53 protein-coding genes (1 of these 53 cut by a window edge) are annotated in these 56212 nt (G+C 66.6%); 20 read left to right on the top strand and 33 right to left on the bottom strand.

Annotation, left to right across the window (positions count from 1 at the left end):
* The 10 genes from ACTIAO_RS08315 to ACTIAO_RS08270 all read right to left on the bottom strand — a co-directional run.
* Positions 1–2583, bottom strand: the 5' portion of a protein-coding gene (locus tag ACTIAO_RS08315; protein WP_441905821.1) for an SCO7613 C-terminal domain-containing membrane protein. Its footprint begins 1089 nt before the window's first position; the window shows 2583 of its 3672 coding nt (coding positions 1–2583); its start codon is at positions 2581–2583; its stop codon lies beyond the left edge, outside the window.
* Positions 2583–2807 (bottom strand): helix-turn-helix domain-containing protein, encoded by a 225-nt coding sequence (locus tag ACTIAO_RS08310; RefSeq protein ID WP_441905820.1) that lies wholly within the window; start codon positions 2805–2807, stop codon positions 2583–2585. The genes ACTIAO_RS08315 and ACTIAO_RS08310 overlap by 1 nt, the downstream gene beginning before the upstream one ends.
* Entirely contained in the window at positions 2807–3283 is a 477-nt protein-coding gene (locus tag ACTIAO_RS08305; protein WP_441905819.1) for a DUF2975 domain-containing protein, read from the bottom strand. The genes ACTIAO_RS08310 and ACTIAO_RS08305 overlap by 1 nt, the downstream gene beginning before the upstream one ends.
* A 124-nt stretch (positions 3284–3407) precedes the next feature.
* Complete coding sequence (locus ACTIAO_RS08300) at positions 3408–4055, bottom strand: spermidine/putrescine ABC transporter substrate-binding protein (protein WP_441905818.1); 648 nt, start codon at positions 4053–4055, stop codon at positions 3408–3410.
* A gap of 65 nt (positions 4056–4120) precedes the next feature.
* Positions 4121–4618 (bottom strand): hypothetical protein, encoded by a 498-nt coding sequence (locus ACTIAO_RS08295; protein WP_441905817.1) that lies wholly within the window; start codon positions 4616–4618, stop codon positions 4121–4123.
* 8 nt (positions 4619–4626) lie between these two features.
* On the bottom strand, positions 4627–5700 hold the full coding sequence (locus ACTIAO_RS08290; RefSeq protein WP_441905816.1) for an ABC transporter: 1074 nt from the start codon (positions 5698–5700) through the stop codon (positions 4627–4629).
* Between the two features lie 110 nt (positions 5701–5810).
* The gene (locus tag ACTIAO_RS08285) at positions 5811–5981 is read right to left on the bottom strand and encodes a hypothetical protein (RefSeq protein WP_441905815.1); all 171 of its coding nucleotides are present in this window, start codon (positions 5979–5981) and stop codon (positions 5811–5813) included.
* A gap of 190 nt (positions 5982–6171) precedes the next feature.
* Positions 6172–7062, bottom strand: a complete 891-nt coding sequence (locus tag ACTIAO_RS08280) for a sugar ABC transporter permease (protein WP_441905814.1) — start codon at positions 7060–7062, stop codon at positions 6172–6174.
* Entirely contained in the window at positions 7062–8666 is a 1605-nt protein-coding gene (locus tag ACTIAO_RS08275) for an ABC transporter permease subunit (protein ID WP_441905823.1), read from the bottom strand. The genes ACTIAO_RS08280 and ACTIAO_RS08275 overlap by 1 nt, the downstream gene beginning before the upstream one ends.
* Before the next feature lie 75 nt (positions 8667–8741).
* Positions 8742–9968, bottom strand: a complete 1227-nt coding sequence (locus ACTIAO_RS08270) for a sugar ABC transporter substrate-binding protein (RefSeq protein ID WP_441905813.1) — start codon at positions 9966–9968, stop codon at positions 8742–8744.
* Positions 9969–10160: 192 nt separating this feature from the next.
* On the opposite strand from ACTIAO_RS08270, the gene ACTIAO_RS08265 reads away from it, so the two are divergent.
* A complete protein-coding gene (locus ACTIAO_RS08265; RefSeq protein ID WP_441905812.1) occupies positions 10161–10649 on the top strand; it encodes a YajQ family cyclic di-GMP-binding protein in 489 nt (162 codons plus the stop codon).
* On the opposite strand, the gene ACTIAO_RS08260 is transcribed toward ACTIAO_RS08265, so the two are convergent.
* From ACTIAO_RS08260 to ACTIAO_RS08250, 3 genes are read right to left on the bottom strand one after another with little or no spacing between them, the layout of a single operon-like run.
* On the bottom strand, positions 10636–11685 hold the full coding sequence (locus tag ACTIAO_RS08260) for an alpha/beta hydrolase (protein WP_441905811.1): 1050 nt from the start codon (positions 11683–11685) through the stop codon (positions 10636–10638). The genes ACTIAO_RS08265 and ACTIAO_RS08260 overlap by 14 nt on opposite strands.
* 44 nt (positions 11686–11729) lie before the next feature.
* A complete protein-coding gene (locus tag ACTIAO_RS08255) occupies positions 11730–12383 on the bottom strand; it encodes a response regulator transcription factor (RefSeq protein WP_441905810.1) in 654 nt (217 codons plus the stop codon).
* Positions 12371–14122, bottom strand: a complete 1752-nt coding sequence (locus tag ACTIAO_RS08250) for a sensor histidine kinase (protein WP_441905809.1) — start codon at positions 14120–14122, stop codon at positions 12371–12373. Before ACTIAO_RS08250 ends, ACTIAO_RS08255 begins: the two co-directional genes overlap by 13 nt.
* Before the next feature lie 102 nt (positions 14123–14224).
* Between ACTIAO_RS08250 and ACTIAO_RS08245 the strand changes: the two genes are divergently transcribed.
* Genes ACTIAO_RS08245 through ACTIAO_RS08235 form a run of 3 tightly spaced genes read left to right on the top strand, consistent with a single transcriptional unit; the run spans position 14225 to position 17251 of the window.
* Positions 14225–15514: a serine hydrolase domain-containing protein gene (locus tag ACTIAO_RS08245; protein WP_441905808.1), complete on the top strand. Its 1290-nt coding sequence runs from the start codon at positions 14225–14227 to the stop codon at positions 15512–15514.
* Between the two features lie 19 nt (positions 15515–15533).
* A complete protein-coding gene (locus tag ACTIAO_RS08240; RefSeq protein WP_441905807.1) occupies positions 15534–16802 on the top strand; it encodes a serine hydrolase domain-containing protein in 1269 nt (422 codons plus the stop codon).
* A gap of 44 nt (positions 16803–16846) precedes the next feature.
* On the top strand, positions 16847–17251 hold the full coding sequence (locus ACTIAO_RS08235) for a hypothetical protein (protein WP_441905806.1): 405 nt from the start codon (positions 16847–16849) through the stop codon (positions 17249–17251).
* A gap of 98 nt (positions 17252–17349) precedes the next feature.
* On the opposite strand, the gene ACTIAO_RS08230 is transcribed toward ACTIAO_RS08235, so the two are convergent.
* The 4 genes from ACTIAO_RS08230 to ACTIAO_RS08215 are packed head-to-tail and all read right to left on the bottom strand — an operon-like array spanning position 17350 to position 21228.
* On the bottom strand, positions 17350–18723 hold the full coding sequence (locus ACTIAO_RS08230; protein WP_441905805.1) for an FAD-dependent oxidoreductase: 1374 nt from the start codon (positions 18721–18723) through the stop codon (positions 17350–17352).
* A gap of 51 nt (positions 18724–18774) precedes the next feature.
* Complete coding sequence (locus ACTIAO_RS08225) at positions 18775–19836, bottom strand: polyprenyl synthetase family protein (RefSeq protein ID WP_441905803.1); 1062 nt, start codon at positions 19834–19836, stop codon at positions 18775–18777.
* Positions 19837–19857: 21 nt separating this feature from the next.
* A complete protein-coding gene (locus ACTIAO_RS08220) occupies positions 19858–20595 on the bottom strand; it encodes a class I SAM-dependent methyltransferase (protein ID WP_441905802.1) in 738 nt (245 codons plus the stop codon).
* 18 nt (positions 20596–20613) lie between these two features.
* On the bottom strand, positions 20614–21228 hold the full coding sequence (locus ACTIAO_RS08215; protein ID WP_441905801.1) for a DUF402 domain-containing protein: 615 nt from the start codon (positions 21226–21228) through the stop codon (positions 20614–20616).
* A 55-nt stretch (positions 21229–21283) separates the two neighbouring features.
* Between ACTIAO_RS08215 and ACTIAO_RS08210 the strand changes: the two genes are divergently transcribed.
* Positions 21284–22552 (top strand): isochorismate synthase, encoded by a 1269-nt coding sequence (locus ACTIAO_RS08210; protein WP_441905800.1) that lies wholly within the window; start codon positions 21284–21286, stop codon positions 22550–22552.
* Positions 22553–22696: 144 nt separating this feature from the next.
* Here the strand turns inward: ACTIAO_RS08210 and ACTIAO_RS08205 are convergent, their stop codons facing one another.
* The 3 genes from ACTIAO_RS08205 to ACTIAO_RS08195 are packed head-to-tail and all read right to left on the bottom strand — an operon-like array spanning position 22697 to position 25591.
* On the bottom strand, positions 22697–23551 hold the full coding sequence (locus ACTIAO_RS08205; RefSeq protein ID WP_441905799.1) for a polyphosphate kinase 2 family protein: 855 nt from the start codon (positions 23549–23551) through the stop codon (positions 22697–22699).
* Positions 23552–23576: 25 nt separating this feature from the next.
* Positions 23577–25247, bottom strand: a complete 1671-nt coding sequence (menD, locus tag ACTIAO_RS08200; RefSeq protein WP_441905798.1) for a 2-succinyl-5-enolpyruvyl-6-hydroxy-3-cyclohexene-1-carboxylic-acid synthase — start codon at positions 25245–25247, stop codon at positions 23577–23579.
* Positions 25244–25591, bottom strand: coding sequence for a PLD nuclease N-terminal domain-containing protein (locus ACTIAO_RS08195; RefSeq protein ID WP_441905797.1), 348 nt, complete (start codon positions 25589–25591; stop codon positions 25244–25246). Before ACTIAO_RS08195 ends, menD begins: the two co-directional genes overlap by 4 nt.
* A gap of 80 nt (positions 25592–25671) precedes the next feature.
* On the opposite strand from ACTIAO_RS08195, the gene fdhD reads away from it, so the two are divergent.
* From fdhD to ACTIAO_RS08180, 3 genes are read left to right on the top strand one after another with little or no spacing between them, the layout of a single operon-like run.
* Positions 25672–26553 carry a formate dehydrogenase accessory sulfurtransferase FdhD gene (gene fdhD / locus ACTIAO_RS08190; protein ID WP_441905796.1) on the top strand — a complete coding sequence of 294 codons (882 nt, stop codon included), beginning with the start codon at positions 25672–25674 and terminating at the stop codon, positions 26551–26553.
* 24 nt (positions 26554–26577) lie between these two features.
* Positions 26578–28905, top strand: a complete 2328-nt coding sequence (locus tag ACTIAO_RS08185; protein ID WP_441905795.1) for an FdhF/YdeP family oxidoreductase — start codon at positions 26578–26580, stop codon at positions 28903–28905.
* Positions 28906–28948: 43 nt separating this feature from the next.
* Positions 28949–29284, top strand: coding sequence for a DUF4229 domain-containing protein (locus ACTIAO_RS08180; RefSeq protein WP_441905794.1), 336 nt, complete (start codon positions 28949–28951; stop codon positions 29282–29284).
* Positions 29285–29287: 3 nt separating this feature from the next.
* Here the strand turns inward: ACTIAO_RS08180 and ACTIAO_RS08175 are convergent, their stop codons facing one another.
* The 3 genes from ACTIAO_RS08175 to ACTIAO_RS08165 form a co-directional block, all read right to left on the bottom strand.
* Positions 29288–30256, bottom strand: coding sequence for a 1,4-dihydroxy-2-naphthoate polyprenyltransferase (locus ACTIAO_RS08175; RefSeq protein WP_441905793.1), 969 nt, complete (start codon positions 30254–30256; stop codon positions 29288–29290).
* A gap of 94 nt (positions 30257–30350) precedes the next feature.
* Positions 30351–30641: a DUF4287 domain-containing protein gene (locus tag ACTIAO_RS08170; RefSeq protein ID WP_441905792.1), complete on the bottom strand. Its 291-nt coding sequence runs from the start codon at positions 30639–30641 to the stop codon at positions 30351–30353.
* Between the two features lie 191 nt (positions 30642–30832).
* A complete protein-coding gene (locus ACTIAO_RS08165; protein WP_441905791.1) occupies positions 30833–31288 on the bottom strand; it encodes an Lrp/AsnC family transcriptional regulator in 456 nt (151 codons plus the stop codon).
* Positions 31289–31359: 71 nt separating this feature from the next.
* Here ACTIAO_RS08165 and ACTIAO_RS08160 point away from each other — a divergent pair, with 71 nt between their 5' ends.
* Together ACTIAO_RS08160 and ACTIAO_RS08155 are read left to right on the top strand one after the other, a co-directional pair.
* Positions 31360–32811: a DUF6421 family protein gene (locus tag ACTIAO_RS08160; RefSeq protein WP_441905790.1), complete on the top strand. Its 1452-nt coding sequence runs from the start codon at positions 31360–31362 to the stop codon at positions 32809–32811.
* Positions 32812–33048: 237 nt separating this feature from the next.
* Complete coding sequence (locus ACTIAO_RS08155; protein WP_441905789.1) at positions 33049–33690, top strand: SDR family oxidoreductase; 642 nt, start codon at positions 33049–33051, stop codon at positions 33688–33690.
* A 343-nt stretch (positions 33691–34033) separates the two neighbouring features.
* Here ACTIAO_RS08155 and ACTIAO_RS08150 read toward each other — a convergent pair whose 3' ends face one another.
* Positions 34034–34630, bottom strand: coding sequence for a GNAT family N-acetyltransferase (locus ACTIAO_RS08150; RefSeq protein ID WP_441905788.1), 597 nt, complete (start codon positions 34628–34630; stop codon positions 34034–34036).
* Entirely contained in the window at positions 34627–35970 is a 1344-nt protein-coding gene (locus ACTIAO_RS08145) for an MFS transporter (protein ID WP_441905787.1), read from the bottom strand. The genes ACTIAO_RS08150 and ACTIAO_RS08145 overlap by 4 nt, the downstream gene beginning before the upstream one ends.
* Positions 35971–36018: 48 nt before the next feature.
* Here ACTIAO_RS08145 and ACTIAO_RS08140 point away from each other — a divergent pair, with 48 nt between their 5' ends.
* Together ACTIAO_RS08140 and ACTIAO_RS08135 are read left to right on the top strand one after the other, a co-directional pair.
* The gene (locus ACTIAO_RS08140; RefSeq protein ID WP_441905786.1) at positions 36019–37086 is read left to right on the top strand and encodes a threonine aldolase family protein; all 1068 of its coding nucleotides are present in this window, start codon (positions 36019–36021) and stop codon (positions 37084–37086) included.
* Positions 37087–37338: 252 nt separating this feature from the next.
* On the top strand, positions 37339–38076 hold the full coding sequence (locus tag ACTIAO_RS08135; protein ID WP_441905785.1) for an SDR family NAD(P)-dependent oxidoreductase: 738 nt from the start codon (positions 37339–37341) through the stop codon (positions 38074–38076).
* A gap of 175 nt (positions 38077–38251) precedes the next feature.
* On the opposite strand, the gene ACTIAO_RS08130 is transcribed toward ACTIAO_RS08135, so the two are convergent.
* Positions 38252–38851: a DUF4916 domain-containing protein gene (locus ACTIAO_RS08130; protein ID WP_441905784.1), complete on the bottom strand. Its 600-nt coding sequence runs from the start codon at positions 38849–38851 to the stop codon at positions 38252–38254.
* Positions 38852–38895: 44 nt separating this feature from the next.
* Between ACTIAO_RS08130 and ACTIAO_RS08125 the strand changes: the two genes are divergently transcribed.
* Positions 38896–39549, top strand: coding sequence for an alpha/beta hydrolase (locus ACTIAO_RS08125; RefSeq protein WP_441905783.1), 654 nt, complete (start codon positions 38896–38898; stop codon positions 39547–39549).
* Here ACTIAO_RS08125 and ACTIAO_RS08120 read toward each other — a convergent pair.
* The gene (locus ACTIAO_RS08120) at positions 39538–39792 is read right to left on the bottom strand and encodes a hypothetical protein (RefSeq protein WP_441905782.1); all 255 of its coding nucleotides are present in this window, start codon (positions 39790–39792) and stop codon (positions 39538–39540) included. The two genes, ACTIAO_RS08125 and ACTIAO_RS08120, sit on opposite strands and share 12 nt — an antisense overlap.
* Before the next feature lie 267 nt (positions 39793–40059).
* Here ACTIAO_RS08120 and ACTIAO_RS08115 point away from each other — a divergent pair, with 267 nt between their 5' ends.
* Positions 40060–41745 (top strand): ABC-F family ATP-binding cassette domain-containing protein, encoded by a 1686-nt coding sequence (locus ACTIAO_RS08115; protein ID WP_441905781.1) that lies wholly within the window; start codon positions 40060–40062, stop codon positions 41743–41745.
* Here ACTIAO_RS08115 and ACTIAO_RS08110 read toward each other — a convergent pair.
* Both ACTIAO_RS08110 and ACTIAO_RS08105 read right to left on the bottom strand, forming a co-directional pair.
* Positions 41735–42223 (bottom strand): DUF6157 family protein, encoded by a 489-nt coding sequence (locus ACTIAO_RS08110; protein ID WP_441905780.1) that lies wholly within the window; start codon positions 42221–42223, stop codon positions 41735–41737. The two genes, ACTIAO_RS08115 and ACTIAO_RS08110, sit on opposite strands and share 11 nt — an antisense overlap.
* The gene (locus ACTIAO_RS08105) at positions 42201–42830 is read right to left on the bottom strand and encodes a hypothetical protein (RefSeq protein WP_441905779.1); all 630 of its coding nucleotides are present in this window, start codon (positions 42828–42830) and stop codon (positions 42201–42203) included. Before ACTIAO_RS08105 ends, ACTIAO_RS08110 begins: the two co-directional genes overlap by 23 nt.
* Positions 42831–42883: 53 nt before the next feature.
* Between ACTIAO_RS08105 and ACTIAO_RS08100 the strand changes: the two genes are divergently transcribed.
* Complete coding sequence (locus ACTIAO_RS08100) at positions 42884–47674, top strand: Lhr family ATP-dependent helicase (protein WP_441905778.1); 4791 nt, start codon at positions 42884–42886, stop codon at positions 47672–47674.
* 139 nt (positions 47675–47813) lie between these two features.
* Here the strand turns inward: ACTIAO_RS08100 and ACTIAO_RS08095 are convergent, their stop codons facing one another.
* Together ACTIAO_RS08095 and ACTIAO_RS08090 are read right to left on the bottom strand one after the other, a co-directional pair.
* Complete coding sequence (locus tag ACTIAO_RS08095) at positions 47814–48266, bottom strand: helix-turn-helix domain-containing protein (protein ID WP_441905777.1); 453 nt, start codon at positions 48264–48266, stop codon at positions 47814–47816.
* 12 nt (positions 48267–48278) lie between these two features.
* The gene (locus ACTIAO_RS08090) at positions 48279–48992 is read right to left on the bottom strand and encodes a hypothetical protein (RefSeq protein WP_441905776.1); all 714 of its coding nucleotides are present in this window, start codon (positions 48990–48992) and stop codon (positions 48279–48281) included.
* A gap of 80 nt (positions 48993–49072) precedes the next feature.
* Between ACTIAO_RS08090 and ACTIAO_RS08085 the strand changes: the two genes are divergently transcribed.
* From ACTIAO_RS08085 to ACTIAO_RS08070, 4 genes are all read left to right on the top strand, one after another.
* The gene (locus ACTIAO_RS08085; RefSeq protein ID WP_441905775.1) at positions 49073–49855 is read left to right on the top strand and encodes an EI24 domain-containing protein; all 783 of its coding nucleotides are present in this window, start codon (positions 49073–49075) and stop codon (positions 49853–49855) included.
* Positions 49848–50621: a DNA-formamidopyrimidine glycosylase family protein gene (locus ACTIAO_RS08080; protein ID WP_441905774.1), complete on the top strand. Its 774-nt coding sequence runs from the start codon at positions 49848–49850 to the stop codon at positions 50619–50621. Before ACTIAO_RS08085 ends, ACTIAO_RS08080 begins: the two co-directional genes overlap by 8 nt.
* Before the next feature lie 100 nt (positions 50622–50721).
* Complete coding sequence (locus ACTIAO_RS08075; RefSeq protein ID WP_441905773.1) at positions 50722–51129, top strand: transferase; 408 nt, start codon at positions 50722–50724, stop codon at positions 51127–51129.
* 40 nt (positions 51130–51169) lie between these two features.
* Entirely contained in the window at positions 51170–51889 is a 720-nt protein-coding gene (locus tag ACTIAO_RS08070; protein WP_441905772.1) for a LysR substrate-binding domain-containing protein, read from the top strand.
* Positions 51890–52006: 117 nt separating this feature from the next.
* On the opposite strand, the gene ACTIAO_RS08065 is transcribed toward ACTIAO_RS08070, so the two are convergent.
* Positions 52007–54580 (bottom strand): ATP-dependent Clp protease ATP-binding subunit, encoded by a 2574-nt coding sequence (locus ACTIAO_RS08065; protein ID WP_441905771.1) that lies wholly within the window; start codon positions 54578–54580, stop codon positions 52007–52009.
* A 116-nt stretch (positions 54581–54696) separates the two neighbouring features.
* Between ACTIAO_RS08065 and ACTIAO_RS08060 the strand changes: the two genes are divergently transcribed.
* Positions 54697–55560, top strand: a complete 864-nt coding sequence (locus ACTIAO_RS08060) for a glutamine amidotransferase-related protein (protein ID WP_441905770.1) — start codon at positions 54697–54699, stop codon at positions 55558–55560.
* Between the two features lie 75 nt (positions 55561–55635).
* Here ACTIAO_RS08060 and ACTIAO_RS08055 read toward each other — a convergent pair whose 3' ends face one another.
* Positions 55636–56094, bottom strand: a complete 459-nt coding sequence (locus ACTIAO_RS08055; RefSeq protein WP_441905769.1) for a glutaminase — start codon at positions 56092–56094, stop codon at positions 55636–55638.
* Positions 56095–56212 lie beyond the last annotated feature (118 nt).

The following is a 56212-nucleotide window of genomic DNA, read 5'->3' as shown; positions in this document are numbered from 1 at the left end:
AAGGCTCGGCACGATAGCGACCCCGAGCCCTGCCGCATAGAGTCCCCGGACATCCAGTCGGTTTCGGTTCGGTGCGCGCGCAGCGAGGATCACGGCCGTGAGTACTGCTGCCAGTGCCGGCGGCAGCAGGTAGGCCTCGAGCAGATCGACGCCGTTCATCGTCCAGACGCACCAGAGCGCACCAGTGAAGGCCGCCCCGGCGACCCACCATCCGTAGCGCCGATGGGTGAAGATCGCGCTGCCCGCGGCGCCGACCCCGAGGATGACGAGCACGAGGAACGTCGTGCCGAGGCCGGCGGCATCCCGTGCGAGTGCGAGCACCACAGCGATCGCACCGGTGAGGAGCGCCGAGGATTCGATCGCCGCGCGGGCGGCGGTCGCGGCATCCGCCGAGAGTCCGTTGCGCCGAAGCGCATCACGTATCAGCGTGGTGCTCGGCAGGACGAGAGCCACGAGCGCTGCGATGATCGGCAGCGTGACCGGCGAGGCGCTGACGGCGAGCACTTGGGCCCCCAGACACACCACGACCACGGCGACGGTCGGCACGAGCATGGCGCTCGCGGCCGTGCGCAGCACGATACCCAGACCGGGGCGACGCGTCAGCAGCAAGGAGAGCGAGAGAGCGAACATCAGCGAGGTCGACAGCGCCGTCCAACCGCTGCGTTCGAAGACCACCTGAACGATACCGGCGACGAACGGGATCGATGCGACCCCCAGCACCGCGTACCAGTCACGAGCGCGCACACGCGGGAGGAAGGTCACGATGATGGCGGTGATAAGCCCCGCAGATGCCACGAGGCACAGCACGGCGACGCTGCCCAGGGCGGTCTGCCCGAGCGCCTGCGCCGCGCAGACGAGGGCGTATGCGAACCCCGCACCGATATGCACGAAGCGGGCGCGAGCCGGCAATACGCTGCCCGCGAGTGCGAGAGCAGCGATCACCCCGACACCGGCGAGTGGTGCGGTCCGCGGGTCAAGCCAGGAGATGAGCAGGCCCACGACGATCGCAGCATGGATGCCGATGAGCAGCACGGCACGGTTGACGGCGGGCGCTTCGCGCAGGGGTTTCATCGTGCGCAGAGCGATCGATGCGACACCTGCAACGCCCAGCAGGAGGGCGAGTCGGGCCGGGAGCACGAGCAGCGAAGCGCACCCGACCATGAGCACGGCAACCCCCGCCGCACCGATCGCGACGGCATCGGTGACAGCCGCGAAGACTCGCAGACGCGCACGCGCCAGGATGCCGAAGAGGGCAAGGCCCGCGGCGATCCCCAGCATCCCCAGGCTGGGAGCCCAGTTCCATGGTTCGGCGTTGACGACAGCGTTGCGGCCGCGCATGACGGATGCCACAGCATCCATTGCCGTGGCCGCCGCCATCGCGAACGGCACGAGCGAGATCATCCCGAGCACGAGGACGCCACCTACAGCCCGAGCCGAGCGGAGCACGGTTCGGGCAGCCGGGGCGGCGGCCACCACCGCGAAGGCGAATGCCGCGGCCGTCGGCACGGCCGCGGGAAGCCATTCGCTCGCATACTGCGCCACGGGCGAGCTCACCGCGAGCACCAGCGCTGTCGTCGACGCAGCCCCGACGACCAGGCTCCACCAGCCCCGCAACAGGTGCCGCGAGGCGAACACCGCGTGAACGGCGATGAGCGCGAAGATCGCACTGACCGCGAGCATCATCACCGCAGTGTTCGCGAAAGAGAATGCGCCCAGCACCGCCAACGGAATCGCACTCAATACCGCGATCAGCTGCAGCGCAGTGAGCGAGCGCTGCCCGACCAGCGGCCACTTCTCCACGAGTGCAGCCGCGAGAAATGCCGAACCCAGGTGTCCGAGCGCGGAGACGAAGGGCGAGCCCGCCGCGTATCCGAGCATGGCCGGCACCAGTGCGATCCCCAGGAGCGCGCCCCATGCCCAGACCGTGATCTGCGAGATCCGTCCGGCCGCCAGCATCAACGCACCCGCGAGCGCGGTCGCAAGGGCAGCGAGCAGCCAGGTCGCCGCCGCGCCGCTGCCCACCTGCGCGAAGGCGTAGATGTCGAGCCCGACGAAGACCAGCCCCAGTGCGCCCACCGCCTCGGCGGAGAACTGCAGACCGCGACGCGCGAGAAACCATGCACCGCCGAGGAAGACGAGGCTCACCAGGCCCACGACGACGCTGCGGATGCCGCGGTCAGAGAGATCGGGGTTGAGGAAGGTGAAGATGAGAGCAGCGATCGCGAAGAGGCCGGCACCCGCGATCGCAAGGACGGACTGGACGGTTGCGCTGCTGCGCGGCGGCAACGTCGGCTGGCTTGGAGACGCCAGAGCCGGCGTCTGCGTCGGCGCCGGCGGGGCTGCGTCGATCGCAGATACGCGCGGCACGCGACTCAGCAGCGCATCTCGGGAGCGCAGCGCGGCGGCAGCCGCGATGGAGGCGTTCCAGACCTCTGTCCCGTGCGTGCCGCGAAGGTCGGCACCGCAGCGGCCACAGCATCCGCCGTCGAGGTGTTCGAAGCCGCAGACCGGGCACGTGGCGCTGTCGAGCAGTTGCCGGGCGATGCTCTCGCTCCAGCTGATCGTCTCCGTCGTCGCGCTCATCACTCCCCCGAGTCCGTCTCTGCAGCGCTCCAGCGCAAGATGTCCCCGGGCTGACACTCCAGCACTCGGCAGATCGCGTCGAGCGTGGTGAAGCGCACCGCCTTGGCCCGCCCGTTCTTGAGCACGGCGACGTTCGCGGGGGTGATGCCGATGGCATCCGCGAATTCCTGCACACTCATCTTCTTGCGAGCGAGCTGCATATCGAGGTCGATGACGATGGGCATCAGACGACCTCGGACAGATCCTGCTCGAGCTCGAGCGCCTTGCGGAGCAGGCCGCGCATCACCACGACGAGCAGAGCCAGCGCGATTCCGACGACGACACCGAGGACACCCAGAAGCAGGATGCCGGGATTCACAGCGCGCGCGGCGTAGATGACGATGATCGACGCGGTCAGGAGCACGGCCGCCGCAATCATCGCCCCGATGATGACGTCGACGTAACGGAACGAGTGCGGGCTGAAGATCTTGTCGCCGCGGACGAGCGACAGCAGTTTCCAGATGCACAGCAGCACGATCTGTACGAGCAGGAGGAACAGCACTCCCCCGATGATGCCCGGCACCCGGAGGAACGCCAGGTCGGGATTCTGGAGCGCTGTCATCTCAGCGACGGCCGGAATCATTGCGATCTGCGCGACCAGGAGCAGCAGGATCATCACGGCGATCAGGGTCTTGAGCACGGCGGTCACACGTGGTTGCATCAGAGGCCTATCGATAAGCGGTTGGTAGCTATCGAAAAACGATAGCCGTTGCTTGTGCGTGCGCCAACCTCTCCCGCCGGTCTCACAGGGAAGTTCCAGCATCCGTCCCGTGCGGACGCCGGGGCTACGGCGACTCGGGGTCGAAGGGGGAATCGAGGGACTGGGTGAGCTCCTCGAGCATCGCCTCGATCTGCGGCTCGACGTACTGAGAGATCGCCGCCTGCACGGCGAGGCGATGACGCAGCAGCAGACTGCAGATCTCTCGCCCGATCATGTTCGCGTACTCGTCGGCGAGCGTGACCTCTTGGCGAAGCGCAGCCTTCGCCTCATCCGAGAGCGGCGGCAACGGAGGCAGCTCTATCGCTTCATCGTCAGCCATACCGGCGATCGTGAAGAGGAACGGCGCCCCCGGCACGGGCTCGGGGTCCAACGGCATCCCCTCGAACTCGGGGGCAAGATCTTCCGCAGGCCGGTAGCTGCGCGCCCGATTGCGCGCCGCCTGCTGATCGAGCTCCGCCTGCAGCATCGGCAGATTGCGGGAGGTGTAGTCGGCGACCGCATAGTCGACGACGGTCTTGATCCGCGTCGACAGTCCGTGCTGCACACCGTGCGGGACGTTCGAGCCGATCCCGACAGCGGAGAGGATCGGCGAGCCGAGGCAGCGGCGGCACGGAGCCACTCGCCCCCGGTGCGTGGCGGGTTCCCAACGCGGCACCCAGCGCAGCCAGGCCTCCACAGCCTGGTCTACTTGCGTCTCTAGCGACCGCTCCACGGATCCAGACTACGGCGATCGGCGCGAACACTCGAGATTTGCGGCATCCGCCTCACCGGGGTTTCTCACTCGGCATCGGGATCGTCCTGCTCCCACGGCCAACGCGGCCGGCTCGAACGGGTCCGCCGCAGAGCGACTCCCGCCCATCCGGCGACCGCTGCCGCCGCGAGCACGATGAGGCTCGCGCCGCCGGTGATCAGCCCGCCCATCACGGCAAGACTGGACACGAACTCGCCCGTGACGAACAGGACTGCAATGCCCACGACGAGAAGGTGCGCGAGCGCGGTCAGGATCGCGATCGTCCACACGGATCGGAACCGTGGGCGCGTGACGCGCACCGCCAGCCACAGGATGCCGGCGAACACTGCAATGGCGATGATCATGCCGACGATGCCCGGCACCTGTCCGAGGCCGGGGAGCGAGATGATGTCGGTATCGGTTGTGACGCTCAGCACGCCGAACCCGAACACCGTCAACGCGAAGAAGCCGATGGTCGTCAGCGCCGTCGCCAGGACAGCCGAAACCCCCACGGGCGCGGGCCCGCGGGGGTCAGAGGTCGACATGTTCGTGACTACCTCGACAGCGTCGGGCCGGCTTCGAGCGTCCGCTCGTACTCGAGCTGGGCCTCGGCATTGAGCTCGGTCTTGCGTGCACCACTGCGGGCGACCCAGGCTCCGAACCAGATCGTGAGCTCGCGGCCGAAGATGAAGGCCGCGATGGCGAGCGGGGCAAGGAGCTCACCCGTGGCGACTTCACTACCCTCGCGTGCGGACAGGAGCCAGAACGGCGCTTCGAACAGCTGCCCGAGGACGTGACCCGCCCACGCGAACAGGCCGACGATGATGCCGAAGATGACCCAGCGCCCCCAGCGTCCACGGTTGATGATGGCGCCGAGCAACCAGAATCCGATGAAGAAGACGACGACGGGAACCCAGAAGCCCCAGGTGGTCAGCGGTGCGAGTAGCGCCTCGCCGATGTTCTCCCCGGTGACCTCTCCGGCAAGAGCCCCCAGCCCGATCGCAGTACCCAGATACAGGATCGCGAAGGCCAGCGTCGCGAGCAGACCGATACCGGCTGCCGTACCGCGATTGCCGCGGTCCCGCGGCGGCTCAGGAGCCTGGACGAAGATCGGCTGATGCTGCGGGGTGGGCGATGCGACGACCACGGTCTCAGCGATGGGCTCGTTCGAGACGCGCTCTGTGGTCACGGGCTCGGACGGGACGACACGGGTCTCGGTGTTCTCCGTCGCCGCCGGGACGTACGCGGTGTCCGCGATGCTGGTGTCGGCAGGCGAAGTCGCGGGGGCCGCCCCGTATCCGCCGTCGTCGCTCGCGGTCGCTGCGGTGCGGTACTCCTCATCGGATGCCGCGTTGCGCTCGGCTGCGCCGAACGTGCCGGGGTGGTCCCGCTCGGCGGCTTCGAAGGCTGCGAGGTCTGGGTCGACGGCGTTGTGGTCAACGGGTTCGCCGGCGTTGTGGTCGACGCGCTCGCCGCCAGTGTGGTCGACGTGCTCACCGGCGGACCGGGTCTCGCCGGGAACATCGTCGCGCGCGGCGTCGGCGTCTGCGAGCCCTGCATTGGCGCTGTCGACGACGTCGTCGACGTCGGACTTGTGCTCGGTCTGGGGGACCTCGGGGTCACTCATGTGGGCGCCTCTCGTCGATGTGTGCATTGTGAGGGTATCGCCGTGCAGGCATGCGAAAGCGCAGGCGTGCCGACGTGTCGTAGACCCATGACTCCAGTCGGGTCAGAGGATCACGGCATCCCCACCGCGCCCGGCGCCATCGTGCGCAGGGTGTCACCGACGAACTGCACCATGACCGGTCCCATCGGCAGCGCGAGCCAGAGCAGGACGGCGACGAGGGCGATGCAGAACAGGCCGACCAGCCAGCTCATCGCCAAATTGCGTCCGCCCACCCGTGCCATGCCTCTACGGTACGACCGCGAGGGCTTCGCGGCCGGCTGGACACGCGCGCCGCGCGCGAGCACGTCGCGGGCTGCAGTACCGGGCCGTCGCGCCGAATCCCAGACGCCACGCCACGACTACGGCGTGTCGCCGAAGGACACGCCGCGCGGCATCCGGATCGTCTGGGATTTGGATGCTGCGCGAGCGGGCTCAGCCCTTGGTTGCGCCGGCAGTCAGACCGCCGACGATGTACTTCTGCAGGAAGAGGAACAGGATCATTACCGGGATCGCCGCCATCACCGCACCCGCCGAGAACGCCGACCAGTCCGCGTAGCGCGGGTTGGAGACGAGCTTGGTGAGTCCGACCACGAGCGTCTGCTTCTCGGGGTCGATCAGCATGACGCTCGCGACGACGTACTCGTTGACCGTCCCGATGAACGAGAGCAGTCCGACCACGGCGAGGATCGGCGCGACCAGGCGCAGGATGATCGTGAAGAAGATACGGGCGTGGCCGGCGCCGTCGATGCGGGCTGCCTCGTCGAGCTCCTTCGGGATCGTATTGAAGAAGCCGTACATGAGGTACGTGTTCACTCCGAGCGCGCCGCCGAGATAGACGAGGATCAGACCGGTGTGCGTATTGAGCCCGATCGCGGGGAACCAGTCCCCCAGCGTCGACATGAGCAGGAAGATCGCGACCACGGCGAGCAGCTGCGGGAACATCTGCACCACGACGATGGTGACCAGGCCCACGCGCCGCCCGGTGAAGCGCATGCGCGAGAAGGCATATGCCGCGCAGGCACCGATGAAGACGGTGACCAGGCCGGTCACGATGGCGATCACGAGCGTGTTCAGGAACCACGCGGCGTAGGGGTTCTTCGGGTCGGTGAGAATGCGGACGTAGCTGTCGATGCCGATCGCCGAGAACAGCTGGTTCGAGCCGGTGAGCGTTCCCTTGGGATTCAACGACGCGGAGAGCACGTACAGCAGCGGGAAGATCGCGAAGAGGGTCACCACGATCGCGACGAGGTGACGCCATCCGGTATCGGCGAACCACTTGCCGAATGAGCGCCGACGGACGCGTGAGGAGGTCGTGGTGGTCATCAGTTCAGCTCCTCGAGTGCCTTGGTCTTTCGGAAGCTGACGATCGAGATCGCAGCCACCACGATGAAGATGATGATCGTGAACGCGGATGCCAGCCCGTAGTCTCGCGTCTGCCCGGTGAATGCCACCTTGTAGACCATCGAGATCAGGATGTCCGTGTGACCGACGGGGATCGACACGTCGGTGAACCGCGGCCCGCCGCCGGTGAGCATGTAGATCAGGTTGAAGTTGTTGAAGTTGAACGCGAACGTGGAGATCAGCAGCGGAGCCACGGTCACCAGCAGCAGCGGCAGTTTGATCTGCCGGAAGATCTGCCACGGGTTCGCACCGTCCATGACACCGGCCTCGTTCACCTCTTCCGGGATGCCCTGCAGGGCCCCCATGCACACGAGGAACATGTACGGGAAGCCGAGCCAGAGATTGACGATCAGGGCCGACACTTTCGCGAGGACGGGGTCGGTGAGCCAGGGAATGGATGCTCCGCCGAAGAGCACCTGGTTAATAAAACCGAAGCTCTCGTTCATCATGCCCGCCCAGACCAGCGCCGACAGGAACGCCGGGAACGCGTAGGGCAGGATCAGCAGGATGCGGTAGCCGTTGCGGAATCGCATCTTGGTGTTGTTGAACACCAGAGCCAGCAGCAGGCCGAGGAAGAAGGTCGTGGCGACCGAGATCAGCGCGAACGCGAAGGTCCAGATCGTCACGGAGACGAGCGGGCCGCGGATCGAGGTGTCGGTGAATGCGCGCACGAAGTTGTCGAAGCCGACGGTGATCTGCCAGCCGGGGAGCAGTTCCGCCCCGTCGGCCGAGGTGAACGCTCCGGTGCCGATGTCTTCGTAGACCGTGCCGGAGTCGGTGTCAGTCATGGTTCCCGCGGCCTCGTCGTAGACGAGAGTCGAGACGTAGAGGTATCCGTTCTGCCCATCGGGGCTGCGGATGGCACCGTCATTGGGATCATCGCTGAACGGGACCGAGAGCTGCTCGATCTCATTCGATCGCGCGAGGACCTCGGCGAAGCTGAGCGAGGTCCAGCCATCTACAGCGGTGGCCTTGCCGCCTTCCATCGTCGCGCCATCGACGTCTGCGAGCGGCTGCTCCTCCGTCCCCACGCTGACGTCGCCGTTGGCGGGGTCGGTGACGAGCAGGCCGAGCGTGCCGAGCTGGTCGACGACCGTGACGGGATACACGGGTGAGTCTTCAACGCGATCCTGTGCCGAGCGCATGAGCGCGGCAACGGCCTGGTCCTTCGAGCCGTTGTGCCCGGTGCCGTAGTTCGTGAAGCCGATATATCCGGTGTACAGCAGAGTGAACACCTGGAAGATGATGAGGAAGATGATGCCCGGCGTGAGGTACTTCGCCGGGATCGCCTTGCGGGAGAAGTAGATGTAGTTCACCAGCACGGCGACGACCACGACGATCGCCAAGACGATCCACTCCTGGTGCGTGAACAGGACGAAGAGGGCGTACACCGCGATGGCATCGACGATCGCGAGCAACAGGATCTTCAACAGCATCCAGCCGATTCGCCCCGATGCGGCCTCCGCGAGCCGCGCGGCCTGACGTTGCCGCTTGGTGGGCGGCGGCGTCTGCTCGGTGTCGGTGATGTCGCTCATTCTCTTCCCATCATCATGCCGTCGGGGCGAGCGCGCATGCGCCCGCCCCGACAGAACGAAACTGTATTACTGGATGGCTGCCGTGACGTCGTCGACAAGCTTCTGCCACGTGGTCGCGGGGTCGGCGCCGTTGATGATGGCGGCCTGCGCGATGCCCCAGTACTGGAAGACCGAGCCCATGGCGGGGACAGCCGGCATCGGGACAGCTTCTTCACCCACGGCCTGGAAGCCGGCGATGATCGGGTCGGATGCTGCGGTGTCTGCTGCAGCGGTGAGAGCCGGGAGGATGTTGCCGGCCTCGAAAAGCGCCAGCTGAACATCTTCGGTGCCGATGTAGTTCACCAGGAAGTCGTTCGCAGCAACCTTGTTGTTCGACTCAGAGCTGACGAAGAAGCCCTTGACACCGGCGAAGGGCGAGGCGACCTGGTCGGTCGGGCTCGGAACGGGATCGATCTCGACGTTGATGCCAGCATCGACTGCTGCGCCGACGTTCCACGGACCGGTCAGCCAGAACGCGGACTTGCCGTCGATGAACTGCTGCTTGGCGATCTCACCGTCGATGTCGGTGTTCAGCACGCCGGCAGCACCCTGGGCGCCGAGCCACGTTGCGAACTCCGTGCCACCAGCACTGCCGAGCTGCAGGTCCCTCGTGTCGTAGCTGCCGGATGCATCGGTGCCGAAGACAGGAGCGCCGAATGCGGCCTGGAACGGGTACAGGTGGTACGGGTTGCCCTCTGCACCCTGCTCGACGACGAACGGCTGGTCAAGGCCCGCGGCCTGTCCCTTGGCGATCATGTCGTCGAAGTTCGTGGCTGCCTCGGGGATGAGGTCTGCGTTGCGCAGCACGGCGATGTTCTCGACGGCGTACGGGAGCATGTAGGTGGTGCCCTCGTAAGCCGAGGCCTGGAGTGCGACCTCAAGATAGTCGGATGCCGAGTCGCCGAGCTCGAGCGGTGCGACCACGCCGTTGGTGGACAGCTCGCCCAGCCAGTCGTGCGCGCCCATCGTGATGTCGGGGCCCTTGCCGGTCGGCACCTGCTGGATGAAGTCATCCTTGACCGTGTCGACGTCCTTGCCGACGAGATCGATCTTGACGCCGGTCTTCTCCTCGTACGCGTCAGCCGCGCCTTGGACGGCGTCGACGCGCTCGGCATCGACCCAGACGACGAGGGAGGAGTCGGTGGACTCGTCGCCCTTGTCGCTTTCGGCGCCGGCTGAGCAGCCGGCGAGCGTCAACGTGGAAACGGTTGCGATCGCGCCGAACGCGAGGATGCCCCTCATGTTCACCTTCATTGGTGTGTTGCCTCTCTCGATGCTGAAATCTGCTCACGAAACTGTAAGCGCTTACAGTATGCATGGACAGACACCCATATCGCAATGCCTGCGGCGGCCGATACCAAGCTGTAATAGAGCGCGCCGCGCTGACGGCTTCGTGGAAGCGCTTCCAAGATCCACCCTCTGAACCGAAATCGATAGGATGGCGCCATGGCAGATTCATCGTTTGACATCGTCAGCAAGGTCGACCACCAGGAGGCGGAGAACGCCCTCAACCAGGCCCGCAAAGAGGTCGAGCAGCGCTATGACTTCAAGGGCACCGGGGCATCGGTCGAGTGGAGCGGTGAGTCCATTCTGATCAAGGCGAACACCGAGGAGCGCGCCAAGGCCGTCCTCGACGTATTCCAGTCGAAGCTCATCAAGCGCGGCATCTCCCTGAAGAGTCTCGAGTCAGGCGATCCGTTCGCCAGCGGCAAGGAGTACCGCATCGTCTCCACGCTCAAGGACGGCATCTCCTCGGAGAACGCGAAGAAGATCAGCAAGCTCATCCGCGATGAGGGGCCCAAGGGCGTGAAGAGCCAGATTCAGGGCGACGAACTGCGCGTGCAGTCCAAGAGCCGCGACGACCTGCAGTCCGTGATCTCACTGCTCAAGGGCTCGGACCTCGACATCGACCTGCAATTCATCAACTACCGGTAGAGCTCGCAGCCCAGCCGATCACCCAGCGCTCGAGCCGGGCATAAGCGTCATCACGAGCGCGCTTGCGCGAGAGGAAGACGTCGTGCAGCGCCCCGTCGACGCGCTCGACGGTGACGGACGACCCGAGCTTCAGCGCAGCGTGTGCGATGTTCTCGACGACCAGAACCGAGTCGGCCGAGGTCAGTTCCTCCGACCAGTGCGTCGGGACCGCCGACCGCGCCGACAGCAGGACGCACACGGGAGCGGCAATCGACAGCCCGTCGCTGACGGTGCGGTGGCCGTGCAGGATCGCGCGCAACCACGCCGCATGCACGGACATGGCCGGCACCGGACGCCACTTCGGATTCGTCTCCATGGGGTCGTCAGGGTCGGCCACCTCGCCCTGGGCACGCGCATAGAATCCGAGGTCGGCCTGGGGTGCGACTTCCAACGGACGCAGTCGCGCCTGCAGCTCCACCATCGGAGTGATCGCGGCGCGCAGCGGCGCGATCTGGAACTCCAGCCACGGCGAGTTGAGGATGACAGCATCCGCCGCCTCGGGATGCCGTGATGCCCAGATGCTCAGGATGAGTCCGCCGGTCGAGTGACCCAGCAGCACCAGGCGTCGAGGACCGTCCGGTGCATCCGCCGCCATCGCTTCGCGCGCCACGGCGATGTCTTCGTCGTACGTCGACAGGTGCTTGATGAATCCGGGGGTCTGACCGTCTCGCAGGCTGCGGCCGTATTTACGGAGGTCGAGGGCGAAGAATCTCGCACCGCGCGACGTCCAGAACCTCGCCAGCCGCTTCTGGAAGAAGTAGTCCGACCAGCCGTGCACGTAGAGCACGTCGACGTCGTCGAGCATCGGGGGCTTCTGCTCGGCCGGCTCGCCCCGCAGCCTCCCGACGAACCGCTCCCATCCCGAAGGCTGTGGTGGTGGCAGCGCGGGCAGCGCCCGTACGAGCGTTGCGACGACCTCGCCCTGCTCGTCGGTGCCGAGTGGGAGCGTCTGCTGCTCGAACTCGTCGCCCAGCACATCCGGAACCCATTCGGCCATGAAGCCCATGCTGTCACAACCGCCGCAGATCGGCCCTGGAGTGTTCAGCTCTCGCGATTCAAGTACTGCAGAACCGCCAGCACACGGCGGTGCGCGTCGGAATCGACGGCCAGCGAGAGCGCGTCGTAGATGCGTGAGGCATGCTGCACGACAGCCTTCTCCGTGAGGAAGAGCCGTCCGGCGATCGATGCGTTGCTGCGTCCCTCCGCCATCAGCGACAACACCTCCTGCTGTCGAGCGGTCAACCCCCCCACGGCCGAATCGGACCTGCTCGCTCGAGAGACCATCACCGCGACGACATCAGGGTCGATCGCTGTCCCACCCTCAGCGACGCGGCGCAGATCGCCAAGGAACTCATCGACGTCGGCGATGCGCTGCTTGAGGAGGTAGCCGATACCGCCGGTTTGTCCGGAGAGCAGCTCGACAGCGTACCTGCGCTGCACGTGCTGCGAGAGCACCACCACAGCCGTCTGCGGCAGCTGGGCGCGGATGCGCAGTGCGACTCGGAGACCGTCATCGGTGAAGCTCGGGGGCATCCTGATATCCGTCACCACGAGATCCGGGCGCTGTTCCTCGACGGCGCGCTCGAGCGCGGGGGCATCTGCCGCCGCGGCGACGACTTCGAACCCGGCATCCCCCAGCATCAGTTCGAGCCCCCGCCTCAGGAGAGCCTCGTCTTCTCCGATCACAACCCGCATGGGATCTCCGCTCGCACTGTCGTGCCCCTGCCATCCGCGCTCTCGATGTGCACCACGCCACCCAGTGCTTCCACCCGCTCGACCATGCCGGTGAGGCCGAAGCCACGACCGACCCGCGCTCCCCCATCGCCGTTGTCTCGCACCTCGACGTGCAGAACATCGCCGTCTCGGCCGAGCTGCACAGCGATCGCACCGGCGTGTGCGTGCTTGACCGCATTCGCCAGAGCTTCGGCCACCACGAAGTACGCGGTGCTCTCAACGACCGGTGAGCATTCGTTGTCGGCAACGTTCAGGTCGAGGGTCGTCGGCACCGGCATCCGATCAACGAGATCCTCGGCCGCGGCAGACAGCCCGCGCTGGGAGAGCGCGGCCGGCATGACCGAGTACACCACCTCGCGCAGGCCCGACGCCGCTGCGTCGATTCCCCGGCGCAGCTCGGTGGCGCGCTCGCGCACCGCCTCTTCGTCCGTGCCGATGTGGGCGATCTGCTGCGCTTCCAATGCCAGGAGTACGAGTTGCGCCTGCAACCCGTCATGCAGGTCCTGGGCGATACGGCGACGCTCACGGTCAGCAACTTCGACCAGCCGCTCACGCGATGATTGCAGCGCACGACTGCTCGCGAGGAGTTCAGCGATCAGTCGCTCACGGTCAAGCGCGATCGCGACGACGCGGCCAGCGGTGCGCACCAGACCCGGTTCGGCCATGAGCGCGATATCGCACGAGATGGCACCGATTCTGCGCCCATCGAGTTCGACAGTCTCGACGATGCGATGCGCGTGCTGGCGTTCGGTGGTCACCTCGAGCCCCTCGGTGTCGACGTAGCCCGCGCGAGCCGGCACCCAGAACCACACCTCCAGTGTGGGGTCGCCGAGCGCACGCGACAGAGCCGCACCGATCGCCGGCTTGACGCTGCCGACCTCGCCGAGCCAGATGCCGAGCTCTTCCAGCTCACCGGTTCGTGCCACGCCTCCGCGCAGCGTGCCGAGCACGAACACGATCGGCACGCCGCAGAACACCACCAGCTGCAGGGCCGCCACCTCCGTCGGTGCCCAGCCGAGCACCGGCCGCAGGATACGGGCGGCGAAGAGCAAAACGGCCAGCGCGACGATTCCGTACCCGTAAAGCGGCACGAAGACACGCCGTTCCACGATCGTGGAACGGCGCAACCGGTCCACGAGCACGATGATGGTGCTCGTCAGGACCAGGAAACCGACCGTCTCCTGCACGATCACGCCCCATCGCTCGAGCACAGGGACATCGGCGATCATGAGGCCGGGAACCCCAGCATCCGATCCGAACAGATAGCGCGGGGCCTGCAAGATCAACGACGTGACATACGCGGCGATCACCGTCGCGCGTGCGACTCCTCCCCTCACACGACCTGCGGGAAATGCCAGCAGCAGGTGCACGAATCCGGCAAGCGGCATACTGCCGGCGATGGTGCCGAGCGCAGCGAGCAGGGTGACATCGGTGTTGCCCAGTCCTCCGAAGAGCATCCAGACGCCGGTGAGCAGGATGAGCGCTCCCATGCGATTGCTCGGGCGGTAGTGCCAGGCGAGAACACCCGCGCCGAGATAGACCAGAACGTTGATCGGGAAGAGTGCGAGCACCGGGCCGAGCGGACCATGAAGGGGTAGCAAAGCGACCAGAACCGTATCGAGCAGCACTCCCGCGCACAGGATCACGAAGAGCGCGCGATTGAAGGATCGCCGGATCGGTGCGCTCGCGCCCGTGCTCATCTGGAGGTCCCCCGCCGTGGAAGTGTGTGCGTTCGCACCCTACGCAATTCTGGCGACCTAGGTCTCTATTCGCTCTCCGCCGCGGTGCATACGCTACCGAACATGGGCTCTCCACGTGCGTCTTCGGTCGGCAGAAAAAGAGGTCGCGCACTACGTGCGGGCGCAGCCCTCGCACTCGCAGCGGCCCTCGCGCTGACCGGATGCACGGGTGCTGGCGTCGCAGAGGACGTGCCGGCATCGACAGCTCAGACAGCCGGGGACACAGCGATCAGCACGCTGCTGACCGACCTCACCGAGCAGGAATTCGAGCAGAAGCAGTTCACCTCGCTCGTTGCCCAAGTGATGGTCGACGGTCGCGTCATCGATACCGTGACATATGGCGAATCGATGACCGGGTTCCCCGTCACCGAGGATGGTCGCTTCCGCAATGGAGCCGTCGCCATCATGTACGTGGCGGCGACCATGCTCGCAATGGCTGACGAAGGCCTGATCGATATCGACGAACCGATCGCGCGCTGGCTGCCCGATCTGCCCGGTGGCGATCAGGCCACGCCTCGGATGCTGGCATCCATGACCTCGGGCTACCCCGATCATGTCGCGAACCCGGATTTCCTCACCGCTCAAGCGGCGGCCCCCTTCCGCGCATGGACCGAGAAAGAGCTCCTCGCCTACAGTGCGGCAAGCCCTCGCCTTTTCGCTCCGGGGGAGAACTGGGACTACTCGCACGCCGGCTACATCATCCTCTCCCACGTGCTCGAGGCGGAGAGTGGCAAGACACTCGCCGAGCTCGTCGAGAAGTACGTCCTCGAGCCGTTGTCGCTCGACGGCACTGTCGCCGACGTCACCGCTCGGATTCCACACCCCGTCGTCCACGGCTTCACCGCGGAGCGCGGCATCTTCGAAGACTCGACCTATTGGAACCCGTCGTGGACGCTTCCGCACGGCGCGATCGAGACGACCACGATCGATGACATCACCTCGAGCTTCGACGCCATCGTCGGGCGCGGAGAGCTGCTCAGTGACGAGTCGCACCAGGCGATGATCTCGACAGACCTCGTCGGCTTCGGCGCCCCGCTCGACGGATGCCGTTCATGTCACACGCTGACGAAGGAATGGACCTACGGGCTCGGGGTGTTCCTCCGCGGCGACTGGGTGATGCAGACCCCGCTCTTCGGCGGCTACCAGGCCGCCGTCGCCACCCTGCCCGAGGCGCAATCACCCCTCGGTTCCGTGACGGTCTCCGTCTCGATCGTGCCGGGACCTGCGAGCTATACCGCCGACGAGTGGAACGGGAGCCTGGAGAACTACGCCGCAACGCTTGCGACCCAACTCGCCGCTGGCATCGTGCCCGAGAATCCCCCACCAGCACCCACGACCGCCCCGGCCCACTGACACATCCAGGACCTCAGAGATGATGAAGAACTCCACGGCTCTGCTGGCGGTCGCCGTCAGCGCCATGCTGATCGTGACCGGATGCAGTGCCACGAGCCCCGCAGCCCCTGGCCCGTCGACGACGGATGCCGCGCCAGAATATGCCGCGACCTTGGAGGAGAAGATCCCCGAGGTCATGGGGCAGAATGCGATCCCCGGGGTCGTCGTGAAGATCCTCTCTCCGGAGAAGGGCGACTGGTCTGCGACCTTCGGCACGGCCGAGCTCGGCAAATCGGTGCCGATGTCGATGGATGACTTCTTCCGCATCGGCAGCAATACGAAGACGATGACGTCGACCGTCATCCTGCAGCTGGTGGGAGAGGGCAGCCTCTCGCTCGACGATCCGATCTCGAAGTTCCGCCCCGACGTGCCGGGCGGCGACAACATCACGATCGCGCAGCTCTCTGAGATGCGCAGCGGACTGGTCAGCTACTCGTTCGACCCCGCGTTCAATGCGACTCTCGACAAGGATCCGCAGAAGGTCTGGACGCCGGACGAGCTGCTCGCGATCGCCTTCGCGTATCCCGCGAACTTCGCCCCGGGTGCGCAGTACGAGTACAGCAATACGAACATCGTGCTGCTCGGTCTCGTCATCGAGCAGCTCACCGGCATGTCGGCATCCGATGCGTTCCAACAGCGAATATTCGAGCCGCTGGGGCTGAAGAACACGTCCCTCCCGGAGCCCTCGGATGCGGCGATCGGCTCGCCGCACGCGCAGGGTTACCAGTTCGGCACCAACCGGGAGACGATCGATTCGTATGCTGTTCCCGCCGACCAGCTTCCGGCAGCGCTCGATGGCACTCTCGCACCGATCGATCAGACGGACGCGAACCCCTCCTGGGCCTGGACCGCGGGAGGCGCGATCTCGACTCCGGACGATCTCGCCGTCTATGTCAAAGCACTCGTAGGTGGCAGCCTGCTCGATGACACGATGCAGCAGATTCGCCTGGACAGCGTGCAGCCCACGGTCGCCGGTCAGACCGGCGGCGTCGGCTACGGACTCGGAATCGCGCAGTTCGCCCCCGGCATCCTCGGCCACGACGGCCAGCTCCCCGGCTATTCCACGTTCATGGTCTACAACAACGACACCGGTGACACGATCATCGTCGGGGCGAACCTCTCGGCTTCCCCCGTCGATGGTGAGACAGCAGCCGTCGTCGTCGCCAAGACGATCATCGCCGCCCTTTACGGAGCATCCGTCGTGCCCACCAGCAATCCCGCCGCACCAGAAACGCCTCCCGCAGGCTGAGCCGCACCTCTATGCTGGGGGCACCACAACTGGAGAAAGCCGTCATGCGCCGTCACCGTCATTCGCTCGTTCGTACCGGGATTGTCGCCCTTGCGATCGGTGCGGCTTCCCTCCTCGCCGGATGCTCGTCGTCTGACGCCCCCGGCGGCGATTCAACGGGCACGATCCCACCGGTCATCGTCGACATCAACGAGATCGAGGGCACGACGGTCCAGGTGGGCGAAGGCAACGTCATCGACCTCACGGGAGACGACGAAACCTATCTGGATTGGACCGCGGACATCACGGATTCATCGATCGTCGCGTTCACCCCGGGAAAGGATGACGGCAGCGCCCAGTTCAACCCCGGCCTGACGGCGCTCAAAGTCGGCGAGACCGAAGTGACGCTCGACAACGCGACGAGCGACCAGTCCGTGACCTTCACGGTCGAGGTGACTGCGGCGGAGTGACGGGCGCAGGTTTCGACTCGCTGCGCTCGCTCAACGACCCGCGGGCTGCTACTCAACCCGTTTCGTCTCGCTGCGCTCGCTCAACGACCCGCGAGCTGCTACTCGCCGCGCGAGATGCGCACCATGTCTTCACGGGGGACGACCTTGACGCGCGCCCGCTCCTGAGGTGCACCGAGTGCGACTTCGTGCTCGTCGAGTCGATGCCAGCCCTCGAGGTCGGTCCACTGGACCCCACGCGACTCGAGGAGAGCGGGAATCGCCGCCTCAGAAGTATCGGCCGGATCCCACCAGGAGCCCTGGTCGTTCACGAGGTGCTGCACGGTCTCCATCGCATCGGACTTGGTGTGGCCGATGAGGCCGACCGGTCCGCGCTTGATCCAGCCGGTGGCGTAGATACCCGGCACACGCTGGTTGGAGTCCTTGGCGATGACCTGGCCCTCACGGTTCGGGATCACGCCGTGCTTCTTGTCGAACGGAACGTCCTTGAGCGGCGAGCCGAAGTAGCCGACCGCCCGGTACATCTGCCCGATCGCGATCTCACGCAGCTCACCGGTGCCGAGGATGCCGCCGGAGCCGTCGGACTGCGTCCGCTCGTAGACGATGGCTGCAACCTTGCCGTCTGCGTCCTTCTTGATCTCGACGGGCTTTGCCCAGAAATGCAGGTGCAGCCGTCGGCTGGCTTCGCCCCCGGCGTTATTCACCGACGGGCGCGTGCGCCACTGCTGCAGGATGCGGTCGATGACCTTGACCTGCTTGTTGCTGGCGATCGCCGCGATCGATGCCTCGTCGTAATCGAAGTCCTCGTCGTACACGACCATGTCGACGTCGCGCAGGTCTCCGAGCTCACGCAGTTCGAGCGGCGTGAACTTCACCTGAGCGGGGCCGCGTCGACCGAAGATGTGCACGTCCGTGACTTTCGAGCCCTCGAGCACGGCGTGGACGTTTTCGGGAATCTCCGTGGGGAGCAGGTCCTCGGCGTGCTTGGCGAGCATGCGCGCAACATCGAGTGCCACGTTGCCGTTGCCGAGCACCGCGACCGATTCCGCATCCAGCGGCCACTCGCGCGGCACATCGGGGTGCCCATCGAACCAGCTCACGAAGTCCGCCGCACCGAATGATCCCTCAGCGTCGATCCCTGGGATGTCCAGGTTCGTGTCGCGAACCGCTCCGGTGGCGAAGATCACGGCGTTGTAGTGCTTCTTGAGGTCCTCGAGCGTGATGTCTTCACCGAAGCGCACGTTGCCGAAGATGCGGATATCACCGCGGTCGAGCACGTCGCGCAGAGCGTTGATGACGCCCTTGATGCGCGGATGATCGGGGGCGACCCCGTAGCGCACGAGACCGTAGGGAGCAGGAAGCTGCTCGAACAGGTCGATGGAGACGTCGAACGAGCGCTCGGTCTTCAGCAGAATGTCTGCCGCGTAGATACCGGCGGGGCCCGCCCCGACGATGGCCAGCCTGAGCTTGGTCATTGTTGTCCTTTCGGATGCTGCAGCGATGAATGCGATCGGCGGTGGAGCGGATCAGCTGCTGCGGTCTGCAAGAGTTTGGGCGAAGCGCGTGAGCGCGTCGCGCACCGGACCCTTGGGGAGCGGTGACAGTGCGTCGATGGCATCGCGTGTCCATGAGCGCGCCAGGTCGAGCGTCTTCTGGGTGACGGCGTGATCCCGCAGCTCCGCGAGGGGCTGATCGAGGATCAGCGCATCTTCTCCCGCGGCGATGCGCTCTACGCCGTCGTCGATGCGTACGGCGAGTTCGATGGCTGCGGCATCCGGCTCTGCCTTCAGCAAAAGGTACGGCATGGTGGGCACACCCGCACGCAGGTCTGTGCCGGGGACCTTGCCGGTCTCTTCGGGATTCGCCGAAAGGTCGATCACGTCATCGAGCAGCTGGAACGCGATGCCGACCTTCTCGCCGTACAACCGGAGCGGCTCGACGTACTCGGTCGGAGCATTCGAGAAGATCGCCCCGCCCTGGGTCGCTGCCGCGATGAGCGAGCCGGTCTTGTCGGCCAGCACCTGGATGTAGAACTCGATCGGGTCATCGCCCGCTTGGGCCCCGAGCGTCTCGTGCAGCTGGCCCATCACGAGCCGCTCGAACGTATCGGCCTGCAGCTTGATCGCCCGATCGCCGTAGCGTGCCATGAGCTGGCTGGCGCGCGAGAAGAGGATGTCCCCGGTGAGGATGGCGACGTTGTTGCCCCACACCGCGTGCGCGGCCGGCACCCCGCGTCGACGGTCGGCACCGTCCATGACGTCGTCGTGGTAGAGCGAGCCGAGGTGGGTGATTTCCAGCGCCCTGGCGATGTCGAGCACCGCGGGAGTGTTCCCGTCGCCGAGCTGCGCGGTCAGCAGCGTGAGAACGGGCCGGATGCGCTTGCCGCCGGCCTCGTACAGGTAGCGTGCGGATGCGTCGGCGATCGAGTCGGCAACGCGCAGCTCCTCGGCCATGCCGCTCTCAACGAGGTCGAGGCCGTCTTCGATCTGCCGAGCGACGCGGCGGGCAGCGGGCCCGACGAACACGCGGTCGCTGAAGCCGAGGCGGTTCGCGAGGCGCGAACCCGAGGCAGCGGGGCTCGAAGTCACGGTGTCCACCCTACCCGTGGCTCACGCACGCTTCGTCACCGGTGAGGACACCGGTTTCACAGCTCGATGAAGTGCGACGATTCCGAAGGAGAGATTGCGGTATTCGACGTTCGACCAGCCCGCCTCTCGGATCCACGACGAGAGCTTCTTCTGATCCGGCCAATCCCGAATCGACTCGTTGAGATAGTCGTAGGCGTCGCCGTTGGTGCCGGCCATCCGTGCGACGCGCGGCAGCACCTGAGCGTTGTAGAAGCGGTACAGGCCCCGGAACACCGTGCCGGGAGGTGTGGAGAATTCGTTGATGACCAGTCGTCCGCCCGGCTTGGTGACACGGAACAGCTCAGCAAGCGCCTTCTTCGGCTGCTGGACGTTGCGCAGCCCGTAAGACATCGTCACGGCGTCGAACTCGTCATCGGCGAACGGCAGGTTCATGGCATCCGCTTCGACGAAGCTCAAGTTCTTCAGATGCCCGTGTCGGCGCTCGCCCTCGGCGAGCATCCCCGGCGAGAAGTCGGCCGCGACGACGTCGGCGCCGCTTGCGGCGAGGGATGCCGAAGAGGATGCTGTCCCCGCTGCGAGATCGAGGATGCGCTCGGCGCGTTTCGGCGCCACCGCACGGGTCGTCGCCGCGCGCCAGAAGGCGTCGTTACCGAACGTCATCACGGTGTTCGTGCGGTCGTAGCCGGCGGCCACCTGATCGAACATGCCGCTCACGCGCGCAGGGTCGCGGCCGAGATCGGCGCGGTTGGGCTGGCTCATCCCTCCAGTCTAGATCTGTCAGCGCCCGGGAGATCTGTCGAGCCCCAGCGCTTCGAGTCGGTCGAGCCACGCATCTGCGGTCGCGTCGTCGAAGGGCGCGACCTGTGCGCGCACCCGCTCTTCGAGATCGAGCGCGAGCGATTCGAGGCGCGCCATGACGTCCGCCGGGTAGCCGTATCGGATGCTGTGCTCAGCCCACTCGTCGCGGTCGTCGACCCAGGTGCCGCGGTCGCCCTCGACACGGACGACATCGAGGTCCATATCGATGCCGGTCACAAGAGTCGGGTTGTCGTCGCTCCAGCGGATGTCCCAGCCGAGATCGATGTAGACACGCATGCCATTCGGATGATCCCGATTGACCCGCAGCGTGTAGTCGGCACCCGGCGGCACCAGGGTGACTTTGTTCCGTCTGCCGACGTGATCGATCGCCGGCACCAGGGTCACGTTGCTCGGTGTGTCCGCGGCGAAGCGGGCGCCCGGACGCTCGCTGCGCCAGCCGATCGGCTGCCCGATCCAGTCGCCCCACTCGTCCGTTCCGAGATACACGCACTCATGACGCCAGTGCGGTGAGTCGTCCCACTTGCGCCACTGGAAGACCATCTCGGAGCCGGGGGCGGGACGTGCAGCGCTCATCCGCTCACTCTATGACCGAGCCGGTCACGTGCGTCAGTCCGCATAAGCTAGAGCGGTGAGCAGCACTCGCCTGATCGTGCAGACCCGAGAATTCGATCCGGTCGAAGACCTCCTCGCGTACGCGGACCCCGATCACCCGCTCGTGTGGCTTCGACGCGAAGACGGGATCGTCGCCGTGGGCAGTGGGACGCCGGCATCCATCCGCGTTCCCGCTGGACAGTCACGGCTGCGCGCCGCGATCATGGCCGACGCGTGGCGTGAACTCGCCAATGCCGCAGAGGTCGATGACTCTGTAGGCCTGCCCGGCACGGGCCTCGTCGGATTCGGTGCGCTCACCTTCGACGAGAATTCGCCTGCCGACAGCATCCTGACCATTCCATCGGTCATCCTCGGCAAACATCAGGGGCGCGGCTGGATCACACGCATCGCGCGGGCGGGCGAGGATCTGCCGCAGGATCGTCCCGACGCCACGCTCGAGCCCTGCGAATACGGGCCGCACTGGGCCGGGACCGTGGGCCCGGGCGCCCAGACACCGGAGGGATATCAGGCATCGGTGCGCGCGGCGCTTGCGCGCATCGGCAACGGTGAGGTCAGCAAGGTCGTACTCGCCCGTGATCTCGCCGGGACGATCCCGGCGGGTTCCGACCTGCGCCGCCTCGTTCGCGACCTGTCGACCGGTTACCCCGACACCTGGACGTTCGCGGTCGACGGGATGATCGGCGCGAGCCCCGAGACCCTCGTCACCGTTCAGGATCGCACCGTGACCGCTCGCGTGCTGGCGGGCACCATCGGGCGCGGCGCGGATCCCGATCAGGATGCTGTTGCCTCGGCGCACCTCGCCACCAGCACCAAGGACATGGACGAGCACCAGTACGCCGTGCAGTCGCTCCTGCTGTCGCTCCAACCGCATGTGCGGGCGATGGCGTCGAGCGAGCAGCCGTTCCTGCTGAAGCTGCCGAACCTGTTCCACCTCGCCACCGACGTCGAAGGGGAGCTGACAGACGGCGGATCCGCACTAGACCTGGTCGGAGCGCTGCATCCGACCGCCGCTGTCGCGGGAACCCCGACCGCCGCAGCCGTCGCTGCGATCGCGGAGATCGAACCGTTCGACCGTGGACGCTACGCCGGCCCTGTCGGCTGGATCGACGGTGACGGCAACGGTGAATGGGCGATCGCGCTGCGGTGCGCACAGTTCACTCCCCGGCCGGATGCCATCGGTGTCACCGCCTACGCGGGTGCGGGGATCGTGGCGGCCAGCGACCCGGAGACGGAGTTACTGGAGACGCGGGTGAAGTTCCGACCGTTGGTGGACGCGCTGGCGTAGGGGGCGGGGAGACTTCGACTCGCTTCGCTCGCTCAGTCCGTTTCGTCTCGCTTCGCTCGCTCAACGGCCCGCGGGGGTCAGGGCCCGCGGGGGTCAGGGACCGGGCGTGTTAGGGACCGGTGTCAGGGACGGGCGGGGCGGGGGTCAGGTCGCGGCGAGGCGGCGCTTCTCGGCCTCGACGTCGAAGTCGGCGGCCGGCCACTGCGGATCGATGTGCTCCAGCGCGGTCAGCAGCAGTTCCTGCACGGCGAGGCGCGCGTACCACTTGCTGTCCGCGGGCACCACGTACCAGGGCGCCTGCTCGGTGGATGTGCGGTCGAAGACCGTCTGATATGCCTGCATGTACTGCGGCCACAGCATCCGCTCGTCGACATCACCGGGGTTGAACTTCCAGTATTTGTCGGGGCGCTCGAGCCGCTCCGTGAGGCGCTCTTTCTGCTCGGCGGGCGAGATGTGCAGCATGACCTTGATGATGCGCGTGCCGGATGCCGCAACCTGCGCCTCGAATTCGTTGATCGCGTCGTACCGTCGTTCGATCTCGTCAGCCGGGGCGAGCTCACGAACGCGACCGATCAGCACGTCCTCGTAGTGCGACCGATCGAAGACGCCGATGAAGCCGGGCTCGGGCAGCTTCTTCTCGATGCGCCAGAGGAAGTCGTGTTCGAGCTCCTCGGCCGTCGGCGCTTTGAATGCGGCGAGCGCAACGCCCTGCGGATCGACGCCGCCGACGACGTGCCGGACGATGCCGCCCTTGCCCGCGGAGTCCATCGCCTGCAGCACGAGCAGCACGGAGTCGGTCGTTACCCCCGCACGGCTCTCTGCGAACAGTCTCTCCTGCAGTTCGCTGAGGGCCTCGATGCCGACCGCGAGGTCCTTCTCGCCCTGTTTCTTGTCGCCGTCGTAACCGGGGTGGCTGCCCGGGTCGACGTCATCGATGCGGAATCCCTCCCGCACGCGCAAAAGTTCGGTCGCCTCGCCGGTCCACCCTCGCTTGCTCATGGGTACATCCTGCCCCAGCATCCGCTCAGCGCTCCAGCGGAACCTCGATGATCTGACGGCCGCCGACGGGCGATGTCAGCGCCTGGTCGAGCGCGGTGCGCGTGGTGATGCGCTGATAGTCCCAGCCGTAGGCGAGCGCGAGCTGCTCGAGCTGCACGCTGTGGGGTGTGTAGAAGGCGCGATCGAGGTCCTCGCGCGGGGCGGAGTCCGCGACCTCGAGGGAGTCGAAGATCGTCCCGCCGCCGTCGTTGCCGACGATGACCTGGATGCGCGGCTCCTGTTCATCCGGCGGCAGAAGGAGAGATCCGACATCGTGGAGGAATGCGAGATCACCGAGCAGGACGCGGGTGATTCCGGCGGCGCCGTCGGCCTGGCTCGCGATCGCGATCCCGAGGGCCGTGGCGATCGTGCCGTCGATGCCGGCGAGCCCGCGGTTCGCGTGCACGGGGACCTTCTTGCCGCCGAGCACGGCGTCAGCGACGCGGACGAGCCGGGATGACCCGAACATCAGCCGGTCGTGCGGCCAGGTCGCCCGCCAGACGGCGTCGACGAGCAGCTCGCGATCGAGCGGACGGCGCACCGCGTCGAGTTCGGCACGTACCGCATCGCGTCGTGCGGCGAAGTCCTTCGAGTTCAGCCCGTCCTGATCGGGAGCGTCTTCGCTGAGGTCGATGACGGATGCTGCGGATGCCCGCATCCACGCACCCAGCCAGTCGCGGTCGGCAGTACCCGGGCCTGCGACAACGGATGCCGCGGCGTGTGTTCTCCCGTTGAGGTTCAGCGCCTCGCCACCCGAGCGCACGGCGATGACCTCGACGTCGTCGCGCCGCAGGAGCGCGGTGACCTCACGGCTGAGGGTCGGATGCCCGAGCACGATGACGCGTTCGATCCGTCCACCGAGCTCACCGTTGCGCAGGTGCTCGCGGTAGCCGTGCACGACGTGCCGGCCGAACCGTGAGCCGCTGACGACCTCGGCGACCAGCGGCCAGGATCCGGCGTGCGCGATCTCTTCCGCTGCAGCCCCCGCATCAGCGCCAGCCACGACGATCGTGCGAGGTCCGCGTTCCAGGACGAGCGAGTCGGCGGCATCCGGTGCGGGTGCGTCACCGGCGATGACACCGAGATCAGCGGGAAGCACCCCGGAGAGCGGCTCACGCGTGGGCAGATTCAGGTGCACGGGGCCTGCGATGCCGGGCAGCGCCGTGGCACCAGCATCCGCCCCCATCGCCACGGCGACCGCCTCGCGACCGAGGCCCGCCCAGGAGCCGTCGCCGGGAACCGGCGCATCGCGCTGCCACCGCACGAAGGCGCCGAACATCCCGGGCTGGATCGTCGCCTGGTTCGCGCCGACGCCGCGCAGTTCCGGCGGCCGATCTGCGGTGAGCAAGAGGAGCGGGATGCCGGCGTGGAAGGCTTCCATCGTTGCGGGCAGCAGGTTCGCGGCGGCCGTGCCGGAGGTGCAGATCACCGCGGCAGGCACCCGGGTCTCGCGGGCAAGGCCGAGGGCTGTGAAGCCTGCGACTCGCTCGTCGATGCGAACGTGCACGCGGATGACGCCCTGCCGGGCGAGGTGCACAGCGGCGAGCGCCAACGCCTGCGAGCGCGACCCCGGAGAGATCACGACATCACGGATACCGTTCTCGACGAGCTCGACGAGCAGGGATGCCGCGGCATCCGCAGCGGGCGATGAGGTCATGAACGCGAGTCCGCGGCGGGGCCGTCGGTCTCGTCGTCGAGGCGCGCGAGTTCTTCTTCGAGACGGCGGATGCGCTCATCCTGCTCGTTCTTCCCGAGGGTCCGCAGGAACTCGGGGTTGTCGTCCGGCGCGAGAGAGCGCACGGCCTCACCGTCGCTGCGACGACGCCGCCCGATGACGAACCACAGGATTCCGCCGAGCACAGGAATAAGGACGACGATGGCGATCCAGGCGCCCTTGGGCACACCGCGGTGCCGCGTCGCCGGCTGCACGGCGCAGTCCACGATGCTGAACACCCAGAAAACGAGGGCCAGGAAGCCCCCGACAATCAGTACTCTCGCCACCTCTTCAGTCTAAGCGGCTTATCCGCGCCATGGTTCGCCACCGATCTCGGGAGCGAAGATCACGCGCTAGCATGACCGACATGGGCCGGATCACCACGAGGCATCCTGTCGTGAAGATCACGGCGGACGGCAGCTCTGTGCGCCGGTCCGACACACTCGCCGTCGAAGAACCGCTCGAGATCCGCGTGGCCGGCACCCCGCTCGCGATCACGATGCGCACGCCGGGGCACGATGTCGAGCTGGCTGCGGGCTTTCTCGTCTCAGAGGCGGTCATCGCCTCCGGGTCGGACTTCCTCAGCGCGATCCACTGCGGCGGCCCTGGCACGGGTGGTGTCGAGAACACCTACAACGTGCTCGATGTCGCACTCGCGCCCGGAGTCGCGCTGCCCGATCCGCAGCTCGCCCGCAACTTCTACACGACCAGCTCGTGCGGCATGTGCGGCAAGGCCTCGATCGAAGCGGTCGAGACGGTTTCGTCCTATGACGTCGCGGCGGACGACGCGGCAGTGGATGCTGTCGCCCTCGCCGGCTTCCCCGATGCCCTGCGTGCCCAGCAAGCGGTCTTCGACAAGACCGGCGGGCTGCACGCAGCGGCGCTCTTCGATGCGGCAACCGGCGAGCTGCTCGTGCTGCGCGAGGATGTCGGGCGCCACAACGCCGTCGACAAGGTCGTCGGGTGGGCCGTGCTGAACGATCGCCTCCCTCTGACGGGGTGCGTCCTGATGGTGTCGGGACGCGCGAGCTTCGAGCTCGTGCAGAAATCGATCATGGCCGGGATTCCGATCCTCGCCGCCGTGTCTGCTCCGTCATCGCTCGCCGTGGAACTGGCGACATCATCCGGCCTGACGCTTGTCGGATTCCTGCGGGGCGCAACGATGAACGTGTACTCGCACGCCGAGCGCGTCGTTCTGTCCGCGTCTGATGCGAGCAGCACCCCATCACTATCCCCAGCCACAATGTGACCGATCCTCGAAAGGGAGCTCGACATGCGGAATTCGTCACTGAAGCAGGACTTCCGCGAGGCCGACATCGAAGTCGGAAAGCCGATGGACTACGCCGTGGGCATCGAAGCCGTCGAGAAGGCGATGCTTCCCGCCGAGGAGCACCTCGGCACCCTGCGCACCGCGAAGGTCTCCCTCACCATCAACCAGAAGAAGGGCTTCGACTGCCCCTCGTGCGCGTGGGCGAATCCAGATCATTCCAAGACGCTGGAGTTCTGCGAGAACGGTCTGAAGAACATCGTCTGGGATGCCACTCCCGTCGTCATCGAAGACGCGTTCTGGCAGGAGAACAGCCTGTCGAGCATGCGTGACAAGAGTGAATACTGGCTCGGGATGCAAGGCCGCATCACGAAGCCCATGTACAAGCGTGCCGGCTCCGACCATTACGAGCCGGTGTCATGGGACGAGGCGCTCGACGTGCTGGCCGCGAAGCTGCGCGGGTTGGACTCCCCCGATGAAGCGGTGTTCTACATATCCGGTCGCATCATGAATGAACCGGCTTATCTGCTGCAGCTCTTCGCCCGCGCTTATGGCACGAATAACCTGCCGGACTGCTCGAATATGTGCCATGAAGCAACCGGGTCAGGAATGGTGCCCTCGATCGGCATCGGCAAATCCACGGTGCACTACGACGACTTCGCCTGGTCAGAACTGGTGATCGTGATGGGCCAGAACCCCGGGACCAACCATCCGCGCATGCTCAATGCACTCGAAGACACCAAGACCCGCGGGGGAAAGATCGTCGCGGTCAACCCGCTGCCGGAGGCATCGCTCAAGCGCTACAAGAACCCGCAGACCGTCTCGGGCGAGGTGGCCAAGGGCACGAAGATGGCAGATCAGTTCGTGCAGATTCGCATCGGCGGAGACATGCACCTGATCCAGGCGGTTGCCAAGCGCGTGCTCGAAGCAGAGGATGCTGCCCCCGGCACAGTTTTGGACCACGACTTCATCTCGGAGCACTGCCACGGCTTCGACGAGTACCGCGCACACATCATGCAGGTCGATGAGGCAGAGGTACTCGAGGAGACCGGCCTCACGAGCGACGAGATCGACGAGCTCGCGCAGCGCTATATCCACAGCAATGCGACGATCATCACCTGGGCCCTGGGCATCACTCAGCACAAGAAGGCCGTCGGCACGATCGCCGAGATCATGAACCTACTGATGCTCAAGGGAAACATCGGCAAGAAGGGCGCTGGCGCCTCGCCGATTCGCGGCCACAGCAATGTGCAGGGCGATCGAACGATGGGCGTCTGGGAGAAGATCTCACCCGCATTCGCCACCGCGCTCGAGGACGAGTTCAGATTCACCGTGCCGACGGAACCGGGACTCGATTCTGTCGACGCGATGAACGCCATGGAGACCGGGAAAATCAAGGTGTTCCTGAGCATGGCGGGAAATCTTGTCGCCGCGATCAGCGATTCCGGACGCGCCGAGGACCAGATCAGCCAGGTGGATCTCACCGTCCAGGTGGCGACGAAGCTCAATCGCTCGCACATCGTGACGGGCAAGGAATCTCTTCTGCTGCCCGTGCTCGTGCGGGCCGAGCGCGACGAGCAGGAGAGCGGCCTGCAGTTCGTGACCTCCGAAGACACCGTGTGCCGCATCAACATGAGCCACGGCGAGATCTCGCCGGTGGCGCCAGATCTGCTCTCCGACGTTTCGGTGCTCGCACGGCTCGGCCATCGCGTGCTGGGCGGCACTCATCCGCACATCGACTGGCTCGGCTTCGAGCGGGACTACGACTCCATCCGCGATGCGATCTCACGGACGATCCCCGGCTTCGAGAACTTCAACGAACGGGTGCGCAAAGAGAAGAGCTTCGTGCTCCCGCATCCGCCGCGTGACTCCCGGACGTTCCCGACCGCGACAGGCCGGGCGCAGTTCACGATTGAGCACACCGAGCAGTTCCCCGTGCCCGAAGGCCGCCTGCTGCTGCAGTCGATGCGCGCGCACGATCAGCACAACACCACGATCTACAGCCTGAACGACCGCTACCGCGGGATCAAGAAGGGCCGCTTCGTCGTGTTCGTGCACCCGGACGATCTCACGGAGCAGGGTCTGGTGGACGGACAGACCGTAGACATCTTCAGTGAGTGGCCCGGCGAGCCGGACCGCGTGCTGCGCGGGTATCGGGCCGCTTCGTACCCCACAGCGAAGGGGTGCGCAGCCATGTACTTCCCGGAGCCGAATGTGCTCGTACCGCGCGGTGCCGTTGCCGATGTCTGCAACACACCAACCTCGAAGCAGATCATCGTGCGGATCGATCCGGGAGCCGAAGCCGCGGCGGGAGGCCGCCCTGTGGCTGTGTGATCCCTGTGGCGGTGTGATCAGGGAGCAGACTTACACTTGACGCATGAAGAAGTTGCCGCCCCTCGTCGTCTACACCGTATTGCGGCTCCTCGCTTTCCTCGTTCCGCTGGCGATCATGTGGCTTTTCTTCCCGATCATGCGCGAGCTCTGGTACTTCACCGTGATCTTCGCCGCGCTGATCGGCGTCAGCGTCTCGATCATCTTCCTGCGCAAGCCGCTGTCCAGCGCATCGGCCGAGATCTACGAGCGCCGTGAAGCGCATGCCGGCGAGCGTCGGCAAAGCGTCGCCCTCCAGGACGCGGATGCCGAGGATACGGCGCTGGACGCTCCGGGTTCCGAAGCGGACTCCAGCGACAGCCCTCAGACGAGCACGAGCTGAGCGTCAGGCGGCGAACGCCCAGTACAGCGCGCCCGCGTACGCAAGAGCGGTGAGAGAAGTCAGCCCGAGGGCGACGACGAGTTCTCGCGCCTGACGGTACGACCAGACGATCACGACCGCCGGGATGCCGGCGAGCAGAGCCAGCAGCGCGAGCCACGCGATCGGGTACAGCAGTGCGATGAGCGCGGCGATCGCGAACGGCACCACGACGAACACCGTGTACAGCACCTTCGTCGCGCGACGACCGATCGTCACGGTGAGCGTGCGCTTGCCGACCTCGCGGTCCTGATCGATGTCGCGCAGGTTGTTCGCGAGCAGCACCGCGCAGCCGAACAGACCCGCCGCGACCGCGCCGAGCCAGGCCTCCAGCGGCAGGTGGAATGCCTGGACCCACGTCGTTCCGAGCACAGGGACGAGCCCGAAGAAGATGAAGACGAAGACCTCGCCGAGCCCCATGTACCCGTACGGGCGCTTGCCGCCGGTGTAGAACCAGGCGGCGATGATGCAGGCGGCCCCTACGGCCAGCATCCACCACTGCCCGGTGCGGATCACGATCGCGAGCCCGACGAGGGCGGCAAGCGCGAAGAACGCAAGCCCGATGATGAGCACGGTGCGCGGGGCGACCTGGCCGGAGGCCGTGAGCCGAGCGGGCCCGACGCGTTTCGCGTCGGTGCCGCGGATGCCGTCGCTGTAGTCGTTCGTGAAGTTCACGCCGATCTGCAGGAGGACGGCGACGGCGAGGCACGCGAGCGCGATGGCCCAGTGCAGTTCGGGGTCGACGAGCTGCGCGGCCCCGGTTCCGATGACCACGGGTGCGACGGCGAGCGGGAGCGTGCGCAGTCGTGCGGCTCCGATCCAATCACCGATGGTGACCGGAGGGGCCTCGACGACGGGGCGCCTGGCGGGGTTTCCGCTGGTGCGCACCGGCTTGCGCTTCGCCGACGATGAGTTGCGTTTTGAGGATGCTGCCACGCTGGGGAAGTTTACTAGCGGAGCCGATGCGCGTCGCTCGGTTGCGCGCGTCTCCGCGTCTCGCTCGATCGCTGAGCTTGTCGAAGCGTCGACGCTATGCGTTCGGGTTGCTGTCCTTGCCGTCCAGCCACAGGGTGTCACCGGCATCCGCATGCGTCCCGCCGGAGTCGACATGTTTCGCGGAGATCTGCGGCCCCTTCGTGATCACGTGCACGATTGCCATGCCGTGTCCGCGTCCGAGGTCGTAGTCGGTCTTCAGCCATTCCAGGATCGGCGTGGCCTTCGTCGTCGCGTCGAATCCCTTCTCTGTTGCGAGATCGATGAGCTGTCGCGGAGTGAGTCCGGTCTTGGTCTCGACGGCGTCGAGGTATGCCTGAAATGACATCGTGTTCTCCTTGGGTGAGCGGTCAGTCGCGGAACGTCTGGATGATGGTGGCAGAGGCGTGGATGCCAGTGCAAGCATGGCCCGCGCCCTGCACAACTCCGGAGCTTTTTTGCAGATCGGCGGAAACTGGTGCGCTTCCAGCCCGGATCAGTGTGTTTCTCCGGAGTTGTGCGAGGCGGCGAGCTGCCAGATCAGTCGTCGGCGTCGACCGCGATCGGCCGGTTCTCGTAATACGTCTGCAGCACCACGGTCGTGTGCGTACTGACGTTCGCCGTCAGGCGGATGCCGTTCACGAGCTGCTCCAGCGCACGCGGTGAGGCAACGCGGACGAAGAGCATGTAGCTGGCGTTGCCGGCGATCGAATGGCACGCCTCGATCTCGGCGAGGTGTTCGAGGAGCTCGGGAGCGTTATCGGGCTGACCGGGATCGAGCGGAGTGATCTCGATGAATGCCGACAGCGGCTTGCCGAGCGCCTCGGCATCGAGGAGCGGACGGTAACCCGCGATCACGCCGCGGGATTCGAGCCTGCGCAGGCGGCTCTGCACCGCCGACGTCGACAGACCGACCGCTTCGGACAGCTGAGCGAGCGTCGCCCGGGCATCGCGGGAGATCTCGATGATGATCTGGCGGTCGACAACATCTTCCATAGGTGGAAGAATATCTGCATAGTTACCGTTTCACCGGATATTTTCCGTGATGTCTGCAATCGGAGGCACCGATGCCCACTACTCCCCCTCAGCTCGCTGCCCGACCCCTGAGCACGTCGCCCGTCGAACCCGAGGTCGTGGAAGACGCTGCCATGGCCGAGTCGAGCGCGGCCTGGCGGATGCTGAAGGATGCCGCGATCGCGATCCGCGAGTTGCAGGTAAAGGACGGGTCGATCCCTTCCGCCGATGTCCACACCGATGCGCGTACGCATGTCGCCGCAATCGTCGCCGGCATCCGCGCCCTGGCTCCTGCTTTCCCGCACGATGCCGAGTACCTCGCAGCATCCGTCCGTGACTTCGAGCGCTGGGAGGCAGAGGGATTCGGCGTTCCCGACTTTCTCGATTCGCTGGTGGCTTTCCAGCCGCAGCAGCATCGTGTCGACGGCATCCGGCATCTCGTTGTCTTTCCGATGTACACGCAGAACGGGTCATCCGATCGCCTGGTGGAGGCGCTCATCGTCGAGGCCATCTGGCCGGAGTTCATCGCCGAGCTCGAGGCCGGTGACTACGGGAACAAGCTGTTCGTCTCGCTGCGGCTGATCGATTTCACCCCCGGTTACGACACGAACTCCGCCGTGCTGTTCCCCGAGACCGTCGCGATGCGGGAGATTCCGTCGTTCACGTGGGGCGCGATCTTCCAGGACCGCGAGGCTGCCCGCTACCGGCGCGTGGTGCGCGCAGCATCCGAGATCACGAAGCTCGATCTGCCGGACGCTGCCGCGCGGATGCTGGATGACCAGGACCTCACCGAGAAGACGTTCGTGATGTGGGACATCATCCACGACCGCACGCACATGCGCGGGGATCTGCCGTTTGACCCGTTCATGATCAAGCAGCGGATGCCGTACTTCCTGTACTCGCTCGAAGAGCTGCGTTGCGACCTGACCGCGTTCCGGGAGTCGGTGGCGATCGAAAAGCGGCTCACTGCACGTTCGGCTGCTGAGCCTGTCGAAGCACTGTCGAATACCGAGCAGGAGATGCTCGAGCACGCCGGGCTCGTCCAGTACGCGGTGATCTTCGACCGGATCTTCCGCTTCGCGATCACCGGCTCGCGCGTCCGCAACTACGACGGACTCGGCGGACAGCTGCTGTTCGCATGGCTGCACCAGCGCGGGGTGCTGCACTGGACCGACACTCAGTTGACATTCGACTGGGACGGCGTGCCGGATGCCGTGATCGCCCTGAGCGATGCCATTGATGAGCTGTACTGGCGATCGATCGACCGTCCGAAGAAGGCGCACTGGCTGGCTGCCTACTCCCTGGTGCGCTCGGCGCTCACGCCGAATCCTGCGTCTGTCTGGGCTCGCGGCCTGTCGGATGAGGTGCTCGCCGGACTCCCCAAGGGCTACACCGATGCGGTGCTGGACGATGAGTTCCCGCTGTCGATGTTCTTCGAGGCGCTGGAGAAGAAGATGAGGCCCGTGATCGAATCGACCGCGGGGATTCGGGGGACGGACGGATGAGCGTGCACGTTCTTCGGAGATGTGCAGCTTCTTCGGATCGTTCCGGGGAGTTCGTCCGAAATAAGCGCACTTCTCCGAAGTTGACGCTCGAGCTCGGCCCGGTGAGCGGGCGATGAGTGCGACAGCCGCGCGCCTCGCTCGCAGATCAGCCACAATTTCGCAGGTTTCCGCCCCACACGTGCGAGGAACGAGAGCTTCTGCGAAATTCGTGCTCGATCAAGACGAGCCGTGCGAGCGATGACCGAGGAGGGACGGACGGTCGTGCTCGCGGGAGGGACGAGTGCCGCGGGCATCGCGGTCACGCGGGCGCTGGTCGCGGCGGGCGCCCACGTCGTGGCGACGGGGCGCTCGGAGTCGAGGCTCGCCGACGCGCGGGATGCTGGAGCCGAGACCGTCGTCGCCGATGCGACCTCGCTCGCCGAAATGACGGCTTTGGCTGAGCGTCTCGGCACTGTCGACGGGGTGATCTCGCTGGTCGGAGGGTGGCGCGGTGGCGGCGGGCTGGCCGGGCAGAGCGATGCGGACTTCGCAGCTCTCCTGCCGGCGCTCGAAGCTGTACGGGCAACATCGCGCGCCTTCGACGCCGCGCTGCAGACATCCGATGCCGGACGCTTCGCGATCGTGTCGTCGGTCGCCGTCGCGCGACCGCTCGCCGGGGGTGCGAACTACGCCACGGTGAAAGCTGCCAGCGAGGCATGGGCTCGCGCGGTTGCGCAGGGGTTCGCGAAGACGGCCCGGGATGCCGGCGAGCCGCTGCGCGCAGCATCCGTCGTCTTCCGGGTGAAAGCACTCGACCCGGAGGTGCTCGCGCCCGCCGTCGTCGGACTCTGGGACGCCCCCGCCGCCGAGCTCAACGACCGCGTGATCGATCTGAGCTGACCCGCGCGCGCGCGTCGCGCTGCTCATTTCTGCCCGCGCTGCAGAAGTTTCAGCCGCGCGGGCAGATAACAGCAGCGCGACGCAGATAACAGCAGCGCGACGCAGGGAACAACAGCGCGAGTACAGAACTGTAGCTGCGCGTCGCACGGAGCTGAGCTCGCGCGCGCGTCGCGCTGCTCATTTCTGCCCGCGCTGCAGAAGTTTCAGCCGCGCGGGCAGATAACAGCAGCGCGACGACAGCGACTACAGGAGCGCGGACGGGGAACAGCAGCGCGGGCAGAGAACAGCAGCGCGACGACAGCGACCACAGCAGTGCGACGCGGGGAACAGCAGCGCGAGGCGATCAGAGGTCGAGGCGCACAACGACGCGGCGGGTCGTCGGCCGGGAGACTTCGCGGAATCCCGCTGCACGGAACGGGGCGACCGGTCCGACGCTCATCTCGTCCCCGGTGGTCTTTGCACCGTGTGTGAGCATCGGGTACCCCTCGACCGCCGCTGCGCCGCCGAGCCGCGCGTGTTCGACCGCTCCCTCAACGAGGGCATAGGTCACACCCCGGCCACGGAATCCGCGCCGCACGACCAGGCACGCGATCGCCCAGACCGAGTCGTCGTCCGGGTTTTCGCTGCGGCCCTTCCACGGCACCGGCGATCCACGCAGGCGCCCATAGACGCCGCGGCGGTCGACCGCGCACCACCCGACGGGCTCGCTCTCGAGGTAGGCGACGACCCCGATCGTCTCCTCCGCACGAGGATCATCGCAGTGCACTTCGCTCTCGAACAGGGCCATCCGCCCCTCGACCGGCATGTCCCACCAGTCGTGATCGCCCAGCCGCTGCCGCTCGCACTGGCATCGTCCCGCAGCTCCGGTGAGGATCGACTGCAGGTCATCCCACGACGCCTCGTTCGCCGGGACGACGCGGAACGGGACGGCTTGTCTCACTGCGCCACCTCGCTGTTCACGTGCTGCTCCGGCGCCCGCTCGTACAGCTTCGTGAGCGTCCGGTAGGAGCGGGTGAAGAACGCCAGCGTCGTGGCGACGACCATGAAGAGGCCGGCGACCAGGCATACCAGCGCGATCCCGCGGGCTTCTCCCTCGCCGAGCAGCCACCCCCACTGGTGCTGCCCCTGGGCACTATCCATGTACGGGATGATGAGGAATTCGGCGAGCGGCGCGATGAGGAAAGCAGTGATCGGAGCAGCGCTCGCTTCGAACGCCGCAGCCGTTCCGAACACGCGTCCCTGTCGCGCGAACGGCACCACCTTCTGGATCACCGTCTGCTCAGCCGCTTCAACGGGCGGCACGAGCATCATGTAGAACCAGATCCCGACGACGTACAACGGCCACCACTCGCGCAGCATGAACACCGCGCCGAGGAGGCCCATCGCAATGACGACGAGCAGCATCGTGCGCACCGGCCTCTTGCCGAGGCCGAACTTGGCCACCAGCGCACCGCCGATGAGGAAGCCTGTCGATCCGAACGCGAGCGCAATGCCCCACATCTGCGCATCGAACAGCGTCAGTCCATAGGGGTCCATCAGCGCCATGTAGACGCCGCCGATGAGGTTGTTGAACGTCGAGAAGATGATGAGCGCGAACAGCCCCGGAGCGAGCCGGATCGCCTGCACGCTGCCGCGGAAATCGAAGGAACCGGATGAATTCGGATCGGGTACCGGCTCGGCCTCCGGAATCCGGATGAACAGCAGGTGGACGAAGCTTACCCCCATGAAGACGATCGCGATGATCAACGTCCATCCCATGCCGAGGAACCCGATGGACAGTCCGGAGAAGACGCTGGTGACGAGGAACGCGATGCCCTGCACCGTGCCGACGAGCCCATTGGCATTGGCCCGCTTCTCCTCATCGATGAGAAGCGTCACCGTCGTCGACAGCGCGATATTGCGCAGCTGCTCGATCACGCCGCCGAACAGGATGACGGCTGCGAACAGCCAGAACCAGGGTGCACCGAGGTCGAGCAGCTGATCTTCGGTGAAGAAGAGATAGAGGACGCCAGCAACGCCGAATGCCACCGCCGAGACGACACTCGACAGCAACATCACCGCGTGCTTTCGATGCCGGTCAACGACGGTGCCGAACATCATCGCAAAGACGGCGACGAGGAGCATATACGCGCCGCCGATGATTCCTGTGGCGAGCACAGACTGGGTCTGGATATACACCCAGAACGTCAGTGCAAACCAGAGAAAGCTCGTCGTCACATTGGCGATGAGCGTGTTGATCAGGACGCCTGCGAACGCCCGCCGTGCCGCGGTTCGCTCCATGCCAAAAAGACTAGCTTCGGGCTCGGACATTGCACATAGGCTATTGAGGTGAGCACCCTTCATGACCCCGCGATCCGGGGATTCGCATCGGACAACTACTCCGGCATCCACCCCGAAGTTCTCGCGGCGATCGCCGCCGCGAACGACGGCCACCAGATCGCCTACGGCGAGGACCTCTACAGCGAGCGCCTGCAAGAGGTCTTCCGCGGTCACCTCGGTGACGGCATCCAGGCCTTCCCCGTCTTCAACGGCACCGGCGCGAATGTCGTTGGTCTGCAGTCGATGCTCCCCCGGTGGGGCGCCGTCATCACGGCATCCACGGCGCACATCAACGTCGACGAAGGCGGTGCGCCCGAGCGCATCGGCGGCATGAAGCTGCTCACCGTTCCCACCGACGACGGCAAGCTCACCCCCGAACTCGTCGACCGCGAGGCCTGGGGATGGGGCGATGAGCACCGAGCCCAGCCGCTCGTCGTCTCGATCACGCAGTCCACCGAACTCGGCACGCTCTACACGCCGTCGGAGATCCGCGCCCTCGCCGATCATGCCCATGGCCACGGCATGCACCTGCATTTGGATGGGGCGCGCATCTCCAATGCCGCAGCCGCTCTCGACGTGCCGCTTCGCGCATTCACCCGGGATGCCGGTGTCGACGTGCTCAGCTTCGGCGGCACGAAGAATGGTGCCATGCTCGGTGAAGCCGTCGTCGTGCTGAATCCCGAAGCATCCACCGGCCTCATCTACGGGCGCAAGTACAACATGCAACTGGCATCCAAGATGCGTTTCGTCTCGGCGCAGCTCATCGCATTGCTCGAGGGCGACCTGTGGCTGCGCAATGCGCGCCACTCGAACGCGATGGCTGCGCGACTGCGCGCCGGAATCGAGGCGGGACTCGCTGACGGCACGATCCGCGGAGTTTCGTTCACCCAGCCGACTCAGGTCAACGGTGTCTTCGCGACGCTCCCCGAGGGTGTCGCTGATGAGTTGCGCAAGGCGTTCCGCTTCTACGACTGGGATGCTGCGCGCCGCGAGGTCCGCTGGATGTGCAGCTTCGACACCCAGGAGTCCGACGTCGACGCGTTCATCGCCGAGATCGCCCGGCTGACCACCGCCTGACGCGGCGCGTTCGCGCGGGCGCCGTGCTCGCCGGGGCCGCGCGCTCGCCCGGGGCCCGCGCGCTCGCCGACGCCCCCTCCCGTCACCGAGGCCCCTCCGTATTTGCGTAAATACGGAGGGGCATCGGTGCGCAGAGGGGGCCTCGGCGAACCGCCCGAGATTCATTCATTTGAATATATCCCTCCTCGCTCTGTTGTAACGAGTGCACGGCCCGGCGCACGCCGGGTCGATCCCACAAGGAAAGAGGAGATCATGACTCGTTTCGACGGACGCGTCGCCCTGGTCACGGGTGGCGCCAGCGGAATCGGCAAGGCGACATCGCAGCGCATCGCATCCGAAGGCGGAGCGGTCGTGATCGCCGACGTGCAGGATGACCTCGGCGCACAGGTCGTCGCAGAGATCGAGAAGGACGGCGGCAAGGCCCTGTTCGTCCACCTCGACGTCACCAGCGAAGATGGGTGGGCGGATGCCGTCGCCAAGACGGTCGACGCATTCGGCGGGCTCGACATCCTCGTGAACAACGCCGGCATCGGCGACACCGAACCTCTCGAGATCACCTCTCTCGCGACCTGGGACAAGGTCGTCGCCGTCACTCAGACCAGCGTCTTCCTCGGCATGAAGGCTGCAGCCGAGGCCCTCAAGAAGAGCGGCAACGGCTCGGTCGTCAACACCAGCTCGATGTACGGCATCGTCGGCTCGGGCGTCAGCCCCGCCTATCACGCAGCCAAGGGCGCCGTGCGCCTGCTCACGAAGACCACGGCACTGGGATGGGCGAAGGAGGGCGTGCGGGTCAACTCCGTGCACCCCGGATTCATCGACACCCCGATCCTCGGCGACACCGACCGTGCCGGGCTCATCGCCGGAACCCCGGTGGGGCGCCTCGGCAAGCCCGAGGAGATCGCAGCGATGATCACCTTCCTCGCCAGCGATGACGCGAGCTTCGCCACCGGCGGCGAGTTCGTGGTCGACGGCGGCTACACCGCAGGCTGACCCGGCGCGCTTGATCTGGCGCCGAGGCCCCCTCGCGTCACCGAGGCCCCTCCGTATTTACGTGAGTACGGAGGGGCCTCGACGCGCAGAGGGGGCCTCGGCGGATGCAACCGGGCGGGCCGGGCGGGCGGGGCGCGCGGGGCGCCGCGCGGGCAGGCGGGGCGGGCGGGCGAACCTAGCGGAGCAGGCCGAGAGTCGCGAGAGCGGTGCGGATCAGGGTGCCGCGGCCGCCTTCCATCTCGGCTGCGACGGCATCGGATGCCGCCTCCTCCGGAGCGAACCAGGTGACCTCGAGCGCGTCCTGACGGGGCTCGCAGGTCCCGGTGACCGGCACGACGAATGCGAGCGAGACAGCGTGCTGGCGCTCATCGTGGTACGCACTGAGCCCGGGCATCGGGAAGTACTCGGCCACCGTGAACGGCAAAGGCTGCGGTGGAAGCAGCGGGAACGCCATCGGCCCCAGGTCGTTCTCGATGTGCCGGAACAGCGCATCGCGGATCGTCTCGCCGAACCGCACGCGCCCCGACACGATCGTGCGGGTCATCTCACCGAGCGGTGTGGAACGAAGCAGGATGCCGACCTCGGTGACCTGCCCGGTGCCATCTGTGCGCACGGGGATCGCTTCGACGTACAGCATCGGCATTCGGCGCCGGGCCTCGGCAAGCTCGACCTCGCTCAGCCAGGCCGGATTGTTCGCGTCGGAGGGAAGCTCGTTGAACTGCGAGAGGTCATCGCCCTCGTCATTGGGATCTGGATCTGGTGTGCGCACCGCCATGCTCTATTTCTACCAGTGTCGGTCGTCGCTGGCAGGATGGGCATGTGAGTAACTCTCTGACGATCGATGCGGATGCCACCCGGTGGGCTCCCGCAGAACGCGACGGCCTGCCCCTCTTGGTGATGCTGCACGGCTACGGCTCCGATGAGAACGATCTCTTCGGGCTGCGGCCGTTCCTGCCCGAGGGCATCGCAGTGGCATCCGTCGCAGCTCCCCTGTCGCCGCCGTGGCCGGCGCCCGGCCGCTCCTGGTATCCGATTGAAGAGGTGAATGGCCGGCATCCCGACGGCGTGACCGATGCCGCGCAGGCGCTCCTGCGCTGGTTGGATGCCGAGGCTGCCGATGCCCCGAAAGTCGCCCTGCTCGGTTTCTCGCAGGGCGCCGCTGTCTCCCTGCAAGCGATGAGATTGGATGCTGCGCGCTTCGGCGCGATCGTCGCACTCAGCGGCTACGCCACACCGGGAGAACTGCAGGATGATGAGGACCTGCGCGTCTCGCGGCCGCGGGTGTTCTGGGGTCGCGGCACGAACGACGACGTCATCCCTCAGCCGCTGGTCGACCACACGGCGCAGTGGCTGCCCGACCATTCCGAGCTCACTGGCCGCGTCTACCCCGGGCTCACGCACAGCGTCTCGGAGGACGAGTTGCAGGACGTGCGGGTATTCCTGGAGAAGTGGCGCGACGACTCAGACGTCTGAATTGGGGTCTGGCGCACCCACCCCGTCCGGCGTCTCATCGTCCGCCCGGGGCCCGCGCCGACGGCCGACCGACCCGATGGCGATCGCGAAGACGACGCCGATCGCCACCCCGATCGCAATTCCGAGTGCCATGTTGTCCAGCGCGGAGCCCGTGGCAACGCCTACGCCCATGCCGATCGCGATCCCCGCACCCCAGCTGAGACGCTGGCGCATCTCGTTGCCACTCATCTGATCATTGGCCATGACTCCACGGTACGGGGCGGTGAGGCGCACAGCATCCGCCTCACGACGGACATCGCGACACGCCCGACTGTTGACGCAAGCGACACGCCCGGGTAGCGTCGACGAGTCCTGTTCGCCGTGTTGGGAAGTTCCTTGATCTGAGTCGGTGCCTCCGCGCCCATCTTTCCGCGCGCTGACACGACCCTTCCTACTACGGCTTTCGCCTCCGCCTTTCTGGCGCTTTTCGGCGACCGGTGTCAGTGCACCCGCACATCTCCGGAGACACCCATGTCAACACCGACCACACCTGCATCGGTCACTCTCGACCGCCTCACCTTCACCTGGCCGGACGGCTCCACCGCTCTCGGCGGAATCTCGGGCGCCTTCAGCGCCGGACGCACCGGCCTCGTCGGCCGCAACGGCTCAGGCAAGTCCACGCTGCTTCGCCTCATCGCCGGGGACCTCGAGCCCACGTCGGGCGTCGTGCACACCACGGGCGATGTCACCTATCTCCCGCAGCAGTTGACTCTCGATGTCGATCGCCGCGTCACCGAGCTCCTCGGCGTTGCGGAAGCGCTCAACGCTGTGCGCGCTATCGAGTCCGGCGATGTCGACCCCACGCACTTCGACGCGGTCGGCAACGACTGGGACATCGAGGCTCGCGCCGAAGCATCCCTCGCCGAGGCGGGTCTTGACCCGTCGTTCCTCGACCGCACCGTCGGCGAGTTGTCCGGCGGCGAAGCTGTGCTGGTCGCGATCGCCGGCATCCGCCTTCGACGTGCGCCGCTCACGCTGCTCGACGAACCGACGAACAATCTCGACCGCGATGCACGCGCGAGACTCGCCGACATGGTGCGGTCGTGGAAGGGCACGCTCATCGTCGTCAGCCACGACGTCGCACTCCTCGAGCTGATGGATGCTACCGCCGAGCTCTACGCCCACGCGCTGAGCGTCTTCGGTGGCCCGTACTCCGCGTGGCGCGCCTGGCTGGATGCCGAACAGGATGCCGCACGGCAGCACGAGCGCGATGCGAAGCAGTCGCTGAAGAAGGAGAAGCGCCAGCGCATCGAGGCCGAGACGAAACTGGCCGGGCGTGCCCAGATGGGACGCAAGGCCTTTCTTGAGAAACGCGTGCCGAAGATCGTCGCGAACGGACGAAAAATGGCCGCGCAGGTATCTGCCGGGCGGCTGCGCACCGAGGTTGCGGAGAAGGAGGCGGAAGCACGCAGCGCCCTCGACGCGGCCGGACGCCGCGTTCGCGGAGATGCGTCGATGAATATCGAGCTGCCCGACCCCGATGTCTCCCGAAGCCGGCGCATCGCGACTCTCGGTGACAGTGAGCGCGAGTGGGTGATCCAGGGGCCGGAGCGGGTCGCGCTGATCGGTCGCAACGGCGTCGGCAAGACGACGCTGTTGCGGCAGTTGGTGGCCTCCGGTGTTCACAAGTCCTCAGAAACGGGACGCACCGGGCGAGAATCTTCCACTCCACCCGATTCGGACGAGTTGATGAGGAGTTGTGAATCGAAGCTCACGGCGCACGCCCACACGGACCGCATCGGATACCTGCCGCAGCGGATCGATGGCCTCGACGAGTCGCGCTCGGTGATCGAGAACGTCACACTGGCAGCGCCCGAGATTCCGGAAAAAGAGCTGCGCAACCGGCTGGCGCGCTTCCTCATCCGCGGCGACGCGACAGATCGGCCGGTCGGCACGCTCTCCGGTGGGGAGCGGTTCCGCACGGCGCTGGCAACGCTGCTTCTGGCCGACCCTGCACCCCACCTCGTGGTGCTCGACGAACCGACGAACAATCTCGACCTCGACACCGTCGATCAGGTCATTGAAGCGCTGCGCGCCTATCGCGGAGCCGTCCTGATCGTCAGCCATGACGATGCGTTCCTCGCCCGGCTCGATCTCGATTTCGCCCTCGAACTCGACGCGGACGGGAGGCTGAGCGAGATCGCCGTCAGACCGTAGCCCGGCTGCTGCGCATCGCCTTCGTGTGATTGAGGGTGGGGTCTGCGGCGAGCGCCGCGTACTCGTCCGAGTCGCGCGGCACGATTGCGACGCGTCCCTCGGCGTCGTGGTGCGTCCCCCAGCCATATCGCTTGCCGAGGGGCGACGAACGCAGACACGGCTGCCCCTTCGAGAAGAACTCCGCCCTGGCATCCGCGTCATTCGAGTCGATCCCCTTGCGCAACGCATGAGTCTCGAAGATCACATCGTCGGAGGTGAGCTCGTACGGGCGCTCGGAGATCAGCCGGTAGTGCAGCGCGGCGATCGACAGGTTCTCAGCGATCGGCGGCTCGGCGCCATGATCGATCGGACAGTCCTCCGATACCTCGATGAAAGTGCTCTGGTAGTTCGTCGTGTGCTCAGCCATGACACCACCATTCACCAGCCCGCCGACATTGTCGAGAGTGCGGATCAGATCAGAGCTTTCGTAGCCAGTCATGTTCGGGCAGCGTGCGCTCGAGCGCGGCACGCAGCCAGCCGCGACGATACTCATCGAGGAACGGGAGCGTCGCGTCGAAGTCGGCATCGTCCTTCGGCCGCTGACCTTTGGATTTGTAGAGCAGCTGGATCTCGGGCTGGAGATAACGGACACCGTCCTTCGACCAAAGGGCGTCGGCCATCGGCATCCGGATCGTCTGATCGCGTTTGTAGATCCACTCCGTGGTCGATCCCGGGCTGAGCAGGATGTCGTACTCCCACGGGTGGGCCGCGTCCGGCCGGGTCCACACCTGTCCACTGCCCTCGAGCAGCACCTCGTCCGCGGACGCATCCGGGCGGTCTTCCGAAAGCAGCGGCTTCAGTGCGCCGGAGGATGCCGTCCAGATATGCAGTCTCCCGGCGAGGTGGCGGCGCAGGAGCGGGAGCTCGTCGCGCAGCACGGACGGATCGATGTCTTCGTGGTGACGCCTCACCCCGGTGAACGCCTCGAGCGCCCACCCGCCGGCGATCCACCAGGTTCCCGGGTAGTCCGCGAACAGCCTCGCCACGTCATCGGGTGTCCGGGGTTCCCAGACTCCGTAGACCTTCTCGAACTCCGCGTCATCCATGGTCATCGACGATATCGCGGCCCGATGTCGGCGGCCTGCCGCATGATGGAGTGGTGCCGGATGTGCTCGATCGCTTCACCCCCGCAACCCAGGACTGGTTCCGCGGGGCGTTCGCCGCGCCCACGAACGCGCAGGCGGGTGCATGGGAGGCGATCTCGGCGGGCAAGCACGCTCTGGTGGTCGCCCCGACCGGGTCCGGCAAAACTCTGTCGGCGTTCCTCTGGGCGATCGACAGCGTTTTCCGCGAGAAGGCCGCGCTTTCGGCCGCTGAGCCTGTCGAGGCGTCCGCGGGCACCCGCATCCTCTACATCTCCCCGTTGAAGGCGCTCGGAGTCGACGTCGAGCGCAACCTGCGCTCTCCGCTGGCGGGCATCGGGCAGTCGGCACGCCGGCTCGGAATCGCGGCCCCGGGCGTGACGGTGGGCGTGCGCTCGGGGGACACGACTTCGAGCGATCGTCGCAAGCTCGTCGCGAATCCGCCCGACATCCTGATCACCACCCCGGAGTCGCTGTATCTGATGCTGACCAGTCGTGCCGGCCAGACGCTGCGCGACGTGCACACCGTGATCATCGATGAGGTGCATGCGGTGGCCGCGACCAAGCGCGGCGCGCATCTCGCGGTGAGCCTGGAACGGTTGGACGCTCTGCGCCGCACGGCGGGGGCGGATGCCGCGGCTCAGCGCATCGGACTGTCAGCGACCGTGCGTCCCATCGATGAGGTCGCCCGGTTCCTCGGCGGATCGGCACCGGTCGAGATCGTCGCCCCGAAAGCATCCAAGACGTTCGAACTGAGTGTCGTCGTCCCGATGGATGACATGACTAATCCGCCGCCACCGCCGGGAGTTCCCGCCCCTTCGACAGATGACGTGGATGCTGACACTTCGACAGGCTCAGTGACCGCCGAGGTCACCGGCTCCGTCTGGCCGCACGTCGAAGAGGCGATCGTCGATCGCATCCTGCAGAACAACTCGACGATCGTCTTCTCGAACTCGCGGCGTCTCGCCGAGCGGCTCACGGGGCGGCTGAACGAGATCTACTCGGAGCGTCTTGGTCTGCCGGTGCCCGATTCTTCGGCTCCACCGGCCGCGATGATGGCGCAGGCCGGTTCCACCGCAGGGGCGGATGCCGTGCTCGCCAAGGCACACCACGGCTCGGTGTCGAAGGAGCAGCGCGCCCTCGTTGAAGAAGAGCTCAAGTCCGGCATCCTGCGCTGCGTGGTCGCCACCAGCAGCCTCGAACTCGGCATCGACATGGGAGCGGTCGATCTCGTCATCCAGGTTGAGGCTCCCCCGTCCGCGGCATCCGGTCTGCAACGCGTCGGACGCGCCGGCCACCAGGTCGGCGAGATCAGTCGCGCGGCATTGTTCCCCAAACACCGCGGCGACGTGCTGCACACCGCGATCGTCACCGAGCGGATGCTGGCAGGCAAGATCGAGGCGATCGCCGTGCCGCGCAATCCGCTCGATATCCTCGCGCAGCAGACCGTTGCGGCGTGCGCGCTGGAGTCGATCGGCGTCGAGGAGTGGTTCGAGACGGTTCGCCGTTCTGCGCCGTTCCAGTCCTTGCCGCGCTCGGCGTTCGAAGCAACACTCGACCTGCTCGCCGGTCGTTTCCCGTCGGACGAGTTCGCCGAGCTACGTCCTCGTCTGATCTGGGATCGGGATGCCGGCACTCTCACCGGTCGCCCCGGCGCACAGCGGATCGCGGTGACCAGCGGCGGGACGATCCCCGACCGGGGACTCTTCGGAGTCTTCGTCGCGGGTGAGGGAGCAGGGCGTCGTGTCGGCGAGCTCGATGAGGAGATGGTTTACGAGTCGCGCGTCGGCGATGTCTTCACCCTCGGCACGACGAGCTGGCGGATCGCCGAGATCACCCACGATCGCGTGAACGTGATCCCCGCGTACGGGCAGCCGGGCAAGGTGCCGTTCTGGCACGGCGACGGGATCGGGCGCCCGTTCGAACTCGGCGAAGCGCTCGGTGCGTTCTCCCGCGAAGTGGATGCCGCACCTCCCGAGAAGGCAGCGCAGAGGCTGATCGAAGCGGGCCTCGACGAGCAGGCGCGAGCGAACCTGATGGCGCATCTGAAAGAGCAGCGCGAAGCCACGGGCACTCTGCCTACCGACCGCAACCTCACGGTCGAGCGCGGACGTGACGAGGTCGGCGACTGGCGAGTCATCTTGCATTCCCCATACGGCATGAAGGTGCACGCCCCGTGGGCGCTGGCGATCAACGCGCGAATTCGGGAGCGCCTCGGCGTCGACGGCTCGGCCGTGGCGAGCGACGACGGCATCATCGTGCGCATTCCGGATGCCGACACCGAACCTCCTGGCGCAGATCTGTTCGTCTTCGACGCCGACGAGATGGATCACATTGTCACGGAAGAAGTCGGTGGGTCTGCCCTGTTCGCGTCCCGGTTCCGCGAGTGCGCCGCCCGGGCGCTGCTCATGCCGCGGATGAACCCGAACAAGCGCACCCCGCTCTGGCAGCAGCGGCAGCGCTCAGCGCAGCTGCTCGAGGTGGCACGGCGGCATCCGACCTTCCCGGTGATTCTCGAGACGCTGCGCGAGGTACTGCAGGACGTTTACGACCTCCCGTCGCTGCGCCGGCTCACCACGGCGATCGCCGAGCGCCGCGTGCGGCTGGTGGAGACCGAACCTGCCCAGCCGTCGCCGTACGCGCGCGATCTGCTGTTCGGATACGTCGGTGCGTTCATGTACGAGGGCGATTCGCCGCTGGCCGAGCGGCGCGCCGCCGCGCTATCGGTAGATCCGGCACTGTTGGGCGAACTGCTCGGCACGGTCGAGATGCGCGAACTGCTCGATCCGGATGTCATCGCGCAGTTCGAGCGCGAGGCGCAGCGGCTCGACCCCGAACGTCATGCCCGCGGGCTCGAGGGGGTCGCCGATCTCCTGCGCACCCTCGGGCCTCTCGATGCCGCCGAGGTCGCCGCCCGCCTGGAGCCGGAGGACGGTGAGGCAGAAGCGAGGCTTCGACTCGCTGACGCTCGCTCACCCCGTTTCGACTCCGGCCTCCGGCCTCCGCTCAACGACCCGCCTGAGGCCGACCCCCGCGGGCCGTTGAGCGAGCGAAGCGAGACGAAACGGGCTGAGCGAGCGGAGCGAGTCGAAGCCTCCTCCACCCACCTCGCCGCCCTCATCGCCGCACGTCGCGCGATCCCCGTCACTATCGCCGGCACCTCTCGCGTCGCGGCGATCGAAGATGCCGGGCGCCTCCGCGACGCGCTCGGCGCAGCTCTCCCAACCGGCATCCCGGTCGCGTTCCTCGAACCGGTCGCCGATCCGCTCGGCGATCTCGTCTCGCGTCATGCGCGCACGCACGGGCCGTTCACGACGGATGCCGTCGCCACCCGCTTCGGGATCGGAACAGCCGTCGCGCGGCACACGCTGCAGCGACTCGAACAATCCGGACGGGTGACGAGCGGATTCTTCCTGCCGGATGCCGCCGGGAGCGCCACCGAGAACGAGTGGTGCGACACGGAGGTGCTGCGCCGGCTGCGGATGCGCTCGCTCGCGGCGATCCGCGGCAGCGTCGAGCCCGTCGCGCCCGAGGCATACGCACGGTTCCTGCCGGACTGGCAGCATCTCATCCGTCCCCTCGAAGGCGTCGACGGGGTCCTGGCCGTGATCGAACAGCTTGCCGGCATGCCGATCCCCGCCAGCGCCTGGGAGTCGCTGGTGCTGCCATCGCGAGTGCGCGACTACTCCCCCGCGCTGCTCGATGAACTCACCTCCAGCGGCGAAGTCGTGTGGGCGGGTCACGGCACCCTCCCCGGACGCGACGGATGGGTGTCGCTGCATCCCGCCGACCTTGCGCCGTTCACCCTCCCCGATATCGACGCGGAGATCGCCGATGACTCGCTCGAGCGCGGACTGGTCGACGCACTGCAGCAGGGCGGGGCATATTTCGCTGCGCAGCTCAAGGAGATGTCCGGGGCCGAGAACGAGCAGTCCGTGCTGGAGGCCCTCTGGAACCTCACCTGGTCGGGGCGGGTGACCAACGACACGTTCGCCCCCGTGCGGACTCTGCTCGCCGGTGGCTCACAAGCGCATAAGTCCGCGCGGCGCGCGCCGCGCACGCGGACGTTCCGTGGGGTCTCATTCACGGGCACCCCGGCACCGCGGCCGACAGTCGCCACCGGCGGACGCTGGTCATTGCTGGCCCACGGGCCGACCGTTGAGCCTGTCGAAGCGTCGTCGACGACCGCCTCCCGCCGTGCGACCGTCTCAGCAGGGCTTCTCCTCGACCGTTACGGCGTCGTCACCCGTGGCGCAGTGCAGTCCGAAGGAACTCCTGGTGGATTCGCCCAGGCGTACCGCATCCTCGCCGGATTCGAGCAGGCCGGGCACTGCCGTCGCGGGTACGTCATCGAGAAGCTGGGAGCGGCCCAGTTCGCGGCATCCACCACGGTCGATCGCCTGCGCACGTTCGCGAATCTTCCCGACCCCGCACCTCGGCGTGCGATCACGCTCGCGGCAACGGATCCGGCGAACCCCTACGGCGCCGCACTGGCCTGGCCACGGCGCGAGGGAGTCTCGCACCGTCCGGGTCGCAAAGCAGGTGGCCTCGTGGTGCTCGTCGACGGTGCGCTCGTGCTCTACCTCGAGCGCGGCGGTCGTACCGTGCTGGCGTTCGATGACGATCCCGAGGCGCTGCGGTCCGCAGCATCCGACCTCGCGGCCACCTCACGCGCGCGCCGGCTCGAGACGCTGACCGTGGAGAAGATCAACGGCGAGGCGATCTACGGAACCCCGTTCGCCGTCGCTCTGCAGGAGGCGGGATTCGTCCCCACTCCCCGCGGCTTCACCCTCCGCAAGGCGATCTGAGCGGCAGACGAGGGCGGGGCGACACCCCGTTACGCATCCTCGCGCGCCTCACGGAAGAGCTCGGCGAGGTCGCATCCGAGATCGCCCATGTGGAGGACCACGGTGAAGCGGGATCACCGGGGCAAGCCGATCTGACCGCTCACATCAGTACAAGATGCTGAGCACGCGCCGGCTCTCGGTAGCGCTCTGAGAGCCGTTCGACCGCGACCAGCACGTCCATCGACGGCGTGACCTTGCCGGACAGGTAAGAGTTCAGTCGGGTGCGTGACGTTCCCAATTGCGCGGCGAGCTCGCCCTGCGACATCCTTGTGCCGCGGAACGCGCTACGGAGTCGATCGAGAGCGATCTCTGACGACGAGCGCGTTGCTCGGTCGAGCATCGCATCCAGCAGCATGACCGTCGCATGCGACTCGGCCGCATCGCGGGCCTCGTCAAACTCATCCCGCAGCGCAGGATCTGCGGCGACAGCATCCACCAGCTTCCGCCAGTCTCGTGCGTACCCGCGGTCGATGGCCGCGAGCATGCCCTCGAATCCCCACCGGTCGACTGGGTCGTCGGGAGTGGCATCGATATTCCGAAATCGCAGTGGCATCCGCTTCTCCTCTCAGATCATCCGCACAGCCAGCCGCCGGCACTCCGCGATGACGTCGTCCCAGCGCTGCCAACGCGGTTCGAGGCCTTTATACGTGGGCAGGTCGCGGATCCTGGTGCGGTCCTTCGGCATCGGATCCGCCAGCTGCCGGGCAAGCTGCGCCTGCACCGGCCGATCTTCCGCATGACTTTCATCGGTGTAGTAGTCATCGACTGTCGCGAGCGCATGACCGATCATGTCAGACCCGAATCGTCCGGAGAGCGCCGCAACATCGAGGTAGTCACGCATCTGGTTGCGCTTGACGATGAGATATCCCTTGATGCGAGCGATCTCGTCCAGCGTGGGCACCGTCACTGAAGCCCCCGATGGCAAGGTAACGTGCTGCATCTCGAGCGGGCGTCGGCGAATCAGCTGACGCACGCCCGCTTCAATTCCGCCGAGCTCTCCGAGGATGATCTTGCCGGGCACGGCACGATTCAGCACGAAGTCGCCATCACGTTCCAGCGCGTCAAGAACAAGATCGAAGCGATCACGAAGATCTGCAAGAACATGGTCATCGTCCGTCGACATCCGATGGTGAGCATAGAGAGCAGCAGCGGATCCCCCGACAAGCACGGCGTCCGGCACCAGTTGCTGCAACCGTGCCGCCGACTCGAGGACCTCCTCCATCCTGGCCGAGAGACCCACCCTCAGCACCTCATGCTCGGTTCGCCCCACATCTGACATGCACCAACTGTATCACTTCTGATACAGCATGGACAGGTGGTCGACGAGGCAGTCCGAGCGTCTGCCGTAGTCTTGCCCTCGTGATCAGGGAGTTTTTCGCCGGCGTCCGATTCCTGGGACGCGGCTTCGGATACTGGCGCACGCACACGCGCCTCATGTCGCTCGGGCTCATCCCCGCGTTCATCGCCTGGGCGCTCCTGCTGGCCGTTTTCGTGCCCCTCCTGATCAGCCTCGGCCCGATCATCGACGGGATGACCCCGTTCGCAGACGGCTGGACCGAACCGTGGCGAGGATTGGTCCGCTTCGGTCTCGGTGCCGTGATCGTCGTCGCCGCGCTCGCGCTGTCGGCCGCCGTCTTCACCGCGCTCACGCTGACCATCGGCGACCCGTTCTACCAGCGCATCTGGCGCGGAGTCGAGCGCTCGCTCGGCGAAGAGCCCACCGGAAATACCCCCTTCTGGACAACCGTCGGAGAAGGCCTTCGGCTCGTCGTCCTCGGCATCCTGATCGCGCTGCTCACGCTCCTGATCGGCTTCCTGCCCGTCGTCGGCGGGATCACAGCATCCATCATCGGAATCCTCCTGAATGGCCGGCTACTCGCCCGCGAGCTCACCGGGCGAGCGTTCGATGCGCGCGGACTCACCGGTATCTCCCGATCCGGGATGCTGCGCGCCGGGCGCGCCCGCGTCATCGGCTTCGGCGTCGCGACGCAACTGTGCTTCCTCGTGCCATTCGGCGCAATCGTCACGATGCCCGCGGCGGTCGCCGGTTCGACGCTGCTTGCGCACGACCTGCTGCGGCGTGCGAACACTCCATCGCCGCAACCATCCGCGCCCCCGCCACCGGAACCACCTCATGCCTGAGGGCGACACCGTCTTTCGCACTGCACGCCGCCTCGACGAGGCGCTGCGCGGGCAAGCGGTCACCCGATTCGACCTGCGCGTTCCTGGCGCAGCGACGGTCGATCTGACCAGTCAGACAGTGCACGGCGTCGTGCCGCGCGGCAAGCACATCCTCATGCGCATCGGCGATCACACCCTGCATTCGCATCTGCGCATGGATGGCGCGTGGTTCCTGTACCGCCCGGGCGAGAAGTGGCGGCATCCCGCATTCAAAGTCCGTGCGGTCGTCGGAACCGCGACCCGGGATGCCGTTGGCGTTGATATCGCCGAAGTGAAGGTCGTCACCACGCGCGATGAGGAGCAGCTGGTCAGACATCTGGGTCCGGATCCGCTCCGAGACGACTGGGATGCTGCCGAAGCCTCCCGGCGCGTGAGCGCCGACCAGCGCAGTATCCACGTCGCACTCCTCGACCAGCGCAACATCGCGGGCTTCGGCAACGAGTACGCCGCCGAGCTCCTGTTCCTGCGCGGAATCCTGCCCACAACGCCCGCTGCCGACGTCGACACCGCCGCCCTGGTCAGTCTCGGTGCTCGCACGATCCGCGCGAACCGCGACCGTGTCGATCGCACCTTCACCGGCGTCAACCGGCCCGGGCAGACGACGTGGGTGTACGGCCGCGCGAACCGCCCCTGCCGACGCTGCGGCACGCTTATCCGGCGCGGCGAGCTGGGCGCTGATCCCACCCGCGAGCGGGTCACCTTCTGGTGTCCGGCCTGCCAGCGCTGACCCTTCGACAAGCTCAGGGACCCGATATCCCCGTTCGGGAATGAATCGGCCCGTTCCATGGTTGTTGATATATCCGGGAAGTTCCGGACTGGGAGGAATCTTGGGTAAGAACTACATCGACATCGAGAACGACGAAGGCGCGACGCTTCGCTACCGCAAGCACGTCAATGGCCGTGGCCTTGTCGCGCACGGCGCGAAGGTGCATCCGCGGGCTGTTGTCGAGGTCGGCGCCTATGTCGAACCCGGCGCTCGCGTCGGCGCTGGTGCTCGTGTGATCCGCGGCGCCTGGGTCGAACCGGATGCCGTGATCGGCGAGAACGCATACATCGACGCCCACGCTCACATCGGGCAGGGTGCTGCCGTCGGAGACGGAGCCCACATCGGGGTCCGCACGGACGTTGGCGCCGGAGCACTTATCGCTCGCGGCGCGCGCATCGGCGACGACGAGACCGTTCCTGCCGGGTTGCGCATCGCCACCGACCGAAAAGGTCTCTGGCTCGCGGCCTGAACGGACCATCGGGCTCCCGCGACGCGGGTAGCCTGAACCCATGGCAAATTCCGGCGGGTCGCGGCGCCGCGCGTCCATGGGCGGGCCCGCCCGCTCGACGAAGCGTTCGGCGCCGAAACCCTCCGCGAAAAAGGCCCAGAAGCAAGAGCCGGAGCGCAGGAGACCTGCGCCCGAGCCACGAATCTTCCGCCTCGGTGCGGTTCCGGGGGCGACGCCGGGCAGGTGGATCGACACCTGGAAGCAGCGGATGCCGCATGTCACGCTCGAGCTCATCCCGATCGAGAAGTCGTCACAGCGCACCGCGATCGACGAGTTGGATGCTGCGCTCATCCGCCTACCGCTGGTCGATGACAGCCTGCACGTGATCTCGCTCTACGACGAGGTCCCTGTCGTCGTAGCATCCGCCGAGTCGCATCTCATGGCCGTCGATCAACTCACCGCCGACGACCTGGCCGGGGAAGTGCTGATCACTCCGCTCGATGACGTGCTCGGCCCGCTCGATCTGCCGACGACCGCGCCGAGCTTCCGCCCTCTTGCCACGACGGCGGACGCGATCGCTACGGCCGCAACGGGCGTGGGCATCGTCGTCGTGCCGATGTCGCTCGCCCGGCTCCATCAGCGCAAGGACGCCGACTATCGGCCGCTGCTCGCGGGCCCGACGTCGACAGTGGCGCTCGCGTGGCCGCGCGAGCGCACCAGCGAAGACGTCGAGACGTTCGTCGGAATCGTGCGCGGGCGCACGGCGAGGTCTTCGCGGTAGGAGTCGGTCGCGGAGGACGGCTTCGACTCGCTGCGGTCGCTCACCCCGTTTCGTCTCGCTCCGCTCGCTCAACGCCCCGCACACCTATCCGCGCGTCGTTGAGCGATCGGGGGAGCATCACACCAGCACGGGCACCTCGACGGTGAGGCCGTCGGGGCCGGCATCCACCCGCACGGCACCGCCGTCGGTGAGCTCACCGGACACGAGCAGATCAGCGATCCGGTCATCGACCTCGCGCTGGATCAGTCGGCGCAGTGGACGGGCACCGTACTCGGGCTCGTAACCGTGCTCGCCGAGCCATTCGATCGCGGCATCCGTCACCTCGACCGTCGCCGACCGCTCGGCAAGCCGCGCCGAGGTCGCCTGCAGCATCAGCCGAACGATCTCGGCCAACTCCGAGCGCGACAGCTTCTGGAACAGCACGATCTCGTCGATGCGGTTGAGGAATTCCGGTCGCATCGCTTCACGGAGCTTGCCCATGACCCTCGCCCGCAGGTCTTCCTGCGAGGCGAAGCCGTTGGCCGAAGCATCCGAGCTCGAGACGAACCCGAGCGCGCCCGAACGCGAAGCGAGAAACTCCGACCCGATGTTCGAGGTCATCACGATCACCGTGTTGCGGAAGTCGACCGTGCGGCCCTGGCCGTCGGTGAGGCGGCCGTCGTCGAGCACCTGCAGCAGCAGGTTGAACACGTCGGGGTGCGCCTTCTCGATCTCGTCGAACAGCACGATCGAGTACGGGTTGCGCCGTACGCGCTCGGTGAGCTGGCCGGCCTCGTCGTAGCCGACGTATCCCGGAGGGGCACCGACGAGCCGCGACACCGTGTGCCGCTCGCCGAACTCGCTCATGTCGAAGCGGATCACGGAGCCCCCGGCCGCCTGCCCTGAGCCTGTCGAAGGGAACAGCCGATCGGCCAGGGCCTTGGCGAGCTCGGTCTTGCCGACACCCGTGGGCCCGAGGAACAGGAACGATCCGACGGGGCGACGGGCGTCACCCATGCCGGTGCGGCTGCGCCGAACGGCGCGCGAAACAGCCGTCACAGCGTCGTCCTGCCCGATCACCCGGGCGTGCAGTTCGGTCTCGAGGTCGGCGAGACGCTCGCGCTCCCCCTCTGTCAGACGGCTGGCGGGGATGCCGGTCGCACGCGCGATCACCTCGGCGATCTCGCGCTCATCGACAACCGCATCAGCGGTCTCCGAAACTCCAGCAGCTGCAGCATCGATCCGCCCCTGGATCTGCGTGATCTCGTCGCGCAGATGCGAGGCCTCTTCGTAATTCTCGGCTGACACGGCGGTGTTCTTGCGCACTTCGAGATCGGCGAGCTCTGCCACCAGAGCCGAGGTGTCGACGGGAAGACCGAGCTTCAGCCGCAGCCGCGCGCCGGCCTGATCGATCAGGTCGATCGCCTTGTCCGGCAGGACGCGGTCCGGCAGGTACCGGGCGCTCATCGTCACGGCGGCGCTCAGCGCGGCATCCGTGTAGATCACCTGGTGGTGCTGCTGGTATGCGTCCTTGAGCCCTTCCAAGATCAGCACGGCATCCTCGGGGGACGGCTCATCGACCTTGACCGGCTGGAAGCGACGCTCCAGCGCCGGGTCCTTCTCGATCTTGCGGTACTCGTTCAGCGTCGTCGCACCGACCATGTGCAGGTCGCCACGCGCCAGCCGCGGCTTGAGGATATTTCCGGCATCCATCCCGCCGTCGCCGGCACCGCCTGCGCCAACAACGGTGTGCACCTCGTCGATGAAGACGATCACCTCGTCCTTGCGCGCTGCGATCTCGTCCATCGTCTTGGTGAGACGCTCTTCGAAGTCGCCGCGGTAGCGAGCACCGGCGAGCATGCCCGGCAGATCGAGTGAAATGATGCGTCGACCTTCGAGCTGCGCCGGGACCGTGCCATCGATGATCGCCTGCGCGATGCCATCGACGATCGCGGTCTTGCCGACCCCTGCCTCGCCGATCAGCACCGGGTTGTTCTTGGTACGGCGGCTGAGGATCTCGATCGTCTGCTCGATCTCATCGGCCCGACCGATCACCGGGTCGAGTTCACCCGCGCGCGCACGCGCGGTGAGATCGATGCCGTACTTCTCCAGCATCGGAGAATCGGATGCCGCGGCGTCCGCCTCTGCATCCGAACCGCCGACCGGGGCGGAAACATGTTCGCGCACGCCCTGGGTGAGCGCCTCAGCGGTGACGCCCGCACGGGCGAGAACTTGGCCCGCGGGCACATCCTGGCCGAGCACGAGCGCGAAGAAGAGGTGCTCCGGATCGATGTACGTCGAGCCGGAGGAACGCGCCACCTGGTAGGCGTGGAAGAGCGCGCGGCTCGCACTCGGAGTGATCGTGGCAGCATCCGTCTCGGCGGTGTCGCCCGCCAGCGGAAGCCGCGCGTCAACCGCATCGATGATCTCCTTCGGAGTCACGTCGATGCGTGCGATCGCCTGCGCGACCGTGTCGTCCTCGACGATCAGTCGCAGCACGTGCAGCGCATCGAGCTCGGTCTGGCCGCGCTCGAGCGCAAATCGTCCCGCGCGCCGCAGGATGTTCTGGGTGCGCGCGGTGAGGAACCGGCTCAGATCGATGGATTGTGTCTGCCGGGAACGTTCGCCCGCGAAGTATCGAGCGAGGAAGTCGTCGAATGACCCCGCGCCGGAGTCGCTGTAGTCGTCGGGCCCGTTGAAATCGTTAGCCACTGTGTCCTCCTGAAAAGTTGAGCGTCATACACTCAGGTTTGAAGTTGAGTGTACTGCACTCAGGTTCAACGTGTCACGCAGGAGGATATTCCCGTCACCGCGAATAGAATCGTGAGGTGGCCTCGATTCTGTACGTCTGCGTGAGGCCGGAGCAGGGCGCGGCGGATGCCGAGCGCCGATCGTTTCGGCGTGCACTCGGCGTACCCGCGCTCGACCGGTGGAATCTGCTCGAGCAGCCACTCGACGGCTCGATCACAGAACGCTACGACGGCATCGTGATCGGCGGATCACCCTTCAACGTCGTCGTCTACGAACGCAGCGCTCTGCAGCGGCGGGTCGAAGAAGACCTCGAGAAGGTCGCCCAGGATGTCATCGCCGGCCCGCTCCGCGCGATGTTCACCTGCTACGGCATCGGTGTCGTCACACGGATGCTGGGCGGCACCGTCGGCACAGCGACACCTGAGTCCACTCGCGCGACGAGCATCCGCATCACCTCTGCGGGGGCGTCCGATCCGATCTTCGCGGCGAGCGCGCCAGAGTTGTCCGTGCTCACCGCGCACAAGGAGGGAGCGATCGAACCTCCCCCCGGAGCCGTGCTGCTCGCCACGAACGACGACTGCCCGGTGCAGGCCTATCGCGTGGGCGACCGGTTGTACGCGACGCAGTTCCACCCCGAGGTCACCCCGCAGGACTTCGTCGACCGGATGGCCTACTACCGGACCACCGGATACTTCGACCCGCGCGAGTACGACCTGACGGCGCAGCGGGTGCTCGCTTCCTCTCCTACGGGTACTTCGCTTCTGCGCCGCTTCGCGGAGGGCCTGTCGGCTTCGACTCGCGAAGACCCGCACTGGGCGAGCGCCAGCGAGTCGAAGCGTCGCTCACCCGGTTTCGCGGAGGGCCTGTCGGCTTCGACTCGCTCCGCTCGCTCACCCCGTTTCGACTCCGGTGCTCCGCTCCTCCGCTCAACGACCCGCTGAAGCCGCGGGGCGTTGAGCGAGCGAAGCGAGCCGAAACGGGGTGAGCGAGGAGCGCAGCGACGAGTCGAAGCCTTCCTAACACCCCAACAACAGCTCGATCTGCTCCTGCACGTAGGCATCCAACGGGCGATACGACGAGCCCGACCACCGCACCATCGGCACGCGGCCCTGCAGCAAGAGCGGGCCGGACGAGCCGCCGGCATCCACAGCATCCACGTCGATGACCGACCAGCCGACGTGCACGACCTCGCCCTCGGAGAAGCCGCCCTTCAGCGCCATCTGGCGCCTGGCCGCGCGCTCGCGTGCCGACTCCGCCGCGTACCCGCGTCGCCCCGGATCCACCGCACGCAGCACCTCGCCGGTGGCGAACACGCGATCGTCGGCGATCAGCAGTACTCCGATATGCCAGGCCGCCCCGACGAGCACGATGCGCGCGCCGCGCCAGCGCGAGGAGCGCTCCTCGCCGAGCCCTTCCTTCGGGATGCCGGCGAGCGCACTCCGTGCCGCGGCCAGCACTTCGGCAGTCGATTTCATCCGATCAGGCTACCGATTCGCCAGCCCCACGATGAACGGGGCAGAATCGATGCACACCCCTGCAAGGAGCATCCATGTCTCAGACCGATACCGCACGCCTGCTCATCGCCTGCGATGA

The sequence above is a fragment of the Microbacterium sp. genome (genome assembly GCF_052099035.1).
GTDB lineage: Bacteria > Actinomycetota > Actinomycetes > Actinomycetales > Microbacteriaceae > Microbacterium.
This window is presented reverse-complemented; position numbering and strand designations above follow the sequence as displayed.

Bases quoted from the DNA above. Each gene is read 5' to 3' on its own strand.
- ACTIAO_RS08310 (WP_441905820.1), bottom strand. From the start codon at position 2,807: ATGCCCATCGTCATCGACCTCGATATGCAGCTCGCTCGCAAGAAGATG.
- ACTIAO_RS08305 (WP_441905819.1), bottom strand. From the start codon at position 3,283: ATGCAACCACGTGTGACCGCCGTGCTCAAGACCCTGATCGCCGTGATG.
- ACTIAO_RS08295 (WP_441905817.1), bottom strand. From the start codon at position 4,618: ATGTCGACCTCTGACCCCCGCGGGCCCGCGCCCGTGGGGGTTTCGGCT.
- ACTIAO_RS08290 (WP_441905816.1), bottom strand. From the start codon at position 5,700: ATGAGTGACCCCGAGGTCCCCCAGACCGAGCACAAGTCCGACGTCGAC.
- ACTIAO_RS08285 (WP_441905815.1), bottom strand. From the start codon at position 5,981: ATGGCACGGGTGGGCGGACGCAATTTGGCGATGAGCTGGCTGGTCGGC.
- ACTIAO_RS08280 (WP_441905814.1), bottom strand. From the start codon at position 7,062: ATGACCACCACGACCTCCTCACGCGTCCGTCGGCGCTCATTCGGCAAG.
- ACTIAO_RS08270 (WP_441905813.1), bottom strand. From the start codon at position 9,968: ATGAAGGTGAACATGAGGGGCATCCTCGCGTTCGGCGCGATCGCAACC.
- ACTIAO_RS08265 (WP_441905812.1), top strand. From the start codon at position 10,161: ATGGCAGATTCATCGTTTGACATCGTCAGCAAGGTCGACCACCAGGAG.
- ACTIAO_RS08260 (WP_441905811.1), bottom strand. From the start codon at position 11,685: ATGGCCGAATGGGTTCCGGATGTGCTGGGCGACGAGTTCGAGCAGCAG.
- ACTIAO_RS08255 (WP_441905810.1), bottom strand. From the start codon at position 12,383: ATGCGGGTTGTGATCGGAGAAGACGAGGCTCTCCTGAGGCGGGGGCTC.
- ACTIAO_RS08250 (WP_441905809.1), bottom strand. From the start codon at position 14,122: ATGAGCACGGGCGCGAGCGCACCGATCCGGCGATCCTTCAATCGCGCG.
- ACTIAO_RS08245 (WP_441905808.1), top strand. From the start codon at position 14,225: ATGGGCTCTCCACGTGCGTCTTCGGTCGGCAGAAAAAGAGGTCGCGCA.
- ACTIAO_RS08240 (WP_441905807.1), top strand. From the start codon at position 15,534: ATGATGAAGAACTCCACGGCTCTGCTGGCGGTCGCCGTCAGCGCCATG.
- ACTIAO_RS08235 (WP_441905806.1), top strand. From the start codon at position 16,847: ATGCGCCGTCACCGTCATTCGCTCGTTCGTACCGGGATTGTCGCCCTT.
- ACTIAO_RS08230 (WP_441905805.1), bottom strand. From the start codon at position 18,723: ATGACCAAGCTCAGGCTGGCCATCGTCGGGGCGGGCCCCGCCGGTATC.
- ACTIAO_RS08220 (WP_441905802.1), bottom strand. From the start codon at position 20,595: ATGAGCCAGCCCAACCGCGCCGATCTCGGCCGCGACCCTGCGCGCGTG.
- ACTIAO_RS08215 (WP_441905801.1), bottom strand. From the start codon at position 21,228: ATGAGCGCTGCACGTCCCGCCCCCGGCTCCGAGATGGTCTTCCAGTGG.
- ACTIAO_RS08205 (WP_441905799.1), bottom strand. From the start codon at position 23,551: ATGAGCAAGCGAGGGTGGACCGGCGAGGCGACCGAACTTTTGCGCGTG.
- menD (WP_441905798.1), bottom strand. From the start codon at position 25,247: ATGACCTCATCGCCCGCTGCGGATGCCGCGGCATCCCTGCTCGTCGAG.
- fdhD (WP_441905796.1), top strand. From the start codon at position 25,672: ATGGGCCGGATCACCACGAGGCATCCTGTCGTGAAGATCACGGCGGAC.
- ACTIAO_RS08185 (WP_441905795.1), top strand. From the start codon at position 26,578: ATGCGGAATTCGTCACTGAAGCAGGACTTCCGCGAGGCCGACATCGAA.
- ACTIAO_RS08180 (WP_441905794.1), top strand. From the start codon at position 28,949: ATGAAGAAGTTGCCGCCCCTCGTCGTCTACACCGTATTGCGGCTCCTC.
- ACTIAO_RS08170 (WP_441905792.1), bottom strand. From the start codon at position 30,641: ATGTCATTTCAGGCATACCTCGACGCCGTCGAGACCAAGACCGGACTC.
- ACTIAO_RS08165 (WP_441905791.1), bottom strand. From the start codon at position 31,288: ATGGAAGATGTTGTCGACCGCCAGATCATCATCGAGATCTCCCGCGAT.
- ACTIAO_RS08160 (WP_441905790.1), top strand. From the start codon at position 31,360: ATGCCCACTACTCCCCCTCAGCTCGCTGCCCGACCCCTGAGCACGTCG.
- ACTIAO_RS08155 (WP_441905789.1), top strand. From the start codon at position 33,049: ATGACCGAGGAGGGACGGACGGTCGTGCTCGCGGGAGGGACGAGTGCC.
- ACTIAO_RS08145 (WP_441905787.1), bottom strand. From the start codon at position 35,970: ATGGAGCGAACCGCGGCACGGCGGGCGTTCGCAGGCGTCCTGATCAAC.
- ACTIAO_RS08135 (WP_441905785.1), top strand. From the start codon at position 37,339: ATGACTCGTTTCGACGGACGCGTCGCCCTGGTCACGGGTGGCGCCAGC.
- ACTIAO_RS08130 (WP_441905784.1), bottom strand. From the start codon at position 38,851: ATGGCGGTGCGCACACCAGATCCAGATCCCAATGACGAGGGCGATGAC.
- ACTIAO_RS08120 (WP_441905782.1), bottom strand. From the start codon at position 39,792: ATGGCCAATGATCAGATGAGTGGCAACGAGATGCGCCAGCGTCTCAGC.
- ACTIAO_RS08115 (WP_441905781.1), top strand. From the start codon at position 40,060: ATGTCAACACCGACCACACCTGCATCGGTCACTCTCGACCGCCTCACC.
- ACTIAO_RS08110 (WP_441905780.1), bottom strand. From the start codon at position 42,223: ATGACTGGCTACGAAAGCTCTGATCTGATCCGCACTCTCGACAATGTC.
- ACTIAO_RS08105 (WP_441905779.1), bottom strand. From the start codon at position 42,830: ATGGATGACGCGGAGTTCGAGAAGGTCTACGGAGTCTGGGAACCCCGG.
- ACTIAO_RS08095 (WP_441905777.1), bottom strand. From the start codon at position 48,266: ATGCCACTGCGATTTCGGAATATCGATGCCACTCCCGACGACCCAGTC.
- ACTIAO_RS08090 (WP_441905776.1), bottom strand. From the start codon at position 48,992: ATGTCAGATGTGGGGCGAACCGAGCATGAGGTGCTGAGGGTGGGTCTC.
- ACTIAO_RS08080 (WP_441905774.1), top strand. From the start codon at position 49,848: ATGCCTGAGGGCGACACCGTCTTTCGCACTGCACGCCGCCTCGACGAG.
- ACTIAO_RS08070 (WP_441905772.1), top strand. From the start codon at position 51,170: ATGGCAAATTCCGGCGGGTCGCGGCGCCGCGCGTCCATGGGCGGGCCC.
- ACTIAO_RS08055 (WP_441905769.1), bottom strand. From the start codon at position 56,094: ATGAAATCGACTGCCGAAGTGCTGGCCGCGGCACGGAGTGCGCTCGCC.